Genomic DNA, 46,461 nt, shown 5'->3' with positions numbered 1-46,461 from the left:
CTAAAGATGAGTCCAGCGCTGTGACCGACTGGAGCGGATCGCTACAAAAAAATACCGCATTCGGCACGCTGAATGGCAGTGTTTCACAGGCACAGAACTATCAGCAGTGGACTGCTGGCGTACGTGGTGCGGTAGTCGTGCATCGCCATGGCGTCGTCGCAGGGCCGTGGGTGGGCGACACCTTTGCTTTGGTGGAAGCGCCTGGAGCGGCAGGTGCCAGAGTCGGTGGAGGACAGGGAGCGATAGTCAATCGTGGCGGTTACGCACTGGTGCCGTCGTTAACACCTTACCGCTATAACAATGTGACTATCGACAGTAGCGAAATGGATAACCATGTTGAGCTACAGGAGAGCCAGCGTCGTATCGCTCCAATGGCTGGAGCGGCAGTAAAACTGCGTTTTGCGACGCTTTCTGGTTACCCACTACTCATTACTGTGAACGGCAAAGAGACACTCCCGGTGGGAGCATCCGTGACCGATGATCGGGGACGCATCGTGGGTATGGTGGCTCAGGGAAATCAGGTGTATGCCCGTGTGGAAGGTAAACAGGGACTACTGACAATCGAAGGCAGTGATTGCTCGCTGCCATGGATACTTAACGAGCAACAGCGCACCGAACCGCTGATTGCATTAACTCAGGCCTGCAAGGAAAAAGGACAGTTATGAAACTATTTATCCTGCTGTTAGCTCTGCTTTCCTCTGGAGTGCAGGCCGCATGCGAACCTATCATTTACCCGTACAAATCAGGAAGTAACAGTGCTCTTGGATCGTACCGCCTGAGTGCCGCGACGGATGGTATCGCCAATGACTGGCGATCTGGCGGCGGAAACGATGCCTGGAACGGCCTGCTACCGGGCCTGAGTAAGTCTGTTGATATCACCAGCAATTCAGGTTTTCAGCCTGCAGGTACGATCCTGACATCAAGCGGTGGTATCCCGTTTACGACCTATGCGCACAAGGGGGGAGGGTACGATCCGGAACAGGTCTTTTTCCGCTGTACCCCGGATACCGGCGGACAGCTGTATGAAGCCTGGTCAACTAACGGCGATGATTACTACGGCGGGTGGCATGAAGCGACGGATGTACCGGGTGCTTATTTAACATTGATGAAAAATGTGGCTCTGCGCCTGACCCATGACGCAACCGGCAGCATCTTTACCGACAGCTGGCAACAACGCCCACTGGAAAATTTGGATCTCGACACCAATGGTAATTTCCTGATTAAAGCGAAAAACTTCTCGACGATAAGCGCGGAGCTAATTAAAACTCTGGATATTCGTTACTTCTATAATCAGCAGCAATCCGCGACTTATGACAGCTATGTGAATCCCAACGCTTACGTGGTGTTTCGGGGGCCAGGAACAGCGTCCTGGGGTATTAAAATAGGGCAGCCTCACCGTAACAGCAACTGGGCGGGCTGGGCCTATGACTGGCCATCGGTTATAAGCCTTTACAATAACGGCATAACAATTAAACGTGCGGCAATGTGCCAGGTGACGGACTTTACTCCGGTGGTACATCTGCCGGTTATTTCCGTGGCCCAGCTCAAACGAGGGGAATATTCCTCTGCGCCATTCCAGATTGATTTTGCCTGTGAATCAACGGTGGTTTCGGGCATAGCAAAGGGAAAGAGTAATGTGGCGATGGGACTGCTCGCGCCGGAAAGCAGCGTCAATAGCGCCTGGAACTTTAATTTGATCACAGGCAAAACGGTAACCTGGTTGCTTGATACGCAATACGGTGCCGCCGGACGTGCCAGAGGTGTTGGTGTACGCGTTTACCGGGCAGGTAATCCGGTGAATTTTATGGCAGTGACAACTGCAGGCAGTGGCACCGAAGGTGGGTGGATGCCGGTTATTGGCAGTAATACACAGCAAAATGGAAGTCAGGATGGTGTGAATTACTACAGCGAAACCTTCGAAGCACGTCTTGCGAGTTTTGGTGCGGATACGTTAACGGCGGGGAGCTATCAGTCACATGTACAAGTTTTATTGCGTATTCAGTAGCATCTGGCTGTTTGTCCTTAGCGCGCAGGCCGCGGTTAATATCGGCACGACACGCGTGATTTTTAACCAGGGTGAAACGCAGCGCACGGTGATGCTGGTAAACGATGGTGATTATCCGGTGGTAGTGCAAAGTTGGGTGGATGACGGATCGCCCGAAAATGGTCCATCCCAAACGAACGCACCTTTTGTTGTGCTTCCGCCGGTATTGAAAATTCAGCCAGGGGAACAGCGAGAACTGCGGATCATGACGACAGGTAGCGGGCTCGCAGGCGATCGCGAATCATTATTCTGGCTTAATGTTTATCAAATTCCGCCTGAGATGAAGGTCGCTCAGGCTGGTGAAAAAGTGCGATTAGCGCTTAGAAATCAGCTTAAAGTCCTATGGAGACCGAAAAATACAGGCGTGTTGACTGAAAAAACCATCAATCTTCTGAGCTTTCATTATGAAGCTGGGGAGATTTACGCTGTAAATGATAGTTCATGGAACATTACTCTGGCTAATGTATTATTAGGAGACTATTCCACAAGTGGAATAGTGGTTTCACCGCATTCCCGGCGCACGATTTTTAATTTAGCCACTGCGGAAATGAAGAATAATAAGATAAACTTTACGGTGATTAACGATGAAGGAAATCGTTGGGGATTTTCAGGTGTCGTGAATTAACACAGGATAAACTAATTTCAAATAAATTGACAAATAAATAACATTCAGGGATCATGATGGCAAAAGTTTTTTTGCTCAACGGTACCGTCGTATTCTGGCCAGAGCGTAACTTATTACACGCCAAATCAGATGAGACGAAACGTTTAACGCTAAATACCCCGGCAACTCGTTGTTTATCATTATTAATACAACGGCAGGGCCAGGTTATTGAACGCGATTATTTCTTTGAACATGTCTGGTTTATTAATGGTGCTCAGGTCACTAATAATACATTTTATCAGAACATCTCATTGCTACGTCGCGCTTTTAAAGAGCTTGGTCTGAATGAAGAACTGATCGTCACCGTACCGAGAGTAGGGATCCGTCTTGAGCCACAGTTGCAGGTGCTTGAGCAGGAGATGGACGATCTTCTCTGCGGCCCAATAATCTCGCCAGTCTCGACGCCAGAAGCAACACCAAAATCGCCACGCAAACATACGCTCTGGTGGGTTCTGGCAGGTGTGCTCATTTGCTTTTTAGCCTCATTCGCAACCTGGCAAACACAATTTGATTCCCGGCTTAGCCGTTATATACCGCTGAGTATAGGGAAGGGATGTCACTGGTACGCGAATCCGGATGTACTAAAGTTTGACCAGCATCATCAATTTATACACACCAGTGCGCTGGACTGTCAGAGTCATCCCTGGATTTATCTAACTATGTATCCTCATTTTCCGCGGGTCTCTGCATTAACCTGTCGACAACAATATAGCCATTGGCGGGATAATGACTGTATTACATATTATTATTTCACGGAGTCCCGAAATGTGGGAGCATAATTTAAAATGGAGTCTTTGCATCATCTTAGCGATGGTAATGACGATCGTCGCTACGTTAATGCTCCAGAACTGGCAGCGCTCAAATTTCGATTGTTCCGGGGAATTAATGATGGAGTATCCCGATATTCGTGGTGATATTTCTGTGAGATACGTTTTTAATGGCGCCCGTGGCGTTGCTATTTTACGCGGAAAAATCACCGATAATAACGGGGAGATATTGGCAGTGAATCAGAATGTCTGGTTCAACTTCATCCGCAGAGAGGACGATTATTTCCTTGAATCTGAAAATGTAGCATCAAGCACAGGCAGCACAACGATTCATCCATTGCTGGAAAGAACGCTACCTAATTTTTATCTCAAGCCAAAAGAACCCTTTTATTTCAGCATATTAAGACTCAATAACAGCACATGGCATTTTTATACCAGCCGCTCACCATCTGTTTTTTGTCGCAAGTGAGGTAATGATCTCGGGCTGGGTATGTATAACATTTGCTATACATACCCCTTGTTAATGAAGTTGAAAACTTCTACATTCATCATGGTTTTAAACCATCACAAACGCACGAGTGAACACACTTTCTTAAGCCTCCATAGCAGATAACAATGAAATTAAAATTTCTATTCCCTACGTTCTTTTGTCTGACGATAAATGCATATGCGGCATCGCCGGTGTTATTCAATCCCGCAGTGCTTAATGCCGCACTGTTATTTAGTCACGATCCGAGCAGCGGGAAGGTCAAGCACAGCCTGCAATGGATCAGAAACAGTGCAGGGGAGTTACAGGCCATGACCGATGTCTGGTATGACCGTAATGGTTGTTTCACTCGTGTAAATATGGTCGATAAGATAAGTGGAAATGAGTTTCATATCGAAAACAATAATGGCAACCTGACCTCACGCAATGGTCAGCAAATCACTGGCAAGGTCAACCAGGATTGTCAGATCACTGCGCTAGAGAATGACCGTGGCAAATTCTTGCTGAGTTACAATTCACGTGGATTACTGGAGACAATGACTAACCAGGAAACCGGCGATGTGAGTAAAAGGTTCGAATACCGTTATGGTCAGTTTCCGGTGCGCATTCGCGATTATCAAAAGCACACCGACAAAATTATCTCTTATCCAGCAGGAAATCCGCAGTTTCTCGATTTTGAATCATCGTTGAAGGTTAGGGGAACAACCGTCTGGTTAAAACAGAGTTGTAGCTACCAGCCCGATGGAAATGCCCGGCTTTGTTCAATCATCACCGCATATGATGATGACTATAGAGACGGAGCCACGGTGATGTTTACGAACCATCAGACTGAATATTACTGATCCAGAGTTTATCTGACTTGCCCAAAAATAAGTTGTTCCGGGAGAGACAAGACAAGGAACAGGCGCAGGCACTAGTACGTGCGGTCTATGATATTGCATTTAACATAATATACATTATGCGCACCAATGTGAAATAAGACAAAATCCAGCGCTTTATGGTCATCCTTGGTCTGGTTGTTGTATGTGCTCTCTGCTGCGCATAACGATTGAAATGTCTTGCGGCCTTCACTGGGCTTGTTGAGTGTTCTGAATGTTCGCTTCAGGAACTGATTCAAATGAAACGATTAATACTGTTATCTGTTATGGTTGCGACGCTCCCGCCTTACGCTATATCCGCTGAAGATATTTCCCCCGAATCTCTTTCGGGAAAGCCCAGTTCTGAGTTGGGTGATTTTGTTTATTCAGCAATGCCGGATGCTGGTCACGGCTTGTCGTGGGACTGGCAGTCAAACTCAGATATTGTTTGGGCTGACGGTGTTACGCAAACAGCTTCCGGAATGTCACTCCGCACTGGATTTGCTCGCATCAATGTTATGGGCGTTAAATCAACAGTGCTGGAGAAAAGGAAAAAAGAATTAGGCTGGGAGGTTTCCCTTGGAACGTCAATGCCAGCCAAGTTCGGCCCTGAATATATATCAATGGCACCATCAAAATGTGGTGGATATCTGAATGAGAATTGTACATTCAATCCTGCCTCATCACTCACGAAGAGAGGCATTGAGTTTCATAAAATCTGCTCAACCATAGCGGGTGGTCCGAATACTACGGATGTGTACGTCGTCAGGGTAGTCAAAAAAGAAAGCATGTTAATGACATGGGTGAATAGCGCCGGTTCGAGTGCAAGCTCAAGCTGGCTGGAATTGAGAATGTACTCACCTGAAAGTGCAGCATTATATTGTGATGAAACTGTAAAGAAAGAATACTCATTCGCCACTCAGGATGGACGAAGCAAGAAGGAATTAGTGCATGACACTAAAATAATTACGGATGCATTATCAAAAGCCATTTCCGGAATCGATGGTGCTAATGATGCGGTGTGTCATGCCAGGATATTCGCAGACGGTTATGGTGGCATATCTGCATTTGATGCAAGTCAGAAAGATAATGACATTGTATTCTGCGAATCCATCATTAATAGGTTGAGTGGCATTCGGCTCCCCTCACCTTCGAAAAATGCATCAACAATAATTAATCTTGACGTGAAAAACTAATAAGGAAAGCAAGAAAGGAAATGAATTCTTCATTTTTAACAAAATACCTGTCAAAGTTGACGCTCACCATTAACATAATTCTGACCGTGATGACATGGTTCTATCTAATCGGAACTGACAACCCGATATGGTATTCGATAATTCAGAGTTATGTTTTCATCAGTTTCGATACGGCGAAAATCATCATCACTGTTATCTGTATTGTCTGGGTAGTCAGAAGCATTACGGACTATGAACTGAAAACGGTGTTATTTACTCAGGCTGATATTCAAAAGGAAATTCTTAAAGAGTTGCGGGCATTAAGAAACAGCAAGGAAATGCATAATGCGGATACAGCGGGAGATAACTTCAGGATAGACTTTGACAAAGTAGATTACTGATAGCTATCTGATGAGTCCTCACTTCTGTGGGGATTCTTATTTTTCTGTTCTTATTATTGTCAGCTCAAGCCGCATGGCTCTCCTGCGGAGGGCTTAATATTGGGATAATATTGAAACATCAAAGACAGATGCAGATAAGTACAGAAAACCGATAATAACAATTAAACAGTAAGTCTATATAAGAGAATAACAGAACATATATAAAAGAATTAACCCCGGTTGGCGATTTGGCGATGGTAGCACAGATATTTAAACCTGTAAAACGGTTATATTTATTTTTTTATTTACCCACCCTATCGGGTGATTCCGGCGCAGTCCTGACCCTGAGTGCGCTCCCTGTAATGCACCATGCGCAACGCCAGAGTCAGTGGCAATGCAAAGCCATGACTAAGGCCAAAATCACCCCAAAACCGCATACAGGCAGTCAGCGGTCACGATGTAAGCAAAATACCAGATACTGTATAAATAAACAGCCCTGCAGTTGTCAGGCATATGCGCCCTCTCACACTGGCCCCCCCCTGTTCCGCCCTGTTTATTGCATCTGTACAGCCATCTGAGCGCATCCGGCTGCAACCTGACGCATTTGCATGTGCCGTATTAATGATGCCACACAGAGCGCCTGACGGTTTGTACTATCATCTGTCACAATTCATTGTTTGAAAAATTTTATATTTTATTTTTTTGAAGTGATTACATAAATATAATCCATCTCTCCGGCATGAGTGCCTGGCTGAAGGTGAATCGAAAAAGAAGGACCCGCCCCGATTCTTTTTACTCCCTTCCCTTTCAGTTAAATCACGCAGGAGAAATATCATGCCCCGCTACAAAAAAGGCATCCGTAATAATTGCTTTCATCAAAATTATACTCATGACGTATTGTTCCCCGGCGCAACATTCAGAACCCGACATAATGGAGAATGCGCCATTCTTGGCCGCTCTGATGATAAATCAAGGCGAGGCTATTATGTCGTGGAATTCAAAGACAGTGGCATCATCAAGGAAGCCTATGGCTCGCATATTAAAACTGGTTCTGTATCAGACGAAGCTTTTCCATCATCGGAGGAAGAACGACGAAAGTTACTGATGACACCAAAATATTACGGCGTCGGATATATTGGTAATGGATGTCATTCAACTATTGAAAACACCCGAACACACCAAAGAACGAGAGCATTCATACTCTGGCATAACATGCTGGCAAGGTGCTACATGACAACCAAAGGGAAGCAGTATTTTAAAGGCTACAAAGGTGTCACTGTATGCGAGCGATGGCATAACTTTCAGAACTTCTGCAATGACCTTCCAAAATTGCATGGCTACAACAAATGGAAGGATAATCCGGGAGAGTATGAGCTCGATAAGGATTACTCACATCGCCGGATTTATTCTGCTGACACGGTGGCATTTATCAGCACAGAAGAAAATGCCAAGGAAGCTGGATTACGACGCGTTGCCATGAAGATTCCTTCCGGGCATTATCATGAAATAAATAAAATTCGAGATGAGATATTAATGGAGGCTGAAGATGAATTAAAAAACAATCAAATTCATTATGAAGTTGTTCTTGACGGGAATATGAAAGTAATCCTGTGTGAAACTCCTTATGGCACAGTGTTGTTCTGGCCTCTCACAAAAAAGATTCAGCGTAATTGCTACATGATTGATGGTGATGTACAGGTTTATGTTTATTACCTGCGCTGGCTTATACTTCAGTGGGAAAACAGAAATCCCGACATAAACTGTGTTGCTACAACCTGTTGATGATGCTATAAAATAGTCATAAAACAACCGGCATTTCACAATGCTATCTATTAATAAGAAGAAACGAACATTCAGGATGTATCTGTAATTCCGCTGTTGCAGTGATTTTCTGTGCCAGAAAACAAGTGACAACGTCTGGCGGCTCATTGCAGAAGGCTAAATGCCAGCACTTCGTGCAGTCATTTAACATGTTCAACACATTATGCGTACTAATGTCAGGTGGCGAGAATTGTAGCCAGACTGGTGCATAGTAATTCAGTTCAGTTAGCATAACAGTTGGATTGTCTTGCGTCCTCTGGTTCAGACCGAGGAGCGTTATGGCCAAACTCTCACTGCGTTCGAGAGTCCGTGCTGGCTTGTAGCTTCTTCATCTACCTGACAGACATCATCAGAACCTGTTTCATATTTTGGATTGTACAAGCCTGTGCATTAGCTTGGATGTGATTCTGGTTACTGCAAACTGGAACGCTTCTTCTTTTGTGCTTTAACTTTTGCCCACTTCGGCATTAGCTGTTTTTGAATGTAGGCCAGTTCCAAGCTGATACCGCCACACACACTTATCCAGACTATCTGCGCGAAAACAAGCTCTACTAAAGGCCGTGTAGAACGTGCCCAACTTCGATGTCCATAGCCGCTTGAAAATGATGATGATCTGGCAGCATTTTTCACGTTGCGGGAACCCCGTCGTGTTTCAAAATCCCTGACAGTGCAATATGACAAAGTACTGTACCTGATTGAAGACTCTGAGCTAAGCCGAAGGACCATCGGGAAATATATCGAAGTCTGGCACTATCCAGATGGGAGAAAAGAGCTCCGGCTCAACGCCACTGCTCTTCCCTACTCCACTTATGATCGCCTTTCAGAAATCGACCAGGGCGCTATCGTCGACAACAAACGACTCGGACGCGCACTAGAATTTATTAAACTGATTCAAATAAACGCGACAACGAGGAGAGTTTTCAGATGTATATAAGTATAATATTATTCCTTTAAAACTGAAGATTCAAATTCGACATATTCTAATTATGCTTTGCAGAGATAAAGACAACTTTCAGAAAGGTTGTCATCAATGCAAATGGAAAAACAGATATTATAATACCTTAATTAAATCATAGACTTAGAGATGGCGTGACATTGACTATCAATTTGAATGGAATGAAATATCGAGAGTTGACTCTCAAATAATGCACGCAACCGTGGTTAGACCAGTAATACGTTTGCTATATCAAGTAATTATTACAAAGTCGCGAATAAGGAATTTTTATCTGCTCATGATTACTACAGACATAAAAGATATAAAGAATACTTAACGGATTGCTGTAAATAATTTGAAAGAATGTTGAAATCAATCTATGTGATAAATGGATGGTAATATTTAAAATCAGAATTAACTTCAAAGCTAATATAAAGGTGATTCGAAAAAGAATTAATGCCAAAATACATTCAGAGACAATACCTGGTCTCAAAACAATACGACCTTCCAACTCTTTACCGCCCAAACTTAACTTTGTTTTTTAAGCTACTGCGTAAATGCTTTAATCATAAAATCAGCTATTTAGGCTATGGTGAATATGGCTCGAAATTAGCCCGCCTTCATTATCAGTTCATATCCAATATTCTTAGGGAATTATCGCCACATGGCCATTCCATTGGCGCAGGATTTTCTTTCGAATCGGCTTCGTATACAGCTCGATATTGTGTTAAAAAAATTAACAAAGAAAAGGCTAGAGAACATTATCAAAATAGAGTGTCTGAGTCCTCCTGCATGCATTTAAGCCAGGCTACGATATTCTTTGACTTCTGAACTTTGTGGTGAACTTATCAAATATCACCTTACGTTCATAATATGATTAGATATTAAAAGTAATATTATTATTTCCAATGTATAATAAATTGATGGCGAGCTATCTGAACACATCAACACATCAACATTATTTAAATAATTAAACATAGGTCTGCCATATGAAAGCCAAAACTCCTTCAGAGGCATTGCTTCATCGAAAAAACATTATAAAAGACAATCCTAAATTTAGGGCTGCCATAAGAGAACATTATCAAATCAATGATAAACTTTATAAGAAGCAACCTTTGTTCTACAAAGTAATGCTTCAAGAATCAAGGTTAAACATTGCACTCTCAGTGTGCTGCTTTATTTTTGGCAACCAAGCATCATGCGTGTCAGATATTAAAGAACTTTGTTCCAGATATAAAATAGCCAGTCCTAATAGCGTCATCGCAATAATTGCCCTATTGAAAACGACGAACAGAATTAAAACATGGCGTAGCCCGGAAGACAGAAGAAAAGTCCTGATTATGCCAACACAAAAAGGAATTGATGAACTTAAAAGATATATGTCTGGCGCGTTTTTGCCGTTGAATTTGCTCTATCCCGAATATAATATCTCGGTAGATTTACTGGATGATGAAGTGCCCCGACAAGACTTTTTCAGACGAGCGGCTCAATACCTTTTTCGCGGAGTGACCTTCAAAGAAAATCTACCCGAAGTCGGAGTGTTTATTGGAAAAGATGGAGGGCGAATGATTATGCTTTATCTTTACTTGCAAGCCATAGAAAATATGACCACTCGAGGGGCTATCATTAATTACTCATCGAATGCACTGGCCAAAGAATTTTTTGTGTCACGGATTCATGTCAGCAAAATTATAAAAGTTGCCCAAGACACTGGTTACCTCAAAGAAAGAGCAGATGGATTGATTGAAATTTACCCATCATTTGTTCAACTCGTCGAAAACTATACAGGTCTATATTTTGCGTATGTCATGCATTATCTGAATTTACATCCTGAAAAATAGTTAAATTTTATACCATCCCTTCGTGTTATCCTGTAATAAGTTACAAGCGTTCGATTTGCGTCGATCGCTTTTTTTATCTTTCTCGTAGCGCCTCTTTTGCTTTGTTCAATGGTTTTAACAAATAATCGAGTATCGATTTACTGCCCGTTTTTATATCAACAGTAGCAATCATGCCAGGAAATATTGGAAACTCTTTACCCTGTTTGTTTTCAAGGTGATTAGTATTAGTTCTGATATAGACACGATAAAAATAGACATCGCGTTTTACATCATCCTGGATTGTATCCGGTGAAATCATCATTACTTCACCCTGAAGACCTCCATAAATGGAATAGTCATAAGCTGTAATTTTAACTAACGCCGCTTGTCCAGGGTGAATGAATGCAACATCTCTGGGCGAGATTTTCGCTTCAATAACCATCTGATCATCCAGTGGAACCAGAGTCATCAATTTGCCATTTGGCGGTATAACACCGCCGACTGTCGTTACATCAATATCTTTAACAATGCTTCTCACCGGTGCGTTGAAAGTCAGCCGGGTTAGAGAGTCTTCACGACCTTTCATTACGGAACGTTGCGCTTCAATTTCGGCATTCGCTTTGGCTAATTCTTCACATGCGCGCACAAAGTATTGATTCTGCATTTCTGTCACTTTGTTTTCTAATTCGTTCTTTTGCCGTTGCAGGCGAAGAACTTCCACATTACTGGCAGCCCCCTGCTTTACCAAAGGTTGAGTAAGAGCCAACTCTCTTTGGACCAACGTCATTCCCTGACGTAATCCAGCAACCCCCTTTTCCAGGCTTTCGCGGCGTGAAGTAAAAAGTGCCGTCTCTTGTCTGACCAGGTCGATATAATCATCCAGCTCAGCCGGAAAAGTAAGTTCTGTACCATTCACTTCGGCAGTCAAACGTGAAGCAGTTGCCAGCGCCGCATTTAACCGGGATTCACTTTCCAGAACACTGGATTCTGTTTTTGTTCGATCCAGTTGTGCAACCTGCTGCCCGCGTTCAACGATATCGCCTTCTTGAACAAGCAATTTGTGGATGATTCCGCCTTCCAGCGACTGGATAACCTGCTCATGTGAAGAAGGCACTACTTTACCGCTTCCGGTTGTAACTTCATCAAGTTGAAACCAACCTGCCCACGCGATGAAAACAACAAGCATAGACACCACGCTCCATACCACCAGACTAGAGCGAGGAAGATGAGGCTCCTGAAGACGACTGTTAAAACGACTGAAATCGCTCATACGCCCTCCTCATTAATTACCGTTTTTTGAGAAGTCATTTTTTTCATTGTTACCGTACGTTGGCCCGCTTTTTGTGGAGCCATACCATGTTCACGAAGAATGCTATCTCGTGGTCCATCCATAACAATTCGGCCGTTATCCAGCACAATAATGCGGTCAACCAGTTCAAGGATAGGTAAGCGGTGTGTAGCGACAATGAGTGTGCGCGTTTTTCCCAACCAGCCTTTCAGACTGCCGATAAACTGTTTCTCACTCACCTCGTCAAGCCAGGCCGTCGGTTCATCAAGCAGCAAAATATTAGGTGATGTTAAGAGTGCGCGGGCGAGTAATAGCGCCTGTCGCTGACCGCCAGACAGACCAGCCCCGCCCTCATTTACAATGTAATTCAGACCCATTTTCTGTTTACGAACGAAATCCAATGCTCCTGTTATCACCAGCGACTGATGGATCTCCTCATCAGTCGCTAAGGGATTGCCCATTATAATATTGTCACGCACTGAGCCAAAGAACAGGCGAGCCTGCTGGCTTAGTAGCTGCATGTCCCGGCGTAAATCAGCAGGGTCAAGATGATTGAGTGAGATATCGTCAAGTAAGATGGAACCTTGCTGTGGTTCCTGCATACCCGCAAGAAGTTGCAGAAGCGTACTTTTCCCTGAGCCGTTACGTCCCAGCAGGGCAATACGTTCTCCGGCTTGAATATGGAGACGTGATATATTTAATACATCAAGTTTTTCTTCCTCATCATAATAGAAACTCACGTCTTCCATGACGTAATTTCCGCGCAGATGGGCTTTATGAACTTTCTTGCCGGATTGCGGATCGTCAATTGGCCGTTGCATCAGATCATCAAGCCCTTTACGCGCAACCTTCGCTGACTGCCAGCGAGAGAGCACGCCGGAAATTTGTGAAAGTGGAGCAATTGTGCGTGATGCAAGGATAGAGGTACCCACTAACGCGCCGGTGGTCATATCTCCACTAATCACCAGATAACAACCTATCAGCAGCACCACAGCATAAACGATGGATTGAACCTCCTGGGTCCAGGTCAGCAGTAACCCCGTTAGCCAACGCTGTTTCATTGCCACATTAGCGGCGACATCATTGGTGTTATTCCACTGATTTTGAAAACGCTGCTCAGCACGCATCAGCTTGATATCTTCAAGACCCTGTACCGCCTCTACCAACGTGGCGTTACGAATAGCCGACTCGCGCATCCCTTCGCTGGAGAGCCGTCCTAATGGACGTTGTACCAGCAGTCCAGGTATTAGCAGCAACGGAACGGCCAGCAATACCACCAGCACAAGCGGCCCGCCAATCATCCAGAGGATAAAAACGAACAACAGGAAAAAGGGGAGATCGGAAATTGCCGCGATAGTCGTGGAGGTAATCAACTCTCGCACCGATTCCAGCTCGCGGATTTGAGCGATGAAAGAGCCCGTGGATTTTGACCGCGCACCATTTTTAATTCTCAGAGCATGAGCAAATACGCGTTCTGAGATCCGCAGGTCTGCGCGTTTACCAATTACATCTGAAAGATGGACGCGTAGCATACGCATGATGAACTCAAAGGTAATAGCCACCATGACCCCTCCAAAGAGGACCCATAGCGTTGCTTCCGACTGTGACGGAACTACGCGATCGTACACCTGCATAGAAAACACCATGCCTGAAAGCGCCAGTACATTCGCGATCATCGCCACCAGCATGATATCGCCATAACGGCGCCAGTCTTTCAGCGCCAGTTGCCAGAACCAGTTTTTCTCATAAGGTTTGATATAATCATCAACGCGTGCGTCTGGCGTTGACTCAAGAGGGCGAAGCACGACCCCCCCTAGCAGGCGCGTTGCAAGCTCCTCTCGCGTTAATACTGTTTCAAGACCACTATCGCCGCTGAATTGAAGACTAACATTCCCCTCTTTATCCATCCGGTTGATAACTGCAATTTGACCGCCAGTAAACTCAGCAATTAACGGCAAACGCCAGGGGTCGAGTAATTCGGCATTCACCGAAACTCTCCTCAATCCTAATCCCAAATGGCGAGCCATATCTTCCAGGACTTGTTGACGCGGTGACTGGCTTTCGTGATTAATCACCACCCGGACATGTTCTAACGAAAAATCAAGCCGGTAATGTTTCGCAATAATAAGCATGGCTTGTAGCCATGGCTCATAAAGCGGATGAGTTTTCATAGTGCTACTTCCTATCCAACAACATTGTCACGCGTCGAAATTATGTCATTTAATTGATATATCAATACGAACAGAATCCTAATAAAAAAGAAAAAAATCTTTATTTTTCTGTTTGTTATCAATTTTTATGTAAAGAAATGAATAGCTGCGTGAGTTTATACCCTCGCAGCTCATTTGATTACGCTAATAACAATTGATGATTTGCCAGCAACGTGGCCAAATCGGTTTGCACACCATTAAGCGTCACGACGATGGTCGAGTCGAACTGGCTACCCGTTCCATCTCTGTCGATCTGAATCTGAGTGTTGCTCCCAATTTGTACCACCTGGATATAGTCAGTGAGATTGTTCACCCCACTGTCCAACGTCGCCACGCCATTCACATAGCTCGCCGATCCCGTGCCGGTATAGCCGCTATCAGAAAGCAGATCGCGCAGGTCAATACGGTCAGTATCTGCCGTCCCCTCCCAGGTACCGACAGTAAAGCCGTTTACCACATCGCTGCCGTTGCCACCCGTGGCATCCAAAGCGTTGATCAGCTTATAAAGCAACGTATCGTGACCGCCGCTGCCGATATTGAAGGTGTCATTACCGCCGCGCCCTTCGAACTGGTTATCACCGCTATTGCCAGTAATAACGTCGTTGTAGTTGGAACCATTAATCCCTTCAATATTAACCAACGTCGCGGTATCGAACCCGGTACTCTGAGCCGTAGAGCGCCCCAGATCGACGGTTACACCGGAAGCAGCATGGCGATAATCTACGACATCCACGCCGCCTGTACTGCTCCACGTGTCGTGTTCAGAGGTTGTCGTCCAACCACCAGAACCGTTGTAGGTATAATTCCCCGCCTCAGCTATAAAGGTATCGTTGTATCCGGTACCTGTCAGGGTTCCGTGGTGTCCGCCTGTGGCAGCATCAGCCGTCAGGGAATAACTCTCTTTACCGTCTCCTGCTGTCAGTCCATCCCAGGTTGCATTACTTGAAACACCGTTAATGGCACGAACCAGCACCGCACGGTAAGTTTCACTGGGGTCCAAACCGTAAAAACTGATGAGTGACGAGGAATCGTTTATGCCGATCCCTGACTGGGCATTGATGATTTCGCTGGCGACCAACTGATTTGCCGAGTTGTATAGCTGGACAGTGTTGCCAAAGAAGGCGTTAATTCCTTCGCTGTCGACAATCTTCAAATGCAATGCTGTTCCAGGCGCAACCGTATTGGTATTACGCTCCAGTAAAACAGTACCGTTTTGACGGAAAATCAGCAGATCCTGTGCACCATCCCAGTCGTAATCAAGCAGAGCAGCTCCGGATACCTGAGTTGACGTAGCGGTACTGAATTTTGAAGCTGTAAAACTTGCTGTACCCGCCAGTCCATCATTGGTGTAAAGATAAGACTGCCCGCTATTCGCCAGTTTGATGATGTCCATGTTACCGTCGAGGTTCCAGTCCACCGCCACGCTGACGTTACCCACAAACTTATCCGTGGTCGCTGTTCCAACCGCAGTGCCTGCAAGAAGGTTACCGCTACCATCGTTCAGCATTAACACGCCGCCCTGACTGGTTCCGCTGGAGGTACGGGACATGCTGATATACAGGTCCATGTAACCATCGCCATTAAAGTCGGCCCACGTCATACTTACCGCACTGGAAGCCGCGCCAGCGCTAATGCCGCTGTACATGGTATTGGTAAAGTTTTGCCCCCATGTAAAAGAACCATTGCCTTGGTTAAACATGGTCGACAGCGCATAGGAGTTATTCCCGTTGGTCGTATGCTGGGCAATATCCACTTTTCCGTCGTTATTCAAATCCACACCGGACGCCTCAATCAGGCTGTTGTACCTACCTACCGTCGAACCTGATACAAAGTTGGTGTATGTCCCGGACTTAGAACTACCGGTCAGCGTACCGTTGTTATTGAGCATGAAGGTGCTGGAATCAGGTCCCCCAGCATCACCAATGACGAAATCGGTGTAACCATCACCCTGAATATCAATGGCAACCACCGCGCCATACCACACCGCAGTATGTATGACAGAAGTATTAGTCAACACAGTAGTGGTATAAGTACCGTCACCATTATTGATTAACTGCGCCATGTAGTCCCAGCTTGTCCCTTCAGCAAGCACGTCTGCCAGCCCGTCGCGGTTGATATCCGCATAAGTACCCGTGGTGTAATTCCCCGTCATAGAAAAATTACCTGAAACGGTGTAAGAGTTACGGCTGCTGGCGTCCGCCGATGCGAATTGCTGATTTGCGATAATCGTCCACAGCCCATCCGAATCCAGCATATAGCTGGAAGAATAGGAATCATTCGCGGCGGTAAATGACCAGGCTGGTGTCAATGATGCTTCATTACCCACGACCAGGCTGCCGGTGGTCAAATCAACGGTATTACCGTTGCCGGCGCTACTTTTCACTACTGCTGTGACATCATAATTCTTCACGCTCAGCGCATCGCCGTCCGGGATCTGCAAATACCAAGTGTTATTATCCGGATCGACCACTACCGCACCGCCTGAATCAGAGGTGTAGGTTTTACCGTTCACGTTGATAACGAGATACTCACTGTTAGTCAGTTTCGCCGATAGCAAACCACTCAGAATGGGGGTAGTGTCTGTCGTAGTCTGGGCGGTAATGCTCACGGTGGTGGTAGGGATGCGAGTATCTACTTTCAGCACAAAATCATCTGAATCGGTGTGGTTACCCGCCAGATCGGTCACACGCAACATATAGGTGTGATTACCATCATTCAAACCACTATCCTGGAAATACCAACTGGCGGCATCGCTCATCGTTACCAATCCCAGCAGCACACTATCACGATACAACTGCACAATCTCGCCATTGTCCGGCGCACGGTTAAGTGTCCCGTTAATCACAGGGGAACTGTCATCTGTTGCCACCGATGCGCCAAAACTGCCCTGGCGTTCGCCTTCTCCGTCGGTGTAGCTGACGACCCTACCGACCGTGACTGGCGTCGTGGTATCGACCGTCACCACCTGCGAAGAGGTAGAGCCGACGTTACCTGCCTGGTCGACGATCCGCACCTGGTAGGTGTAATCACCGTCAGCCAGATCACGGGTATCAGTGTAGCTCCAGCGCTGGTTAGTCACGGCTGTGTCAATCCAAGCATTGCCGCCATCAAGGCTTATTTGCACGCGCTCATCGCTTTCCAGCCCGCTGCCCAGCGAGCCGTTAATGGTCAGCTTGGTGTCAATGGTGATGAAGTCGCTGCTGGACTGCCCGGTATCTTCGCTAATGCTGTCAATAGTGATGCCATTCTGCGGTGCCTGGGTATCGACAGTGACCACCTGAGAGGTCGTCGCCCCTACGTTACCGGCCTGATCTACCACGCGAACCTGATAGCGATGCTCGCCATCGGTGAGCGTGCGGGTATCGGTATAGCTCCAGCTCGTCCCATTCACCGTGGCGTAGGCCCATGTAGTCCCACCATCAACTCTCACTTGGACATACTCATTTGTGCCAGGTTTCACACCCAGCGTACCGTGCAGAGTGTACGACGTTGAGCTGGTCAGGAAATCATTATTATCGAACCCAGTATCAACAGTAATGTTATCCACTGTTACTGTGATAGCCGCGTCAGGAGCGACCGTATCAACGGTCACCTGTTGATGCGCGGAAGCACCGATGTTTCCGGCAACATCCACTACCCTCACATAATAATCGTAGGTGGTGTTTTGCAGCGTGCGCCCATCAACGTAGTGCCAACTGTTGTTGCCAGTCACAATTACGTTCTGCCAGGTATCGCCGCCGTCAATACTGATCTGAACGTATTCATCAGCGGCCAGTGTTGCTCCCAGCGAACCGTGCAGCGTCAGCGAGGTATCGTTGGTAATGAAGTCGCTGCTGCTCAGCCCGCTATCATCGCTGATGCTATCAATGGTGATGGTTTTTCTGGTGTCTGGTGCGACGGTATCAATAGTCACCACCTGGCTGGTGTTGGCGCTGACATTACCTGCGTTATCAATAATTCGCAGTTGATAGTTGCAATCACCATCGGCCAGCGTACGGCCATCGACATACGTCCAGCTCAGACCGCTGACGCTGACGTCAGTCCATGTGCGACCGCCATCCAGGCTAATCTGCGCGTGATCGCCATTGCCCAGCGCCGCCCCGAGCGTTCCTTTCAGGCTGATCTGGTTGTCGCTGGTAATAAAGTCGTTGCCAAACAGTCCGGTATCCTGGGTAACGGAATCCACAGTAATGGTCGTGGTCGCCGGTGCGGTCAGGTCAATCACCACGTCCCGGCTGTCCGTTGCGCCGACGTTACCCGCATTGTCGATCACACGAACCTGATATTGGTACGTTCCGTCTGTCAGGGCGCGGCCGTCGGTGTAGCGCCATTGCAAGCCAGTGACGGTCAGATCAATCCAAGTCCCACCTTCATCAAGACTGATCTGTGCTTTCTCGTTATTACCAAGTTGTGCGGTCAGTGAGCCGTTAACGATGACCTTACTGTCGTTAGTGATGAAATCACTCGCGCTCAGGCCGGTGTCATTTTGCAGCGAATCAATACCGATCACCATTGATGGTGCGGTCAAATCAACTGTCACGGTGTGGTCGGCGCTGGCGCTGTTACCAATGGTATTGCTCACCTGAGCGTTAATCACATATGAACCGCCGTCTGCCAGCGCGGTCACGTCCGCGCTGGCGACGGTGTAGGTCCAACTACCGTCATTCTGCACAGTTGCGGTGTAGGTTTTACCGTTGAGCGTAATGGTCACCGTCTGACCCGCAGGTGCGTCGGTGGCACCGCTGACGACCAGAGGCGTGCCGTGCTCCGCCGCGCTGACGATGTCATCTTCAGCAAAGGTGTTAATCGTAATCGTCGGTACGTCACCGCTCAACGTCACTTCGTGCGTGGCGCTGCCCGGGTTGCCCGCCTTATCGCTCACCGTCGCGGTGAGGGTGTAATCCCCATCGGTCAGGCCGAGGAAATTATGGCCCGGCACGAAGACCGACCACGAACCGTCCGCCGCCACGGTCGCCTGATAGCTGTGGCCGTTGAAGGAGACCGTCACCATCTGGCCCTGTTCCGCCGTGGTACTACCACTTATGGTCTGGCCCGCCAACTGCTCAGCGTTGTTGACGATATCGTCATCTGCCACAGTGCTGATGGTGACGGTTGGTGCCACGGTATCAGCCGTCAGGGTATGCGTGGCCTGGCCGTTGTTACCGACTTTGTCGTTCACTGACGCAGTGACTGTCAGGGTGCCTTCACTGAGAACTGCCAGGTCTGCCGCCGGAACATCCAGCGTCCATGTGCCATCACTCCTCACCACCGTAGTGTAAGTTTTACCACCCAGCGTCACGGTCACCGTCTGGCCCGCTTCTGCGCTGGTAGAACCGTGCACGGTCAGCGGCTGCTGCACCTCAGCCGCATTCAGAACATCATCACTGGAAATCGTGGCAATGCTGACAACTGGCGCAGTGGTTTCCACGCTGATGTTATGTGTCGCCGAAGCACTGTTGCCTGCGCTGTCCCGCGCCGAAACAGAGACTTGATAGCTCGCGCCATCGCCCAGTGCGCCCACGTCTACAGCCGGTACCGTTGTACTCCAGGAGCCGTCGTTCTGAATGATGGCCGTGTAGCTCTTCCCATTCAGGATCACAGTCACCTGCGTGCCGCTGGCAAACTGCGTGCTGGAACCGTTGATCGTCAGCGTATTGCCCGCTTCCGCCGCGTTGATCACGTCATCACCGCTGAGGGTGTTGACGGTCAGCGCCACGGGGGCGGTATTCACCACTACATTGTGCGTCTGGGTGTTGCTGTTACCCGCGCTGTCGGTGATAGTTGCGCTGATGGTTACGGTGCCGTCAGTCAGGGCAGAAATCACGCTGGCCGGTACGCCCACACTCCAGTTACCGCTGGCATCAACGGTGGTGGTGTACTGGTTTGAGCCAATGGTGATGACCAGCTTATCGCCGACGTTCGCGCCGGTTGCTGTCCCGCTGACAATTTGCGCCTGGGTATGCTCCAGACTGTTAATCACGTCATCACCAGCCACGATGTTAAAGCTGACGGTTGGCGGCGTAGTGTCGAGCGTAATCGTTTTATCCGCACTGCCGGTGTTACCCGCCGCATCGCTCACGCTCACTTGTACGGTGTAGCCGTTGTCCGCCATGGTTGTCAGGTCTGCCGCTGGCACGTTAACGCGCCAGACGCCGCCCTGCAGAACCTGCGCGGTGTAACTCTTACCGCCAAGCGTCACGGTCACCGTCTGCCCTACTTCTGCCGTGGTGGTGCCGGAGATCGCTACCCCCGCAGAGGCTTCCGCGCTGTTAATCACGTTGTCGCCTGCCACCGTATCAATTGACACGGTTGGCACCGTCGCATCCACGCTGTACTCGCGTCCCGCAGAGGCGCTGTTGCCATTCACGTTGGTGACGCTCACCTGCACACTGGCGTCGCCGTCTTTCAGTCCGGTGAGATCAGCGGAGGGCACGGTTGCAGTCCAGTTGCCGTCGGCATCGACTTTCACGGTGTAAGACTTGCCGCTAAAGGTGATGGTCACGGTCTGGTTTTCTTCCACATTGGACGTGCTGCCGGAAAGCACCAGATCGATACCTTTTTCAGCGGCATTGATCACGTCGTCGGTGGCGATGGTGTTGATGCTAACAGCTACGGCTGCCAGATCGACGGTGACATCATGGCTGATAGTCACCGGGTTGCCCGCGGTGCTCTGGCCTTCTACTGTGACGGTCACCGTGCCTGCTGCCAGAGCACCCACGTCTGCCGCCGGGATTGCCGCACTCCATGTACCGTCTGCCAGCACGGATGTTGCGTAGGTTTTGCCATTGATCGTTACGGTCAGCGCGGTGCCTGGGATCAGACCGTCGCTGGAGCCTGTCACGATCAGGTTCTGATTGTGTTCAATACTGTTGACCACATCATCGCCCGCAACGGTATCAACACGCAGACCCGGGAGGTTGGCGTCGATGGTAACATCACGCTCGCCGGAGCCGGTGTTACCGTGACCGTTGGTCACGGTTGCCGATATGCTCAAACTGCCGTTGCCCAGCGCCGTCAGCACATCATACGACACGTTCACTGACCAGCTCAGATCGCTCTGAACCGTTGAGATATAATCATTCCCGCCGATAGAAACCGTTACGATACTGCCCGCCTCTGCGTTGGCAACTTTACCGCTAATAGTCTGGCCTGCAGCCACTTCGGAGGCATTGATGACGTTGTCACCCGCGATGGTATTGATGGTGACGGTTGGCAGGCCAGTGTCCACCTGCAGGTTCGCGGTGTTGCTGACGCTGTTACCCACGGCGCTAGTCGCCGTCGCGCTCAGAGTGTAATTTGCTTCACCCAGAGCGGTCAGATCCGCCGCCGGAACCGTCAGGCTCCAGCTTCCGCTTGCAGCGGTTGTCGCCGTGTATTGTTTACCGTTCAGGGTCACTGTGACCAGGGTGCCTTCCGCCAGGTTGGCACTGGTACCGCTCACGCTCAGATCCTGGCCTTTCTCCACCGCGTTCAGCACGTTATCGCCGCTGAGGGTGTCGAAGACAACTGACGGCAGCCCGGTATCAACGGTGGCGATGTAGGCTATACCGTTGAGCATCACGGTGACGACCGCACCTGCCGCTAGACCGGAAGCCGTGCCCGAGAGGGTCAGATCCTGCGTTTTTTCGGTGCTGTTGATGACATCGTCACCGGAAATTACGTCAATGGTCAGCACCGGGGCGGTTAGGTTCACTTCCACGTCGTGCGTGGCGCTGTTGCTGTTACCGGCTTTATCGGTCAGCGCCGCTCTGATGATGTAATCTCCGGTAGTCAACGCATTGACGTCTGCCGCAGGCACCCCCACGATCCAGTTGCCCGAAGTATCCAGGGTCGCGGTGTAATTTTTATTGTTGATGGTGACGGTCACCACATCGCCCGCTGCCGCGCCTGTCACGGAACCGGTGACAATCAGCGCCTGCGCATGTTCAGCGCTGTTGATCACGTCGTCGTCAGAAACGGTATTGATGGTCAGTTTCGGCACTGTGGTATCGACCAGCACATCGCGATCCGCCGAGGCCTGGTTACCCGCTTTATCGGAAACCGCCGCGGTGATAGTGTAGTCGCCGTCAACAATCGTGCCGAGATCCGCAGAAGGTACGGTCACGCTCCAGCTACCGTTTGCCTGTACGGTGGTGGTGTAATTCTGGCCGTTCAGGATCACGGTCACGGCCTGCCCGGATTCGGCGTTGGTCACGCCGCTCACGACCAGATCGACCTGCGCTTCTGTCGCATTGATGATGTTGTTATCGCTAACGATCTCGATAGACACCGTCGGCGCGGTCGCATCCACACTGTACTCACGACCGGCGGAAGCGTTGTTGCCGTTCACGTTGGTCACGCTTACCTGCACGCTGGCATCACCGTCTTTCAGGCTGCCAAAATCTGCCGTCGGTACGGTTGCCGTCCAGTTACCGCTGGCATCTACACTTGCAGTGTAAGATTTGCCGCCAAAGGTGATATAGACGGTCTGGTTCTGCTCCACGTTGGTCGTTGAGCCAGACAGCACCAGCTCCGCACCTTTTTCCACTGCGTTAATCACGTCGTCCGTGGCAATGGCATCGATGCTGATGGCGACCGTCGCCAGATCGACCGTTACGTTGTGAGTGATGGATACAGGGTTACCCGCCGCGCTCTCGCCTTCAACAGTGACCGACACGGTACCCGCCGCCAGTGCGCTAACATCTGCCGCCGGAATTGCTGCACTCCAGGTGCCGTCAGCCAGCACCGTAGCGGCGTAGGTTTTGCCGTTCACGGTTACCGTCAGCGCGGAGCCTGCTGCAAGGCCCTCACTGGAGCCGGTGACGATTAGGTTCTGCGCATGTTCGATGCTGTTGATCACATCGTCGCCCGCCACGGTATCAACGCGCAGGCCAGGTAAATTGGCATCAATGGCGATGTCACGCTCGCCAGAGCCGGTATTGCCGTGGCCGTTAGTCACGCTTGCTGACACTGTCAGCAAGCCGTTACCGATAGCCGTTAAGACGCTCAATGGAACATTTACCAACCAGCTCAGGTCATCCTGAACCGTCGCCTTGTACGTATAACCACCAATGTTAATCGTGACAACATCACCGCTCGCCGCACCGCTGACTTTACCACTCAGAGCCTGCCCCGTGACCACTTCTGCCGCGTTGATCACGTCGTCGGTAGCGATAGCGTTGATGGTTACCACCGGGATCGCGCTGTCCACCAGTACGCCATGGCTGGTATTCGTGCTGTTACCTGCGGTATCGGTCACGCTGGCCGTGACGGAGTAGTTTGCTTCACCCAGCGCAGAGACGTTCGCTGCAGGAACGACGACGCTCCAGTTACCGCTGGCATGGGTGGTGGCGATATAGTTGATGCCATTCAGGGTCACAGTGATAGTGGTGCCATCCGGCTGATTACTGGTGCCGGAGAGCAGCAGATCTTCGCCCTTCTCGGTGGCGTTGATGACATCATCGCCCGCCAGGGTATTGATAGTGATAACTGGCGTGGTCAGAGAGACGTCAATATCATGCGTTGCAGTGGTGCTGTTACCGGCTTTATCCGTGATGGAAGCGCTCAGGGTGTAGTCACTGTTCACCAGCGCGCCAACGTCAGAGGCTGGCACACCAATGCTCCAGTTACCGGAATCACCGAGCATTGCAGAGTAATCTTTGCCGTTCAGGGTTACGGTGATGACGTCACCCGCCTGCGCACCGCTCACGTTTCCGGAGACGATCAGCGCCTGGCCGTGCTCGGCGATATTAATGATGTCGTCGCTCGCCACGATGTTGAAGCTGATATTTGGCACAGTGACATCGACCAGCACGGATGAACCCGTGCTCGCCGGGTTGCCCGCTTTATCGGAAACGGTCGCCGTTACCGCCGCATTGCCGTCGGTGATACCTGCTATGTCGGCTGCCGGAACGTTCAGCGTCCAGGTACCGTCTGCCTGAACCTGCGCGGTGTACTGATTGCCATTGAAGGTCACAGTGACTGTCTGACCGGCTTCGGCGCTTGAGGTACCACTCAGGGTCAGGTCCAGCGCCGCTTCAGTCGCATTTAGCATATTGTCGCTGCTAATGGTGTTGATGGTCACCGTCGGCACGGTGGTATCGACGCTGTATTCCTGCGCGGAAGAGGCCGAATTGCCATTCACGTTGGTCACGCTGACCTGCACGCTGGCGTCGCCATCTTTCAGGCTATTTAAATTAGCCGCTGGAACGGTATAGCTCCAGTTACCATCGACGTCGACAGTTGTGGTGTAGCTCTTGCCGCCGAAAATGACCGTCACTTTCTGGCCCGCTTCGACGTTCGATGAGGTGCCGCTTAACACCAGATCCTGACCTTTTTCTGCGGCATTCAGCACGTTGTCATCGGTCACGCTGTTGATGCTGATGGCTACCGGTGCAAGATCCACATCCACAACGGTGCCGATGCTCACCGGGTTGCCGGAGATATCTTGCGCACTGGCGCTGATGGTGAGCGAACCGTCCGCCCACTGGGACACGTCCGCCGCCGGAACCGCCGCCTGCCAGGAGCCATCTGCCAGTACCGTTGCCGAATAAACTTTACTGTTGATGGTCACGGTGACGGTGCAGCCCGCCGCCAAATCGGTGCTAGTACCGGACACAATCAGATTCTGCGCGTGTTCAATCACGTTGATCACGTCATCACCGGCGACGGTATCAATACGCAGACCCGGCAGCTGGGCGTCAATGGTGAAGTCCAGGGAAGAAGAACCGGTATTGCCGTGTGCGTTGGTTACGCTTGCCGATACGGTCAGCTCGCCGTTACCGAGCGCGCTTAACTGGCTCTCGGTTAACAGCATGCTCCAAGTGAGATCGTCCTGCACGGTAACGGTGTACGTCTGGCCGCCGAGGATAATCGTAACGGTATCGCCCGCCGCCGCATTGCTCACCTTACCAGTCAGGGTTTGCCCTGCCGTCACTTCCGAGGCGTTAACGATGTTATCGCCCGCGAGGGTGTTGATGGTCACTACCGGCAGCGAGCTGTCCACCAGCACGTTGTGGGTGGTAGAGGCACTGTTGCCGACGCTGTCGGTGACGCTGGCAGTCACGGTGTAGTTCACTTCGCCCAGCGCGCTCACCGCAGATGCAGGTACGCTAACGATCCAGTTACCGCTAGCGTCTGTGATGGCGGTATAGTTGATGCCGTTGAGATTAACAGTGAGGGGGGTGCCTTCCGGCTGGTTGCTGGTACCCGAGAGCAGCAGATCTTCGCCCTTCTCTGTGGCATTGATCACATCATCCGCCGCCAGGATATTGATGCCGATTTGCGGCGTCACGGTGTTAACGACAACGTCCAGCGAATTGCTGCCAGTGTTGCCGGACTGGTCAGTTACGGAGACGTTAATCGTCATGGTACCATCGGCCAGCCCCTGAACAACAGACGCTGGCAGGCCGAGATTCCAGTTGCCCACAGCGTCTACCACAGTCGTGTAGTCGACGTTATTGATGGTGATGGTGACCAAATCACCCACTGCCGCGCCGGTGACGGAGCCGCTGAGGATCTGCGCCTGAGAATGGGCGATTTGGTTCACGGTATTGGTATCGGTGACAAAATCGTTGATCGTCACCTGCGGTACGGTGGCATCCACCAGCCCCACGCGATCTGCGCTACTGCTGTTGCCCGCCACGTCGTCCACAGTAGCCCTTACCGTCACAGTGCCATCTACCAGCGCGCCTACGTCGGCAGCCGGTACGTTGAGGGTCCAGGTTCCGCCCGTCTGGACTGTGGTCTGGTAAGATTTACCGTTCAGCGTCACGGTGACAGTCTGCCCCGCCTGGGCATTACTGGTGCCGCTGACCACCAGATCCTGCTGCGCTTCCGCCGCATTGATGATGTTATCGGACGTCAGGTTGTCCAACGTGATAGTAGGTGGCAACGTATCGACGGTGACGATGCGCGAGGCTTCTGCGCTATTGCCGTTCACATTGGTGACACTGACGCTCACCTGCGCACGTCCGTCGATCAGGGGTTCCATTGCACTCGCTGGAACGGTCAGGCTCCAGGAACCATCCTGCTGCACCTGCGCGGTAAAGATTTGGTCGGCAAATTTAACCACCACGGTCTGACCGGCTTCCACGCCCTGCGTCTGACCTGACAGCGTGACCTCAGCCCTTTTTTCGGCCGTGTTCAGCATGTCATCGCTGCTAATGGTATCAATGGTGACCGCTACGGCGTTCAGATCCAGTTCGATAGGGTGCTCAGCAGAAACGGTATTGCCCCACGTGTCCTGCGCGCTGACGTTGACCGTAATATCCCCTGCCGTCCATGCCTGAAGGTCGGACGCAGGAACACCAATTTGCCAGCTACCGCTGGCGTTCACCACGGCGGTGTAGTCAACGTTGTTGATGGTGACGGTAATCTGCGTGCCTGCGGCCAGATGGCTACTGGAACCGATGACGGTCAGATCCTGCTGCTGTTCGATGGCGTTGATCACATCATCGCCAGAAATCATGTTCACGCGCAGACCAGGCAGCTCGGCGTTGACGTTGATATCACGTTCGCCGCTGCCGGTGTTGCCGTGCGCATTAGTGACCGAAGCGCTGAAGGTCAAATCGCCGTCGCCAAACGCCTTGAGATCCGCTGACGGGATCGTCACGCTCCAGGTCAGATTATTACCCACCGTGGCGGTATAACTCTTGCCGCCAACAGAGATGGAAACAGTATCGCCCGCCGCCGCGTCGGTGACGCGCCCACTTAGGGTTTGATCCACAGCCACTTCGGCGTTGTTGACAAGGTTGTCGCCCGCAAAGGTATTGATAATCACCTGTGGTAGCACCGTATCGACCAGCAGATTAGCGTCTGCAGAACCGCTATTACCCACGCTGTCCGTGCCGCTCACACTGACGGTGTAGAGGGTATTTGCCAGATTCAGCACGTCGGAAACCGGCACCAGGACACTCCAGATGCCGTTTTCAACGGTGGCCTGATAGTTGACGTTGTTCAGCGTCACGGTGATGGCGCCGCCGTTTGGCAGATTGCTGGTTCCGCTCAGGCTCAGCGGCTGCATTGCCTCCTGTGCATTCAGAACATTGTCCTGGCTGATGACATCAATGGTGAATTCTGGCGGATTGCCGCTCAGCGTCACGCCGTGCGTCGCATTGCCGGTATTGCCCGAGGCATCGGTAACAGAGACAGAAATGCTGTGGCGCCCCTCACCCATTGCGCCGATGACGGAGGCAGGCACACCAACGCTCCAGCTGCCATCGGCCTGTACCACACCGGTAAAACTCTGGCCACCAAGGGTAACCGTAACCACGTCGCCCGCTGCCGCGCCGCTCGCCTTGCCGGAGATAATTTGCGCCTGGCCCTGCTCGCTGGTATTGAGAGTATCGTCACCCGCTACGGTATCGATCGTGACTACGGGTGCTGCGGTATCAACGGTGAAATCGACGGTGGTTGAAGAGCCGTTACCCGCCTTGTCACTGACGTTCACGGTCAACGAATGGTTGCCGTCAGCCAGCTCTTGTACTTCGCTGGCAGGAAGCGTAACGGACCAGGTGCCGTCACTGCCTACCGTGGCCGTGTGGTTTTTGCCGTTCAGCGTCACGGTTAAAATCAGGCCCGCTTCCGTGTTCGTTTTACCGGTCAGGGTCAGGGTCAGGTTGTGCTCTGCAGCATTGACGATGTTGTCCTGGGAAATCGCATCGATCGATAATGTCGGTGCCACGGTATCCACGCCAATCGTCTGGCTACCGCTTACGGTATTACCCGCCACATCTTTGCCGCTGACGTTGACCGTCCAGGTACCGTCACCCAGCGCCTGTGCGTCTGCAGCGGGCACCTTCACGCTCCATGCGCCGTTTTCGCCCACTTCTGCAGTATAGGTTTTATCGTTCAGCGTGACGGTGAGCACCGTTCCCTGCACGAGATTTTTGCTCGCACCGGAGAGGGTAAAGCCAGCGGACTGCTCGCTGGCGTTAATCACATTATCGTCTGCGGTGGTGGCGAGCGTAACGGTCGCGTCTGCCGTTGAGACGATCACGGTAATGCTGCCTGCAGCCGTGGTTTTACTGCCGTCGATCTGCACGACGGACCAGGTGTGTTCTCCGTCCGTCTGCGTCGGAAGTTTTACCGTCCAGGCCCCGTCTTTACCGACCATGGCGCTGGCAATGGTGCTGCCGCTGCTATCTTTGATCTGAATGGTCGCACCAGGTTGTCCGGTACCGCTGAAGGTTGGGGTATTATCATCAGTGACCTCTTTTGCACTCAGCACACCCTGCTTGTCACCCACTTTGTCCGTTACCAAAAAGGTCGGAGTTGCGCTCTCAACTTCTTTGGTGTTATCAATGATTTTGGTTTTGCCATCACCACCATGTGCCAGCAATGCGCCAATCGCGCCGCCGCCTAATGCTGCACCCGCAATCCAGCCCCACGGCGCATCGCTCAGGACACTACCTTGCTCGAGAAAAGGTTCGATACTGGATATTGTTGTCGCATGAGAAGTCAGTTCAGTGGTCGCAAGCCCAGACGCTTCTCCGGTCTCAGCAAACGATATATGGGTAAGTTGATCCTCATCGTTAAAGACCAACTCTGAATGGTTTTTACCTTCAGGATCGTCCATGAAATAATTGTTGCAGCGGATCACGCTACCATCTTTCATGTAAAGCAAGAGATCCTTACCCTGTCGCACGTAGCGTGCCACATCCTGTGCAGAACCATGGACCTCGATAACGCAGGGTGCAGAGACAGAAACAGAGAGGTTCCCTTCACCTGTCAGAACTGTTTTTTCAGCCGTCTTTCGGATAATGACATCAACAATTTTTACTGAACTCATATTTTTTCTCCTTGCAGGCGCCACCATCTTTTACTCATTGCCAATATTCAGATGTAGCAATCTCTGGGAATGACTCCCATTGTCTTCAGTTTTTTTAAGCAATTTTACAGCGTTTTATTTTCGTTAATAACTTAGATCAGGTAATTTCGCCGCAGCATTTTTTTCAACACCTATAGCAGGTAATAAATTATCCAGGGCTGTAGCATAATTAATTGCGGCACTCCAACTATCATATTCAGCCGTTATTTTTGATAGCGTTGCTTGCCAGACATCTTGTTCAACACTTAGTAAGTCATTAATACTTCTTTTGCTAAGAGTATATTCATTTTTATAAACCTCGCGAGCACGCAGAGCGCTCTGCAATTGTATATTCCCGGCATTTATTCTGCCGTGTGCTCCGGACCAGTCCGCCATAGCAACTGACGCTTTTTGTAGTACATCAAATCGCGCTTGATCGACTTGCGACATTGCCATTTTTCGTGCCCCTCCAGCCTGGAGAACTCTCGCTGAAACCGAGCCACCCTGATAAATAGGGGCATCAATATTTAGCTGAATATGATCGTCCCAATAGCTTCGGTTATCCGATTCATAACGCGTACGCCCACCTTTAAGGCTTAGAGTCGGCCAGTGCTGTGATTTTGCTTTTTCAACGGCATACTGAGCAGACCTTTCCATTGTCCTTGCGGCGAGTACAGATGGAATTAATGAATAATCAATATTATCAAGAGAATCCTCTTGAACGACTAATTCATCAGGTACTGGTTGCAACTGCTCTGCATCAATACCGCTTAACACAGCAAGTCTTGCCCGCGCGCTACTCAGCGCTGCATTGTATTGTTCAAACGTTGCCTGCATTCCCGCGACACGCGCTTGCGTCTGAAGCTCATCAGACGTAGAACTCAGACCAGCATCTGCGCGCAATCGTGCCATGTGCTGAACATTTTTAAGCGCAGTAATATTTTCTTTCGCTGCTTGTGTCAATTCGGTATAGCGTCTGACCTCAACGTAACTGAGAGACGTTTTCTCAGCGACACTAGATAATGTGGCCATAAGCTGGTACCGGTAACTATCTCGTTGTGCTTCAGACTGACTGATTGCGCTGTTCGTTTTGCCAAAATCATAGACAAGCTGTGTCAGACTTAGCCCCCATGTTGCTGAGTTTTGTAGTGAGCCGTTTGAGTCTGTTGTCTGGCTATGCCCTGTATTGCCATTAAGTGATATTTGCGGCATCCAACCACTTCGTGCTTCGTCAATTTGCGCCTGACCAATTCCCATTTGAGCGGCCTGCTGACTTATTGATGGGTCACGGTCAAAAGCGAAAAGAATACTTTCCTTCAGTGTCACATACGCAACTCGGGCTGTGTTCGGTGTACCGTTATAGGCTCTCGCAGTACCACATACGATCATGCCTGCAAATAAAAAATAAAATATGTTGTGCCTTAAGGGTACAAAAGCCCACACATAAGCCTCCTTATTTATCGACTCTCCTCCAGAATTCGTTTTTACTACGAATCAATTAAGGAATGAATTTTCTTTTTCCATAACGGATTGATTAATCAAGAAACTGTGAAATAGGAGCTTCGCCAATAAAATCAATTAATTTGGAGCATAACAAAAACTGTGATCCCTAACTACACCCACAATGTTAATACAGCGTTAACAAAATAGAGAATATTGTGCAATCTTTATAAAAAATCGAAAGGTTGTTTTTTACACCCCTAGAAAAAGCCTTTGTTATATATGAGATTCCTCTCTCATGACAGTTGCATATTTTTGCGTTAATTTCATTGTGAACTTACTCAAAGATTTTCAAAAAAAGTCAGTTTTAACCAAGACCTGTGGTATTTATTGACAAATATTTTTGAATGATTTTTATTCAGAATAGCAATCTCCATCAAATCACACCAGCAGACAAAAAAACCAACAGCACAATGAAACAAAATTAAGAATTTTCACCCCCAAAAAGGTCAATAATCCTTTATGAGGGTGTAGGCCATTAACAAGGTGTTTTTTTGCTGATGCGCCACGAATAGCTTTTGTAACTGGATTGCATTGATCTGGAATTGATATGAACCCGCATCTACTGTGTTTCTAACCGCAACGCTACGCTCACAACGTATGGACGTTTTTATGGATGAAAAACTGGAGGTATTGTCGAACCATGATGACGCATGATGACGCATGATGACGTGCATATGGGGAAATAAACAGATTAAATTTTAATCGGATGTGGTAGAGTGACACACATTCATTGAGAGGTTAATCATCATGTCCTTTATCGATTACGCAATGAAGTTCTTCAGTGGTGCATCGACAACCACTATCACCTGCCCTGTTTGCGGCTTAAAATCATCTCAGCCTGTCTCCAAAATCCGTCTAAAACAGGCAATGCTTTGTCCTGGATGTAAAGCTCTGTTTGTCCCCAAACGCTAGTTCCAGATACCGGGTAACACAAACCCGATGTTCTATACTTAGACATACACCAGCAGCTGTTAAATCCCTGATGCCTTACGCCCATCCTGAGAGAACGTTTCTGAACTGATTTCACAACTGCTCTTGCGCGCTATGTCGCATCAGAGCAACGCTATGAAAATGAACCCCAGGGCGTGGTTTAGCCGCTCCCGAATCCTGACGAATACCTCCGGACATGTTTCGTTTCCGGCTAACGATCCTACCGCTGACAATAATAATAACCTGCGTTCAGAGCTGTTTTCGACGCCTCAGATGGAACGATACGGTCAAAAGCTTGCACGCACACATAAATTATCACCGGACAAGCTGCCTTACTATTTGCTCAAACGTCTTGGTGATAATGAAGCCGTGATCACGCAAAACTGCTATGAGCTGAATGCAGGGAAAAAAAACAGCATTATGCCCGCCGGAGAGTGGTTACTGGACAACTACTATCTGATTGAGGAACAAATCCGTATCGTTCGCCAGCACTTGCCGAAAAGCTTCGGCAAAGGCCTTCCTTCTCTGACATCTCCCCATAATTGCCCGCGCATATACGATGTAGCGTCAGAGGCGATTGCGCATGGCGACGGACGCTGGGATACCGCCAGCATGACCAGCTATATCTCAGCCTACCAACAGGTGACACCGCTAACATTAGGGGAAGTCTGGGCTTTACCGGGTATGTTGCGACTGGCCCTGATTGAAAACCTGCGTCGCGTCAGTATGGAAGTCGTTAAGGCGCAGCAAGAACGTAGCCTGGCAGATAGCTGGATAACACGAATTTTCGAGTGTGCGGAGAACGCCCCTGCAGATTTAATCCTGGTGATTGCCGATATGGCGCGCTCACGCCCACCGTTGAGTAGTGCATTTGTCGCAGAACTGGTCCGTCGTCTGCAGGGACATGGTAATGCACTGGCGTTACCTTTGACCTGGGTTGAGCAGCGCCTGGCTGAACAGGGTGTCACTACCGATGAGCTAATTCATAGCTTCAATCAACAGCTTGCTGCCAGTCAGCTTTCTGTCAGTAACAGCATCACCGGTTTACGATTACTGAGCGAAACTAACTGGGCAGATTTTGTCGAGACGATAAGCGTGGTTGAACAGACCTTACGTCTTGACCCTGCTGCCATTTATTCCAGAATGCACTTTGATACACGGGATCATTACCGCCATGTTATTGAAATTCTGGCGCGAGACAGTCACTTCAGTGAGTTGGAAGTGGCCAACCGTGTGCTCTTGCTTTCTCAGGAAGCGGAGCCCGAAACGCCCGGTCATCATATTGGCTATTATCTGGCAGGTGAAGGACGCCAGAAACTGGAAATTCAACTGTCGGCTGACACACCTGGACTCATACGCCTGCGGCACAGTTTCAATAAAATCCCCCTGCTGTCCTGGCTGGGTAGCCTGAGCCTGCTGACCACGGCAACAACAGCCGCTATATTGCACGATACGGCGCTGCAGGGAATGGGATGGTTGCTAATCGCTATGGCATTGCCGTTAATTGTGGCTGTCAGCCAGTTAGTGAGCGATCTGCTGAGCGAGGCGACGACACGTTTTCGAATCCCTCGCCCGCTGCCACGGATGGATTTTTCAACCGGGATCCCCGATGATTGCGCCACAATGGTGGCTATTCCCTGTATGCTGACCCGCCATGAAAGTATCAGCAAACTGCTCACCAGTCTTGAAGTGTGCTGGCTCGGCAATCAGGATAAAAACCTCTGCTTTGCCCTTCTTACCGATTTTGCAGACTCCACACTTGAAAATACTGAAGGTAACAGCGACCTGTTAAACCTGGCAATCGCAGAGACGCAGGAGCTAAACCAGCGCTATCCTGCCAGCCGTCCGCGCTTTTATTTGCTGCACCGAAAACCTGAATGGAATCCCACTCAAGGTGTGTGGATGGGTTATGAACGTAAGCGCGGCAAACTGGCATCACTGAACTCCTGGTTACGCCATCCCACAACACAATTTTCCAGCGTGGCAGACATGCCCGCGCATTTGTTACCACGGCACATTAAATATGTCATCACCCTGGACAGCGATACCGTTCTGCCACGCGATACTGCACATAAGCTGATCGCGACGATGGCGCACCCGCTGAATCGACCAGAGTATGATCCGCAGCGTCAAAGAGTCGTTAAGGGATACGGAATTTTACAACCCGGACTGGCGGAAGAGATGCCACGAAATGGCCAGGGACGCTATGCCGCCATGCGCAGCAGCGTTCCGGGTAATAACCCCTATTCAATGATGTCTTCAGATATCTATCAGGATCTCTTTGGAGAAGGATCGTTCGTCGGCAAGGGCATTTATGATGTCGATACCTTTGTCCAGGCCACAACCAACACCTGCCCGGAAAATCTGGTCCTCAGCCATGATTTACTGGAAGGATGCTATGCCCGTTCCGGACTACTGAGTGAGGTTTTGCTCTATGAGCAGTATCCGAACAACTATCTGTCGGACGTTGCACGCCGCACCCGCTGGATCCGTGGCGACTGGCAACTGCTGAACTGGCTAAAACTTCGCGTCAGAAAGGCGGATGGAAGCCGGGGAAAAAACCCGTTATCCGCACTATCATACTGGAAACTATTCGATAATTTGCGTCGCAGCCTGGTAGCCCCCTCTATGCTGGCGCTGCTGTTTTCCTCCGTGCTTTTGGTACCCAATCCGTTTTACTGGCTTGGCGTGCTGGCACTGGTATGGCTGCTGCCTGCAATGTTGAGCATCACTTACGATCTGCTGCATAAACCTCTTCGCCGTCCGTTAAGACAACATCTCTTGCTGGTCGCGGCCGGAGCACTAAAGCGCCTTTCCAGCATCGGGTTGAACCTTTTGTTATTACCGCATGAAGCCGGATATTCGCTGTACGCGATTGGCGTGACGCTCTGGCGCCTCGGTATCAGTCACCAAAATCTCAACCAGTGGACCAGCCACAGCCCGGATAATCAGCAATCCCATATCTCAGTTTTTCGTTTTTATCGGGCGATGTGGATGAATGTGGCAAGCGGTGTGACCTTTGCAGCTCTGACGGCACATTTTGCTCCACTGCTTCTGACCGTTGCGCTACCCGTCAGCGTAGCGTGGTGTCTGACTCCCCTGCTGTTAAGCTGGTTAAGCCGACAGCCTGTACGTAAAACATTCTCACCGAATCAGGAACAAAAACAGTTGTTACGCCAGACGAGCCGCGAAATATGGGCCTTTTTTGAAACGTTTGCTACAGAGCAGGAGAACTGGCTTCCACCTGATAATTACCAGGAAATACCGCAACCTACAATCGCGCATCGCACTTCTCCCACTAACATTGGCCTTTCTCTGCTGGCCAACCTGACGGCCTGGGATTTTGGTTATCTGCCTGGTGGCGAAGTCTTGCAACGTGTGACGCTCACTCTCGATACGCTGGATAAAATGGAGCACTTCCGCGGTCATTTGTACAACTGGTATGACACCCGAACGCTGGCGCCTCTTAGCCCACGTTATATCTCCAGCGTTGACAGCGGCAATATGGCAGGCCATTTACTGACTCTGCGCGAAGGTCTGACCGCTATGCGTCATCAGCCGGTTTTAAACTGCGAGCAGATACTGACCGGGTTGAACGACACAATGGCTATTCTGGAGAAGCACTGGGGACAGAATACGCCAACCGGTATGCGACTGCTGCGCAAACATTGCCTCAGCGCGATGTCATTGCCTCCGGTACAGTTGTTCAGTGAACTTAAAAAAATGCGCGCCCAGTGTAATCATCTGACAGCTCAGTGCCAGCAAGAGAGTCATCTTGTGGTGCGCTGGGCAGAGCATCTGGAGCATCAACTGGTTCAGGTATGTCATGAATGGTCACATTTGCTCGGCTGGTTACCGCCATCGTATGACACCACTACGCTGCCGACACTGAGCTGGATTGCCCGTGCGAAGCATACCGGGGAAGGCACGCCTTCTGCTTCGGCTATCACCCTGGCACGCATGAGACTGGACATTATCACTGAACTAGAGCAACGACTGAACGACCATGCGCAAATGGATTTCACCTTTCTTTATAGTGAAACAACCAATCTGCTCAGCGTCGGCTACAACGGCGATACCAATACGCTGGATAAAAGTCACTATGACCTCCTGCCCTCTGAAATCCGTCTGACCAGTTTTCTCGCCATTGCGACTAACCAACTGCCGCTCAAGAGCTGGTACGCCCTGGGACGACTGTTTACTACCATCGACAATGAAACCGCATTGATGTCATGGAGCGGCTCGATGTTTGAATATCTTATGCCGAATCTGGTTATGCCTGCCTGGCCCGGCTGTCTGCTTGATGAGATGAGCCAGTCTGCGGTTAAGCGCCAGATAGACTGGGGTAAAGAGCGCGGTGTGCCATGGGGCGTGTCAGAGTCGGGTTATCATGCTTTTGATGTTCAGCATAATTATCAGTATCAGGCGTTTGGCGTACCTGGCCTGGGTCTGAGACGCGGGCTGGCTGACGATATGGTCGTTGCCCCCTATGCCACATTACTGGCTCTGATGATTGCGCCACAGAAAGCCTGTGAGAATCTGCTCGAACTGGAAAAAAACGGTGCGCGCGGCGAATACGGTTTCTATGAAGCGTTGGACTATACGCCATCACGCCTCGCCACCGGACAACTGTATGCCATCGTGCAGTCCTGGATGGCGCACCATCAGGGAATGGCATTCCAGGCACTGGCCCACGTGTTGCTTAATGCTCCAATGGCAGACCGGTTCATGTCGAGTACCGCTTTCCAGTCAGCAAGCCTGCTGTTACAGGAGCGCGTACCGGATGCAGTCGATCTCTATAGCCCGCGCCGTCATTTTGAATCTCATGAAGGAAGAGTTAAACCGGTTCGCTATGAACCGCGTGTTTTCACCGACGTGGACAGTCCGGTACCCGAGGTCCAGCTGTTGTCTAACAGCCATTACCATCTGATGTTAACCGCTGGCGGCGGAGGGTACAGTCGCTGGAACGATATTGCCCTCACCCGCTGGCGCAGCGATAGCACCCGGGATAACTGGGGGGCATTTTGCTATATCCGCGATCCGCAGACCGAAGAAGTATGGAGCAATACCTGGCAGCCAACTGTCAGTAATGGTGATAGCCGTGATGAAGTTATTTTTACCGATGCCGGCGCAGAATTCAGACGCAATTTCGGCACAGTGAGTGTCAGAACACAGGTTGTGGTCTCTCCGGAGGATGATATTGAGCTTCGCCGACTGACACTGGTACATCGTGGTCGCCAGCCAAGAACCTTCGAACTAACCACTTATGCCGAAGTGGTACTGGCACCTGAAGCAAGCGATCTGGCGCATCCTGCATTCAGTAATTTATTTATCCAGACCGAGCTTGATAATGACCGTGACGCCATCCTTTGTCACAGGCGTCCGCGCTCGCCGGACGAACAGAGTCCCTGCCTGTTTCACATGATGGTCGTGCGTGGTGATAACCATAAAGGCGCTTCGTTTGAAACCGACAGAGCGAAATTTCTTGGGCGCGGCAGAAATCCGGCCAATGCGTTTGCCACTGGCTTAAATGGACCACTCAGTAATACCTCTGGGTCAGTGCTGGATCCCATTCTGGCAATACGCCATACAATTACGTTACAACCTGGACAACCAGTGACGGTTGATATCGTCTATGGCATCAGCGCAAGTCGTCAGCAAAGCCTGGCCCTGCTGGAAAAATATCGCGATCGCCCCATCGCTGATCGCGTCTTCGAAGTCGCCTGGTCTCACAGCCTGGTGGTATTACGCCAGATGAACGCCAGTGAAGATGATGCTTCGCTATTTAATCGCCTCGCCAGTGCGGTGCTTTACCCCTGCCAGGAATTACGCGCCGACAGCCAGGTAATCAGCCGTAACCGTCGGGGTCAGTCTGGCCTGTGGGGTTGGGCGATTTCCGGCGACCTGCCGATTGTCCTGCTCAGTATCGTCAGCGAAGAGAGTATCGACGCGGTGACCACGCTTATTCAGGCGCATCGCTACTGGCGGCTGAAAGGTCTGGAAGTGGATTTGGTTATTATGAATAACAGCCCAGGAGGCTACCAACAGACCCTGCAAAATAAGATCATGGATTTAATTTATGCCGGGTCAGAAGCAAATCTGGTAGATAAATCCGGCGGGATTTTTGTGCGTAATGGTGAACATCTGAGCGCCGAGGATAAACAGCTTTTAATGAGTGTGGCCTGTTTGTACCTTGATGACCGCGCGGGTGGAATTAATGAACAGCTCAACCAGCGGATCCATACAACCAAAATTCTGGCCAGGCCACTGATTCCCCACACTACGGTTCGGAACAATCAACACAGTGACTGGACACCGGATACCAGTCAGTTACGCCACTTCAACGGTTACGGCGGGTTTTCTCAGGACGGTCGTGAGTATCAGATTGTACTCAGGGAAAATGCGCCCCCTCCAGCCCCCTGGTCCAACGTACTGGCAAACGCCCGTTTTGGTAGCGTAATCTCGGAAGCCGGACAAGCCTACAGCTGGTATGAGAATGCGCATGAATACCGGTTAACACCGTGGGAAAACGATCCGGTCAGCGACCGCAGCGGTGAAGCATTTTATCTGCGCGATGAAGAAAGCGGTGCCTGCTGGTCACCGACCACGTTACCGCTACGCGGTCAGGGTGATTATTTGACCCGTCACGGCTTCGGCTACAGCGTATTTTCTCATCGTGAAAGTGGTATAGACAGTGAGTTGACGATACTTGTCGCTGAACTGGAGCCCGTCAAACTGGCGATCCTGACGCTCAGCAACAATTCGGGGCGCACGCGTAAACTGTCCGTTACCGGCTATGTGGAATGGGCTTTGGGGGAATCGCGAACCCGATCGGCCCTGCATATTGTGACGCATTCTGCGAATATCCCGGATGGCTGCGGCGTGATGGCCAATAATTTTTACGGTGCCAACGGTAATGAACGTACCGCCTTTTTCGCCGTCAGCGGCCCTCATTGTTCACTGACAGGCGATCGCCGTGAGTTTATTGGCCGCAATGGTTCCCTGCATTACCCGGCAGCCATAAAATTACGCAGGCTCTCAGGAAAAACAGGTGCCGGGCTGGATCCATGTGGCGCGGTACAGTCTGCGACCACATTAATTGATGGTGACCAGCGAACCTTTATTTTTGTTCTTGGCGCAGAGGAAACCCAGGCTCAGGCCCAGGTGACAATCGCCCGTTATTTGGATGAAGAAGTCGCCCGCCAGGAGTTGAACAAGGTACACAGTTACTGGCACAGCGTGCTGGACAAAATCGAGGTTCACACACCTGATACCACCGTTAACTTGCTGGTAAATGGCTGGCTGCTATACCAGACAATCGCCTGTCGTCTGATGGCGCGTAGTGGTTATTATCAGTCCGGCGGCGCATTTGGTTTTCGCGACCAGTTGCAGGATACGCTGGCTCTGAGCCATGCTGAACCAGAACGTCTGCGCGAACAAATTGTGCTTTGTGCCTCAAGGCAGTTTGCTGAGGGAGATGTGCAACACTGGTGGCATCCACCTCACGGCAATGGCGTGCGTACACATTGTTCGGATGACTATCTCTGGCTCCCGCTCGCTGTTTGCCACTATGTAGAAGCGACGGGAGATATGAATGTGCTGGAACTGGCAATCCCGTATCTGGAAGGCCGCCCGATCCCTCCCCGGGAAGAGTCTGTCTACGATACCCCTGTCATCAGTGACACAAAAGAAACGCTGTGGTTACACTGCGTAAAAGCCATTCAGCATGGGCTACAGTTTGGGCCGCATGGCCTGCCGCTGATCGGGGCCGGGGACTGGAATGACGGGATGAACCGGGTCGGCATTGAAGGTAAAGGTGAAAGCGTCTGGCTTGGATTCTTCCTGTACGATATTTTGCAGCGCTTCGCAGAAGTGGCGGAACAACGTCAGGATACCACTGTCGCGTCGATGTGCCGTTCGCAGGCCCTGCTCCTGCAAAAAAATCTCGAGTCCTCAGCCTGGGATGGCGAATGGTACCGGCGAGGATATTTTGACGATGGGACTCCGCTGGGATCGAAAGCCTCTCAGGATTGCCGGATTGATGCGATTGCGCAAAGCTGGTCCGTATTGTCCGGGGCAGCCAGCCCGGACCATAGTGCGCGGGCCATGCTGGCACTGGATAAGCACCTGGTCGATAACGATGCCGGGTTGATTAAACTGTTAACCCCCCCTTTCGATGGTCACGGGCCTAATCCGGGTTACATTCAGGGTTATCTGCCAGGCGTGCGAGAAAACGGTGGACAGTATACACATGGTGCCATCTGGGCAGTGATGGCATTTGCCCGAATGGGCAATACATCGCGTGCGTGGCAGTTGTGGTCAATGATAAATCCAATAAACCACACGTTGAGTGCAAACGGAGTAGAAATCTATAAAGCCGAACCGTATGTCATGAGTGCGGATGTTTACAGCATCGCGCCCCATACCGGGCGTGCGGGATGGAGTTGGTATACCGGTTCTGCAGGTTGGGCATACCGCCTGCTAACAGAGGAACTGCTGGGGATAAAACGTTCCGGTACGGTTTTGACCATTCATTCTCAATTGCCGGATGGCTGGACATCTTTAAGCATGACCTACCAGCATGGCAACAGTGAGTATTACATCACCGTTTCGCGCAGTGATAGCGAATACCAGGTCATACTGGATGGCGTTCTTCTACCTGATGACAGAATCTCGCTGTGGGATGATGGACAATCTCATACTGTTGATATTCTTCAAAACTGAAGCTCGTTAAATATGCGCATTAACGTCCGCCGTTAATGCGCTGACTATCTCTGAGAACATCAAACGCGGTCTGCATCGCGATTTATCCTCTCTTCTTTTTTTGCTTGCATTGCATTGTCAGAAGAAACTCAAGCACTGGATTAAATATACACAACATAAATCAAATATTATTAAACAAAGGCGTATAATTAATAATACATTCTACAGAGTATTAATTTATGTCTTACACAGATGGACTCAGACAATTCAAAGAAAGACCCGTACACGTAACCTGTCCGGTATGTGCCCACATAGCAGATCAAAAAGCCGGGAAAATGCGCAAGGATGCTGTTCTGGAGTGCCCTGCCTGCGGGCTGCTATTTCGCCCGTCAGAATGCTGGTGCATTGGTGGTTAACAGGCATTCCAATCTTGAAAGTTAAAGGTAAAGCTCATGAAAACCAGAAAAGCTGTTTTTATTGAAGGTGATATCATTGCCAACCGACTGTTAGGAGAAGCCAGCCAACCCTTTTGTATCCACAGAGTTATGTTTAATAATGGGAAATATGCAATCGTGCGGGCAGCATCCGGCATATGTTTCAAAACTGGGGACATTATTCAACGAAACGAGAATGAATGGTTTTATAACCATACCAAAATTCGTCTTCTCTCCTTTGAATATCTTGAAGAAGACGAATCTGGACGGCAATTGCTTGAATATTATTAATATATCCATTAGCACAAGAATAATTGATGCTCTACGAGAAATTTGCGGTTAATACACGTAATGATCGGCCATATGTCGTAATCTTAAAGAGCAGCAGCCTGCTCTGGATTCAGACCGACTCCATCCCATACAGGAGAATCAAACATGGCCGACTGGAACCCCTCGCTCTATCTGCAATACGCCAGCGAACGTACAAGACCTGCGGCAGAATTACTGAGCAGAGTGGCGTTAGAAAATGCACGTACAGTCGTCGATCTGGGCTGTGGTCCGGGAAACAGCACGACGTTGCTGCATCAGCGCTGGCCATCGGCCAGAATCATCGGGGTGGATTCATCACCTAACATGCTTAATGAAGCGCGTAAAGCGCTGCCAGACTGCCACTTTGTTGAAGCCAATATCAGCAAGTTTCGGCCGGAACAGTCATTTGATCTGCTTTACGCGAATGCTTCCCTGCAGTGGGTTCCTGACCACTATGAATTGTTCCCACAACTGGTATCCCTGTTGAACTACAACGGAGTACTTGCCGTGCAAATGCCAGATAACTGGCAGGAACCGACACATGTCCTGATGCGTGAAGTGGCCTATGAGCAGGGTTATCCCGATCGGGGACGCACGCCGCTCCCCGGTGTGCATGCCTATTATGACATTTTGACTGAAGCGGGATGCGACGTGGATATCTGGCGCACAACCTATTACCACATTATGGAGTCACATCAGTCGATTATTGATTGGGTCAGCTCGACGGGGCTACGCCCATGGTTGCAGGAGCTGAGTGAAAGTGAACAGCGTAATTATCTGGCGCGCTACCATGAACTTCTACAGGAACAGTATCCACTTCAGGAAAACGGTAATATCCTGCTGGCATTTCCACGCCTGTTTATTGTTGCCCGACGCGATTTTTAACCTCATTGAATTCGATATTGGCCTCTTTATTACAGAGGCTAATACAGAGAAGGCCAGATCTCATTATTGATTATGCGCGCCTTCGCCTTTTTAAGATCAGAATCTAGTGGTAAAGCCTTTCATCTGCTAGTGTCTGAAAACGTTTAACTGGCGAGAGTTGTCATGTCAAAAATCTACACTGGCGGTTGTCTGTGCGGTTCAATTCGTTTTACTGCCACCAACCCCAATAATTCACATACCTGCTCCTGTGACATTTGCCGCAAGCATACGGGTACGCCCACAGTAGTATGGATTGAGTTTAATGCCGGGAATGTGGAATGGACAGGCAAATCCGGTAAGCCAACGACGTGGCGTTCTTCGGATACGTCCAGCAGAGCTTTTTGTCAGCAGTGTGGAAGTTCAGTGGGCGCCATCGATGACGCCCCCGTCATTGCATTATTAGTCGGAGGTTTTGACGATCCGAATGATGCGGATCTTGCTCCGGAGTTCCACTCTTTTACAGACATGCAACCGACATGGTGGCAAAAAGAGGTTAACTGAAATCTCTTTTACGTCAGCTGATAATGCTTATCCGGCATGCGCTTAGCTGGAACAATCGCTTCATCGTTCATCTGCAGCAAATCTATTTCTATCGCATTACAAATAGCATCGAGCGGCAAATCATTATTCTCCGTGCCAAACGGATCTTCGAGTTCTTCAGCCAGCGTGTCGAGAGAGATAAAGGTATAGGAAATAAGCACTGAGATAAACGGCGTCATATAGTGCAGATCCACCACCAATGCGAATGGCAGCATGATACAAAACAGATAAACAGTACGATGCAGGATCAACGTGTAGGCAAACGGCACGGGGGTATTCGCAATTCGTTCGCACCCCGCCAGTACCGCTGACATATCATTTAACCTATTGTTTAAACTATGGAATAATATATCAGAGAGCTGACCGCTGCGCCTGCGAACAGCCAACCATTCCCCCATCAGCAACAGGATGCGGTTTGCCGGGGACTGCGAAGCAAACACGGTCTGCAAATCTGTCGCACTGAGGTATTTCACCAGCGGTTCCGACTGTGGCTGCCGGCGCAAAGTCATACGCAAACAGTGCGCAAACGCAATTTGCAAGTTAACGAATTGCCGCAATTCGCCGTCGTCCGGTAAGGTAGTTTTCACTTCGCGCAACAGCGATCGGGAAGCAATCATCAACTGTCCCCACAAATGCCGGGCTTCAACGTAACGTGAATAGCAGGCGTTGTTGCGAAAACCTAAAAAGATAGCAATTGCGACGCCCAGGATGCTAAATGGCGCCAGCGTAAATTTGATACCCAGCATCGTATACCACGGCAGCATGATAATAACGGCGATGGAGAGCAGGAAATTCAGGAGCAGACGTGAAAAAATCTTGGATAAAACTGAACCGTGCCAGACAAAAATCAGGCGTAGCCAGTGTTGTTGAGGTCGAACGATCATGGTTATCTTCGAAAAATGTGAAAGCCGCGCCATTAAACGTGATCGTGATCAATGTTGCAAGCACATCCCGACAGTTAATTCCGCGCTTCTACCACTGTAAGAAACAGTCAGCACAAGCGTCACAGACTGTATGATTTAAGAGAAACATCCGTATGTTGTAACTAATCAGGCAGTACGAAAAACCCGGCCAGGGCCGGGTTATTGGATCAGCAAATTAGCAAAGCGGTTTTACGGCTTCACGCATGCCTTTCACCAGAATCGTATCCAGATCGGCAGAAACCTGTTCCACCAGCCCGGGAACCTGCGTCAGGTCCTGTTCCCAGTGATCTTTTACAGCCAGAACGGATTTTACCAGCTCTGCGGTGCTGATCTGTCGGTCATGATGCTGAGCCCACAGCTGCTGAAAACGCTCAATCCAATGTGCATCATCCTGAACCGGGTAAGACTTACCGTTACGCTCCCCACGATAAAAAGCAATCAACGCCGCCAGAGCGAACGTCAGGCGCGCCGGCAGTTTGCCGCTGGCCTGCTGCCCTGCCAGCAACTGCGGTAGAATACGGGTGCGGAATTTGGTCATACCGTTCAGCGCAATAGACAGCAACTGATGCTTGATGTAAGGATTACAGAAACGCCCCGTTACTGCACTGGCGAACGAAGCCAATTCATCACGTGGCAAATCCAGTACCGGAATAATCTCTTCATAGATAGCTTTTTCGACGAAAGCGCACACCTCGGCATCATTCATCGCTTCACCCACTGTATCCAGGCCAGCCTGGAAGGCCACCGGAACCAGAGCGGTGTGCGCACCGTTCAGAATTGCGACTTTACGCTCTTTATACGGCTTGATGTCATCCACAATCAGCACATTTAGCGGATATTTATCCAGACGCAGTTCAGACGCTAATGTCTTCGGCCCCTGAATAACAAACAGGTAAAAGTGTTCTGCAGTATCAAGGAAGGCATCGTGATAACCCAGCTCCGCTTCAAGATTCGCGACTTCATCACGCGGATAACCTGTCACAATACGGTCCACCAGCGTGGAACAAAATGCGTTTGCCTGATCCAGCCATTGCACAAACGTTTCGGGCAATTCCCATTCCTGAGCGTAACGCAGCACCAATTCACGCAGCGCATCGCCATTGTAATCAATCAGCTCACAAGGAATGATGATCCAGCCTTTATCCAGCGCCCCATCGAAATGGGTGTAGCGCTCGAAAAGCAGACGGGTCAGTTTTGCCGGGTAGCTCACCGCCGGTGCATCGTCGAATTTGTCACCCGCATGGTAACTAATACCGGCTTCAGTTGTGTTGGAGAAAACAAAGCGCATATCAGGATTATGCGCCAGCTTCAGGAACTCATCGTATTCGCTATAGACGCTGATCTCACGGTTAACTGAGCGAATTAAACGCGCCTCGCTAACGGCCTCTCCTTTTTCATTCAGACCGCGAATGATTGTGGTATAGAGACCATCCTGTGTGCTCAGTGAAGGCGGAAATGTACTTTCGATAGGACGAACAATGACCACACCGGAATTCAGATCGGTATGCTCATTCAGCAGATCAACTTGCCAGTCAACAAAGGCGCGCAGGAAGTTTCCTTCACCAAACTGAATAATACGTTCAGGATAGTGAGCACCGGGAAAATCGCGACGATTTAGTGTTTGCACAATGGGTTCCCTTTTTGATTAGTCATACAACCTGATTGAATTGGTCCAATAGGTTAGCAAACTTTAATACATTGAAACCCTGTTTTGATCAATCCCCGGCGACAAATTAGAGAGTTTTATAGAAAAGTGTGGTCCCGGTCAGCGCCCCATCAGGCATTTGTGCATAGTCAGGTATGACCCCTACTTTTTGCCAACCGCAATTGTGGTAGAACAACTCAGCGCCACTGCCCGTAGCTGTATCGAGTACCAGCAGCGATTTATGTTGTTGACGTGCGCAGTCCTCAAGCGCATTCATCAATTCCCTGGCAACACCGCTACGTCGCGCTGACGGATGTACCAGTAATTTGGCGACATCGGCACGATGAGGCTGGTTTTCAGGTTGATCGATAATGAGTTGAACTGTACCAACAAGGGTTCCCTGCGAATTTTCGCTAACAAGAACGATTCTTTCTCCACGGGTAACGCTTTGCGCAACGCTCGCCCAGAAAGGCAGCGATTTATCACGATTAAAGGGGTAAACAAAACTCACGGATGCGCCGTCATTCACGCACAGCTCAAGGATATCGCCAAGCTCATTGATTCTCTTCAGAATCTGATCCGCGCTCAGCACAAAACAGGGTTTACAGGTAACCATTTATGCTCCTTAGATAGACTCCTTCATACTGCGTTTAACATCTGCACAACACAAGGAGTCGTATCATAGGATTATGTTATCTATGGCTGGTTCATCTGGATCACTAACCAGTGATAAATTACCGTGACAACGTAACGTTGCTGCTCTGCGCTTAGCGGTTGTCCCTGGGGAATATCATGCCATTTTGCCAGACACCCGCGACAGCAAGTTGCCGTGGCATGTTGGGCGATAAACACCGGGTGTCCACGCATCGGTGTTTGCTTGCCATCATTAACGGGATATGCCGGTGCCAGTCGTTTAGCAATAAAGTCTGCAGCATGTTGTTCAATAACCGGCGCACCTTTATCTCTGCAGTACTGCCTTTCTTTCTCACCAAGGCGAAACCGTGAACGAAATGTCGACTTCGCCAGTCGGGAAAAAAGAGGATCAAGCGAAATCATCAGTAAACTGAACGCCCCAGTTGTTGGGTTAACTGTTCCAGTACTGCGATCCCTGCCAGTGAATTTCCCGCGGGATCCAGTTCCGGACTCCAGACTGCAATCGCCATCTCATGTGGCACAATTGCTACAATTCCACCGCCGACGCCGGATTTCGCCGGAAGTCCGACCCGCCACGCAAATTCACCTGCGTTCTGATACATACCACTGGTTGCCATCAGTGCATTAATCTGCCGGGCCTGCAGTGGCGTGACCACCGGCT

At 50.0% G+C, this 46,461-nt stretch carries 26 protein-coding genes and 1 pseudogene; 18 read left to right on the top strand and 9 right to left on the bottom strand.

Going from position 1 to position 46,461, the window contains the following annotated elements:
• The 12 genes and pseudogenes from OH663_RS23605 to OH663_RS23555 all read left to right on the top strand — a co-directional run.
• Positions 1-665 (top strand): fimbria/pilus outer membrane usher protein (locus OH663_RS23605; protein WP_263525882.1); only part of this gene is annotated, 665 nt, incomplete at its 5' end.
• Positions 662-2,005: a fimbrial protein gene (locus OH663_RS23600; protein ID WP_136345505.1), complete on the top strand. Its 1,344-nt coding sequence runs from the start codon at positions 662-664 to the stop codon at positions 2,003-2,005. The genes OH663_RS23605 and OH663_RS23600, both read left to right, overlap by 4 nt.
• A complete protein-coding gene (locus tag OH663_RS23595) occupies positions 1,977-2,669 on the top strand; it encodes a fimbrial biogenesis chaperone (protein WP_045442804.1) in 693 nt (230 codons plus the stop codon). Before OH663_RS23600 ends, OH663_RS23595 begins: the two co-directional genes overlap by 29 nt.
• Before the next feature lie 53 nt (positions 2,670-2,722).
• A complete protein-coding gene (locus tag OH663_RS23590) occupies positions 2,723-3,487 on the top strand; it encodes a winged helix-turn-helix domain-containing protein (RefSeq protein WP_233633575.1) in 765 nt (254 codons plus the stop codon).
• Positions 3,474-3,944, top strand: coding sequence for a hypothetical protein (locus OH663_RS23585; protein ID WP_225760912.1), 471 nt, complete (start codon positions 3,474-3,476; stop codon positions 3,942-3,944). The genes OH663_RS23590 and OH663_RS23585 overlap by 14 nt, the downstream gene beginning before the upstream one ends.
• A gap of 146 nt (positions 3,945-4,090) precedes the next feature.
• The gene (locus OH663_RS23580; protein WP_200013200.1) at positions 4,091-4,804 is read left to right on the top strand and encodes a YnfC family lipoprotein; all 714 of its coding nucleotides are present in this window, start codon (positions 4,091-4,093) and stop codon (positions 4,802-4,804) included.
• Positions 4,805-5,079: 275 nt separating this feature from the next.
• A complete protein-coding gene (locus OH663_RS23575; RefSeq protein ID WP_072855034.1) occupies positions 5,080-6,015 on the top strand; it encodes a hypothetical protein in 936 nt (311 codons plus the stop codon).
• Positions 6,016-6,035: 20 nt separating this feature from the next.
• Entirely contained in the window at positions 6,036-6,395 is a 360-nt protein-coding gene (locus OH663_RS23570) for a hypothetical protein (protein WP_248884464.1), read from the top strand.
• 813 nt (positions 6,396-7,208) lie between these two features.
• Positions 7,209-8,156 carry a hypothetical protein gene (locus tag OH663_RS23565; RefSeq protein ID WP_263525881.1) on the top strand — a complete coding sequence of 316 codons (948 nt, stop codon included), beginning with the start codon at positions 7,209-7,211 and terminating at the stop codon, positions 8,154-8,156.
• A gap of 614 nt (positions 8,157-8,770) precedes the next feature.
• Positions 8,771-9,113: pseudogene (locus OH663_RS23560) on the top strand (ISNCY family transposase); the annotation flags it as partial.
• Between the two features lie 265 nt (positions 9,114-9,378).
• The gene (locus tag OH663_RS26180) at positions 9,379-9,483 is read left to right on the top strand and encodes a DUF7014 domain-containing protein (protein ID WP_413814484.1); all 105 of its coding nucleotides are present in this window, start codon (positions 9,379-9,381) and stop codon (positions 9,481-9,483) included.
• Between the two features lie 635 nt (positions 9,484-10,118).
• The gene (locus OH663_RS23555) at positions 10,119-10,970 is read left to right on the top strand and encodes a MarR family transcriptional regulator (RefSeq protein ID WP_200013201.1); all 852 of its coding nucleotides are present in this window, start codon (positions 10,119-10,121) and stop codon (positions 10,968-10,970) included.
• 73 nt (positions 10,971-11,043) lie between these two features.
• Here the strand turns inward: OH663_RS23555 and OH663_RS23550 are convergent, their stop codons facing one another.
• The 4 genes from OH663_RS23550 to OH663_RS23535 form a co-directional block, all read right to left on the bottom strand.
• On the bottom strand, positions 11,044-12,219 hold the full coding sequence (locus OH663_RS23550) for a beta-barrel domain-containing protein (protein WP_263525880.1): 1,176 nt from the start codon (positions 12,217-12,219) through the stop codon (positions 11,044-11,046).
• Complete coding sequence (locus tag OH663_RS23545) at positions 12,216-14,408, bottom strand: type I secretion system permease/ATPase (protein ID WP_200013203.1); 2,193 nt, start codon at positions 14,406-14,408, stop codon at positions 12,216-12,218. Before OH663_RS23545 ends, OH663_RS23550 begins: the two co-directional genes overlap by 4 nt.
• Before the next feature lie 178 nt (positions 14,409-14,586).
• Positions 14,587-29,217, bottom strand: a complete 14,631-nt coding sequence (locus OH663_RS23540) for an Ig-like domain-containing protein (RefSeq protein ID WP_263525879.1) — start codon at positions 29,215-29,217, stop codon at positions 14,587-14,589.
• Positions 29,218-29,340: 123 nt separating this feature from the next.
• Entirely contained in the window at positions 29,341-30,624 is a 1,284-nt protein-coding gene (locus OH663_RS23535) for a TolC family outer membrane protein (protein ID WP_200013219.1), read from the bottom strand.
• A gap of 861 nt (positions 30,625-31,485) precedes the next feature.
• On the opposite strand from OH663_RS23535, the gene OH663_RS23530 reads away from it, so the two are divergent.
• The 6 genes from OH663_RS23530 to OH663_RS23510 all read left to right on the top strand — a co-directional run bounded on the left by OH663_RS23530 (position 31,486) and on the right by OH663_RS23510 (position 42,539).
• Positions 31,486-31,650: a YnfU family zinc-binding protein gene (locus tag OH663_RS23530; protein WP_223306990.1), complete on the top strand. Its 165-nt coding sequence runs from the start codon at positions 31,486-31,488 to the stop codon at positions 31,648-31,650.
• A gap of 153 nt (positions 31,651-31,803) precedes the next feature.
• Positions 31,804-40,392, top strand: a complete 8,589-nt coding sequence (locus OH663_RS23525; RefSeq protein WP_200013205.1) for a GH36-type glycosyl hydrolase domain-containing protein — start codon at positions 31,804-31,806, stop codon at positions 40,390-40,392.
• Positions 40,393-40,610: 218 nt separating this feature from the next.
• On the top strand, positions 40,611-40,787 hold the full coding sequence (locus OH663_RS26175; protein ID WP_223306989.1) for a YnfU family zinc-binding protein: 177 nt from the start codon (positions 40,611-40,613) through the stop codon (positions 40,785-40,787).
• Between the two features lie 36 nt (positions 40,788-40,823).
• On the top strand, positions 40,824-41,096 hold the full coding sequence (locus OH663_RS23520; RefSeq protein ID WP_045442764.1) for a hypothetical protein: 273 nt from the start codon (positions 40,824-40,826) through the stop codon (positions 41,094-41,096).
• A 144-nt stretch (positions 41,097-41,240) separates the two neighbouring features.
• Positions 41,241-41,999: a trans-aconitate 2-methyltransferase gene (gene tam, locus OH663_RS23515; RefSeq protein ID WP_048221472.1), complete on the top strand. Its 759-nt coding sequence runs from the start codon at positions 41,241-41,243 to the stop codon at positions 41,997-41,999.
• Positions 42,000-42,161: 162 nt separating this feature from the next.
• Entirely contained in the window at positions 42,162-42,539 is a 378-nt protein-coding gene (locus tag OH663_RS23510) for a GFA family protein (RefSeq protein ID WP_263525878.1), read from the top strand.
• Positions 42,540-42,547: 8 nt separating this feature from the next.
• Here OH663_RS23510 and OH663_RS23505 read toward each other — a convergent pair whose 3' ends face one another.
• The 5 genes from OH663_RS23505 to OH663_RS23485 all read right to left on the bottom strand — a co-directional run.
• Positions 42,548-43,462 carry a bestrophin family protein gene (locus OH663_RS23505; RefSeq protein WP_045442753.1) on the bottom strand — a complete coding sequence of 305 codons (915 nt, stop codon included), beginning with the start codon at positions 43,460-43,462 and terminating at the stop codon, positions 42,548-42,550.
• A gap of 214 nt (positions 43,463-43,676) precedes the next feature.
• Positions 43,677-45,128, bottom strand: a complete 1,452-nt coding sequence (locus tag OH663_RS23500; protein ID WP_200013206.1) for a tagaturonate reductase — start codon at positions 45,126-45,128, stop codon at positions 43,677-43,679.
• 106 nt (positions 45,129-45,234) lie between these two features.
• A complete protein-coding gene (locus OH663_RS23495; protein WP_045442748.1) occupies positions 45,235-45,762 on the bottom strand; it encodes a GNAT family N-acetyltransferase in 528 nt (175 codons plus the stop codon).
• Positions 45,763-45,842: 80 nt separating this feature from the next.
• Positions 45,843-46,202, bottom strand: coding sequence for a DUF4186 domain-containing protein (locus OH663_RS23490; protein WP_048221475.1), 360 nt, complete (start codon positions 46,200-46,202; stop codon positions 45,843-45,845).
• Positions 46,202-46,461: glutaminase (locus OH663_RS23485; RefSeq protein WP_263525877.1), on the bottom strand; the 260-nt coding region annotated here is incomplete at its 5' end. The genes OH663_RS23490 and OH663_RS23485, both read right to left, overlap by 1 nt.

The sequence above is a fragment of the Citrobacter sp. Marseille-Q5395 genome (assembly GCF_947057495.1).
Lineage (GTDB): Bacteria > Pseudomonadota > Gammaproteobacteria > Enterobacterales > Enterobacteriaceae > Citrobacter > Citrobacter murliniae.
Note: the sequence above shows the minus strand (reverse complement) of the source record. Positions and strands in the feature narration are given on the sequence as shown.

Coding starts and splice junctions, on each gene's coding strand:
- OH663_RS23590 (WP_233633575.1), top strand. CDS start 2,723: ATGATGGCAAAAGTTTTTTTGCTCAACGGTACCGTCGTATTCTGGCCA.
- OH663_RS23525 (WP_200013205.1), top strand. CDS start 31,804: ATGAAAATGAACCCCAGGGCGTGGTTTAGCCGCTCCCGAATCCTGACG.
- OH663_RS23505 (WP_045442753.1), bottom strand. CDS start 43,462: ATGATCGTTCGACCTCAACAACACTGGCTACGCCTGATTTTTGTCTGG.
- OH663_RS23580 (WP_200013200.1), top strand. CDS start 4,091: ATGAAATTAAAATTTCTATTCCCTACGTTCTTTTGTCTGACGATAAAT.
- OH663_RS23530 (WP_223306990.1), top strand. CDS start 31,486: ATGTCCTTTATCGATTACGCAATGAAGTTCTTCAGTGGTGCATCGACA.
- OH663_RS23520 (WP_045442764.1), top strand. CDS start 40,824: ATGAAAACCAGAAAAGCTGTTTTTATTGAAGGTGATATCATTGCCAAC.
- OH663_RS23535 (WP_200013219.1), bottom strand. CDS start 30,624: ATGATCGTATGTGGTACTGCGAGAGCCTATAACGGTACACCGAACACA.
- OH663_RS23510 (WP_263525878.1), top strand. CDS start 42,162: ATGTCAAAAATCTACACTGGCGGTTGTCTGTGCGGTTCAATTCGTTTT.
- OH663_RS23555 (WP_200013201.1), top strand. CDS start 10,119: ATGAAAGCCAAAACTCCTTCAGAGGCATTGCTTCATCGAAAAAACATT.
- OH663_RS23600 (WP_136345505.1), top strand. CDS start 662: ATGAAACTATTTATCCTGCTGTTAGCTCTGCTTTCCTCTGGAGTGCAG.
- OH663_RS23550 (WP_263525880.1), bottom strand. CDS start 12,219: ATGAGCGATTTCAGTCGTTTTAACAGTCGTCTTCAGGAGCCTCATCTT.
- OH663_RS23570 (WP_248884464.1), top strand. CDS start 6,036: ATGAATTCTTCATTTTTAACAAAATACCTGTCAAAGTTGACGCTCACC.
- OH663_RS23495 (WP_045442748.1), bottom strand. CDS start 45,762: ATGGTTACCTGTAAACCCTGTTTTGTGCTGAGCGCGGATCAGATTCTG.
- tam (WP_048221472.1), top strand. CDS start 41,241: ATGGCCGACTGGAACCCCTCGCTCTATCTGCAATACGCCAGCGAACGT.
- OH663_RS23575 (WP_072855034.1), top strand. CDS start 5,080: ATGAAACGATTAATACTGTTATCTGTTATGGTTGCGACGCTCCCGCCT.
- OH663_RS23545 (WP_200013203.1), bottom strand. CDS start 14,408: ATGAAAACTCATCCGCTTTATGAGCCATGGCTACAAGCCATGCTTATT.
- OH663_RS23595 (WP_045442804.1), top strand. CDS start 1,977: ATGTACAAGTTTTATTGCGTATTCAGTAGCATCTGGCTGTTTGTCCTT.
- OH663_RS23585 (WP_225760912.1), top strand. CDS start 3,474: ATGTGGGAGCATAATTTAAAATGGAGTCTTTGCATCATCTTAGCGATG.
- OH663_RS23540 (WP_263525879.1), bottom strand. CDS start 29,217: ATGAGTTCAGTAAAAATTGTTGATGTCATTATCCGAAAGACGGCTGAA.
- OH663_RS23490 (WP_048221475.1), bottom strand. CDS start 46,202: ATGATTTCGCTTGATCCTCTTTTTTCCCGACTGGCGAAGTCGACATTT.
- OH663_RS23565 (WP_263525881.1), top strand. CDS start 7,209: ATGCCCCGCTACAAAAAAGGCATCCGTAATAATTGCTTTCATCAAAAT.
- OH663_RS26175 (WP_223306989.1), top strand. CDS start 40,611: ATGTCTTACACAGATGGACTCAGACAATTCAAAGAAAGACCCGTACAC.